Annotated in this window: 54 protein-coding genes and 1 tRNA gene; 28 read left to right on the top strand and 27 right to left on the bottom strand. The window is 40.4% G+C overall.

Annotated elements, in window-relative coordinates; genetic code table 11:
- Positions 1 to 296: 296 nt before the first annotated feature.
- From dnaA to JWR23_RS17090, 3 genes are all read right to left on the bottom strand, one after another.
- Positions 297 to 1,724: a chromosomal replication initiator protein DnaA gene (gene dnaA / locus JWR23_RS17100; protein WP_299517623.1), complete on the bottom strand. Its 1,428-nt coding sequence runs from the start codon at positions 1,722 to 1,724 to the stop codon at positions 297 to 299.
- Positions 1,725 to 2,094: 370 nt separating this feature from the next.
- The gene (locus JWR23_RS17095; RefSeq protein ID WP_299517621.1) at positions 2,095 to 3,642 is read right to left on the bottom strand and encodes a methylmalonyl-CoA mutase; all 1,548 of its coding nucleotides are present in this window, start codon (positions 3,640 to 3,642) and stop codon (positions 2,095 to 2,097) included.
- 5 nt (positions 3,643 to 3,647) lie between these two features.
- Entirely contained in the window at positions 3,648 to 4,178 is a 531-nt protein-coding gene (locus JWR23_RS17090; protein WP_299517618.1) for a hypothetical protein, read from the bottom strand.
- A gap of 92 nt (positions 4,179 to 4,270) precedes the next feature.
- Between JWR23_RS17090 and JWR23_RS17085 the strand changes: the two genes are divergently transcribed.
- Complete coding sequence (locus JWR23_RS17085; protein ID WP_299517615.1) at positions 4,271 to 4,624, top strand: iron-sulfur cluster assembly accessory protein; 354 nt, start codon at positions 4,271 to 4,273, stop codon at positions 4,622 to 4,624.
- A 90-nt stretch (positions 4,625 to 4,714) separates the two neighbouring features.
- Here the strand turns inward: JWR23_RS17085 and JWR23_RS17080 are convergent, their stop codons facing one another.
- A complete protein-coding gene (locus JWR23_RS17080; RefSeq protein WP_299517613.1) occupies positions 4,715 to 5,227 on the bottom strand; it encodes a DUF3347 domain-containing protein in 513 nt (170 codons plus the stop codon).
- A 110-nt stretch (positions 5,228 to 5,337) separates the two neighbouring features.
- Between JWR23_RS17080 and JWR23_RS17075 the strand changes: the two genes are divergently transcribed.
- On the top strand, positions 5,338 to 6,579 hold the full coding sequence (locus tag JWR23_RS17075; RefSeq protein ID WP_299517611.1) for an ABC transporter permease: 1,242 nt from the start codon (positions 5,338 to 5,340) through the stop codon (positions 6,577 to 6,579).
- Positions 6,580 to 6,610: 31 nt separating this feature from the next.
- Here the strand turns inward: JWR23_RS17075 and JWR23_RS17070 are convergent, their stop codons facing one another.
- From JWR23_RS17070 to JWR23_RS17050, 5 genes are read right to left on the bottom strand one after another with little or no spacing between them, the layout of a single operon-like run.
- Positions 6,611 to 7,354 (bottom strand): CpsB/CapC family capsule biosynthesis tyrosine phosphatase, encoded by a 744-nt coding sequence (locus JWR23_RS17070; protein WP_299517609.1) that lies wholly within the window; start codon positions 7,352 to 7,354, stop codon positions 6,611 to 6,613.
- Positions 7,355 to 8,407 carry a dTDP-glucose 4,6-dehydratase gene (rfbB, locus tag JWR23_RS17065; protein ID WP_299517607.1) on the bottom strand — a complete coding sequence of 351 codons (1,053 nt, stop codon included), beginning with the start codon at positions 8,405 to 8,407 and terminating at the stop codon, positions 7,355 to 7,357.
- Positions 8,408 to 8,424: 17 nt separating this feature from the next.
- Complete coding sequence (gene galE / locus JWR23_RS17060) at positions 8,425 to 9,447, bottom strand: UDP-glucose 4-epimerase GalE (protein WP_299517604.1); 1,023 nt, start codon at positions 9,445 to 9,447, stop codon at positions 8,425 to 8,427.
- Positions 9,447 to 10,430 carry a UDP-glucuronic acid decarboxylase family protein gene (locus JWR23_RS17055; protein WP_299517602.1) on the bottom strand — a complete coding sequence of 328 codons (984 nt, stop codon included), beginning with the start codon at positions 10,428 to 10,430 and terminating at the stop codon, positions 9,447 to 9,449. Before JWR23_RS17055 ends, galE begins: the two co-directional genes overlap by 1 nt.
- A complete protein-coding gene (locus JWR23_RS17050) occupies positions 10,430 to 11,740 on the bottom strand; it encodes a UDP-glucose/GDP-mannose dehydrogenase family protein (protein ID WP_299517601.1) in 1,311 nt (436 codons plus the stop codon). The genes JWR23_RS17055 and JWR23_RS17050 overlap by 1 nt, the downstream gene beginning before the upstream one ends.
- 64 nt (positions 11,741 to 11,804) lie before the next feature.
- Between JWR23_RS17050 and JWR23_RS17045 the strand changes: the two genes are divergently transcribed.
- From JWR23_RS17045 to hemH, 8 genes are all read left to right on the top strand, one after another.
- Positions 11,805 to 13,019: a glycosyltransferase N-terminal domain-containing protein gene (locus tag JWR23_RS17045; RefSeq protein WP_299517599.1), complete on the top strand. Its 1,215-nt coding sequence runs from the start codon at positions 11,805 to 11,807 to the stop codon at positions 13,017 to 13,019.
- A 264-nt stretch (positions 13,020 to 13,283) separates the two neighbouring features.
- Positions 13,284 to 14,102 (top strand): alpha/beta hydrolase, encoded by an 819-nt coding sequence (locus JWR23_RS17040; protein ID WP_299517596.1) that lies wholly within the window; start codon positions 13,284 to 13,286, stop codon positions 14,100 to 14,102.
- Positions 14,099 to 14,722: a lysophospholipid acyltransferase family protein gene (locus JWR23_RS17035; protein ID WP_299517593.1), complete on the top strand. Its 624-nt coding sequence runs from the start codon at positions 14,099 to 14,101 to the stop codon at positions 14,720 to 14,722. The genes JWR23_RS17040 and JWR23_RS17035 overlap by 4 nt, the downstream gene beginning before the upstream one ends.
- Before the next feature lie 11 nt (positions 14,723 to 14,733).
- Entirely contained in the window at positions 14,734 to 15,357 is a 624-nt protein-coding gene (locus JWR23_RS17030) for a 1-acyl-sn-glycerol-3-phosphate acyltransferase (RefSeq protein ID WP_299517590.1), read from the top strand.
- The gene (locus JWR23_RS17025; RefSeq protein WP_299517587.1) at positions 15,354 to 16,442 is read left to right on the top strand and encodes a glycosyltransferase family 2 protein; all 1,089 of its coding nucleotides are present in this window, start codon (positions 15,354 to 15,356) and stop codon (positions 16,440 to 16,442) included. The genes JWR23_RS17030 and JWR23_RS17025 overlap by 4 nt, the downstream gene beginning before the upstream one ends.
- Positions 16,421 to 17,071, top strand: coding sequence for a carotenoid biosynthesis protein (locus tag JWR23_RS17020; RefSeq protein WP_299517584.1), 651 nt, complete (start codon positions 16,421 to 16,423; stop codon positions 17,069 to 17,071). The genes JWR23_RS17025 and JWR23_RS17020 overlap by 22 nt, the downstream gene beginning before the upstream one ends.
- A 20-nt stretch (positions 17,072 to 17,091) precedes the next feature.
- Positions 17,092 to 17,943: a 4-hydroxy-3-methylbut-2-enyl diphosphate reductase gene (locus JWR23_RS17015; protein WP_299517582.1), complete on the top strand. Its 852-nt coding sequence runs from the start codon at positions 17,092 to 17,094 to the stop codon at positions 17,941 to 17,943.
- 97 nt (positions 17,944 to 18,040) lie between these two features.
- A complete protein-coding gene (hemH, locus tag JWR23_RS17010) occupies positions 18,041 to 19,057 on the top strand; it encodes a ferrochelatase (RefSeq protein WP_299517579.1) in 1,017 nt (338 codons plus the stop codon).
- Here the strand turns inward: hemH and JWR23_RS17005 are convergent, their stop codons facing one another.
- Positions 19,058 to 19,438 carry a helix-turn-helix domain-containing protein gene (locus JWR23_RS17005; protein WP_299517577.1) on the bottom strand — a complete coding sequence of 127 codons (381 nt, stop codon included), beginning with the start codon at positions 19,436 to 19,438 and terminating at the stop codon, positions 19,058 to 19,060.
- Between the two features lie 100 nt (positions 19,439 to 19,538).
- Here JWR23_RS17005 and JWR23_RS17000 point away from each other — a divergent pair, with 100 nt between their 5' ends.
- Positions 19,539 to 19,904 (top strand): DoxX family protein, encoded by a 366-nt coding sequence (locus JWR23_RS17000; RefSeq protein ID WP_299517574.1) that lies wholly within the window; start codon positions 19,539 to 19,541, stop codon positions 19,902 to 19,904.
- Positions 19,905 to 19,947: 43 nt separating this feature from the next.
- On the opposite strand, the gene JWR23_RS16995 is transcribed toward JWR23_RS17000, so the two are convergent.
- Both JWR23_RS16995 and JWR23_RS16990 read right to left on the bottom strand, forming a co-directional pair.
- Positions 19,948 to 20,970, bottom strand: coding sequence for an aldo/keto reductase (locus tag JWR23_RS16995; protein WP_299517572.1), 1,023 nt, complete (start codon positions 20,968 to 20,970; stop codon positions 19,948 to 19,950).
- A 191-nt stretch (positions 20,971 to 21,161) separates the two neighbouring features.
- Positions 21,162 to 23,663 carry a TonB-dependent receptor gene (locus JWR23_RS16990; protein ID WP_299517569.1) on the bottom strand — a complete coding sequence of 834 codons (2,502 nt, stop codon included), beginning with the start codon at positions 23,661 to 23,663 and terminating at the stop codon, positions 21,162 to 21,164.
- 596 nt (positions 23,664 to 24,259) lie between these two features.
- Here JWR23_RS16990 and JWR23_RS16985 point away from each other — a divergent pair.
- The 4 genes from JWR23_RS16985 (at position 24,260) to lepB (ending at position 27,299) form a co-directional block, all read left to right on the top strand.
- A complete protein-coding gene (locus tag JWR23_RS16985) occupies positions 24,260 to 24,604 on the top strand; it encodes a hypothetical protein (protein ID WP_299517568.1) in 345 nt (114 codons plus the stop codon).
- Between the two features lie 4 nt (positions 24,605 to 24,608).
- Complete coding sequence (locus JWR23_RS16980; RefSeq protein ID WP_299517566.1) at positions 24,609 to 25,340, top strand: peptidylprolyl isomerase; 732 nt, start codon at positions 24,609 to 24,611, stop codon at positions 25,338 to 25,340.
- A complete protein-coding gene (locus tag JWR23_RS16975) occupies positions 25,321 to 26,088 on the top strand; it encodes an exodeoxyribonuclease III (RefSeq protein WP_299517564.1) in 768 nt (255 codons plus the stop codon). Before JWR23_RS16980 ends, JWR23_RS16975 begins: the two co-directional genes overlap by 20 nt.
- A gap of 104 nt (positions 26,089 to 26,192) precedes the next feature.
- Positions 26,193 to 27,299, top strand: coding sequence for a signal peptidase I (gene lepB / locus JWR23_RS16970; RefSeq protein ID WP_299517561.1), 1,107 nt, complete (start codon positions 26,193 to 26,195; stop codon positions 27,297 to 27,299).
- Between the two features lie 73 nt (positions 27,300 to 27,372).
- Here lepB and efp read toward each other — a convergent pair whose 3' ends face one another.
- The 6 genes from efp to JWR23_RS16940 all read right to left on the bottom strand — a co-directional run bounded on the left by efp (position 27,373) and on the right by JWR23_RS16940 (position 33,511).
- Entirely contained in the window at positions 27,373 to 27,936 is a 564-nt protein-coding gene (gene efp / locus JWR23_RS16965) for an elongation factor P (protein ID WP_299517558.1), read from the bottom strand.
- A 132-nt stretch (positions 27,937 to 28,068) separates the two neighbouring features.
- Entirely contained in the window at positions 28,069 to 28,686 is a 618-nt protein-coding gene (locus tag JWR23_RS16960; RefSeq protein WP_299517556.1) for an ABC transporter ATP-binding protein, read from the bottom strand.
- 174 nt (positions 28,687 to 28,860) lie between these two features.
- Positions 28,861 to 29,646 (bottom strand): acyl-ACP--UDP-N-acetylglucosamine O-acyltransferase, encoded by a 786-nt coding sequence (lpxA, locus tag JWR23_RS16955; protein WP_299517554.1) that lies wholly within the window; start codon positions 29,644 to 29,646, stop codon positions 28,861 to 28,863.
- A complete protein-coding gene (locus JWR23_RS16950; protein ID WP_299517625.1) occupies positions 29,643 to 31,055 on the bottom strand; it encodes a bifunctional UDP-3-O-[3-hydroxymyristoyl] N-acetylglucosamine deacetylase/3-hydroxyacyl-ACP dehydratase in 1,413 nt (470 codons plus the stop codon). The genes lpxA and JWR23_RS16950 overlap by 4 nt, the downstream gene beginning before the upstream one ends.
- 76 nt (positions 31,056 to 31,131) lie before the next feature.
- The gene (lpxD, locus tag JWR23_RS16945) at positions 31,132 to 32,172 is read right to left on the bottom strand and encodes a UDP-3-O-(3-hydroxymyristoyl)glucosamine N-acyltransferase (RefSeq protein ID WP_299517551.1); all 1,041 of its coding nucleotides are present in this window, start codon (positions 32,170 to 32,172) and stop codon (positions 31,132 to 31,134) included.
- Positions 32,173 to 32,278: 106 nt separating this feature from the next.
- Entirely contained in the window at positions 32,279 to 33,511 is a 1,233-nt protein-coding gene (locus tag JWR23_RS16940; protein ID WP_299517550.1) for an HD domain-containing protein, read from the bottom strand.
- Between the two features lie 202 nt (positions 33,512 to 33,713).
- Here JWR23_RS16940 and JWR23_RS16935 point away from each other — a divergent pair, with 202 nt between their 5' ends.
- The 5 genes from JWR23_RS16935 to JWR23_RS16915 all read left to right on the top strand — a co-directional run bounded on the left by JWR23_RS16935 (position 33,714) and on the right by JWR23_RS16915 (position 39,924).
- Positions 33,714 to 35,267 carry a bifunctional response regulator/alkaline phosphatase family protein gene (locus JWR23_RS16935; protein ID WP_299517548.1) on the top strand — a complete coding sequence of 518 codons (1,554 nt, stop codon included), beginning with the start codon at positions 33,714 to 33,716 and terminating at the stop codon, positions 35,265 to 35,267.
- A 417-nt stretch (positions 35,268 to 35,684) separates the two neighbouring features.
- Positions 35,685 to 36,101, top strand: a complete 417-nt coding sequence (gene tsaE, locus JWR23_RS16930; RefSeq protein WP_299517546.1) for a tRNA (adenosine(37)-N6)-threonylcarbamoyltransferase complex ATPase subunit type 1 TsaE — start codon at positions 35,685 to 35,687, stop codon at positions 36,099 to 36,101.
- A gap of 39 nt (positions 36,102 to 36,140) precedes the next feature.
- Positions 36,141 to 37,367 carry an alanine dehydrogenase gene (locus JWR23_RS16925; RefSeq protein WP_299517544.1) on the top strand — a complete coding sequence of 409 codons (1,227 nt, stop codon included), beginning with the start codon at positions 36,141 to 36,143 and terminating at the stop codon, positions 37,365 to 37,367.
- A gap of 279 nt (positions 37,368 to 37,646) precedes the next feature.
- Positions 37,647 to 38,627 carry a YihY/virulence factor BrkB family protein gene (locus JWR23_RS16920; RefSeq protein ID WP_299517541.1) on the top strand — a complete coding sequence of 327 codons (981 nt, stop codon included), beginning with the start codon at positions 37,647 to 37,649 and terminating at the stop codon, positions 38,625 to 38,627.
- Positions 38,628 to 38,793: 166 nt separating this feature from the next.
- Complete coding sequence (locus tag JWR23_RS16915; RefSeq protein ID WP_299517538.1) at positions 38,794 to 39,924, top strand: aspartyl protease family protein; 1,131 nt, start codon at positions 38,794 to 38,796, stop codon at positions 39,922 to 39,924.
- Between the two features lie 26 nt (positions 39,925 to 39,950).
- On the opposite strand, the gene JWR23_RS16910 is transcribed toward JWR23_RS16915, so the two are convergent.
- Positions 39,951 to 40,220 (bottom strand): hypothetical protein, encoded by a 270-nt coding sequence (locus JWR23_RS16910; RefSeq protein WP_299517536.1) that lies wholly within the window; start codon positions 40,218 to 40,220, stop codon positions 39,951 to 39,953.
- Between the two features lie 213 nt (positions 40,221 to 40,433).
- Between JWR23_RS16910 and JWR23_RS16905 the strand changes: the two genes are divergently transcribed.
- Positions 40,434 to 41,102 carry a hypothetical protein gene (locus JWR23_RS16905; RefSeq protein WP_299517534.1) on the top strand — a complete coding sequence of 223 codons (669 nt, stop codon included), beginning with the start codon at positions 40,434 to 40,436 and terminating at the stop codon, positions 41,100 to 41,102.
- Between the two features lie 70 nt (positions 41,103 to 41,172).
- Positions 41,173 to 42,033 (top strand): glutamate--tRNA ligase family protein, encoded by an 861-nt coding sequence (locus JWR23_RS16900; protein ID WP_299517533.1) that lies wholly within the window; start codon positions 41,173 to 41,175, stop codon positions 42,031 to 42,033.
- Positions 42,034 to 42,097: 64 nt separating this feature from the next.
- Here the strand turns inward: JWR23_RS16900 and JWR23_RS16895 are convergent, their stop codons facing one another.
- From JWR23_RS16895 to JWR23_RS16880, 4 genes are all read right to left on the bottom strand, one after another.
- Positions 42,098 to 42,694: a hypothetical protein gene (locus JWR23_RS16895; protein WP_299517531.1), complete on the bottom strand. Its 597-nt coding sequence runs from the start codon at positions 42,692 to 42,694 to the stop codon at positions 42,098 to 42,100.
- 390 nt (positions 42,695 to 43,084) lie between these two features.
- On the bottom strand, positions 43,085 to 44,401 hold the full coding sequence (gene ahcY / locus JWR23_RS16890) for an adenosylhomocysteinase (RefSeq protein ID WP_299517530.1): 1,317 nt from the start codon (positions 44,399 to 44,401) through the stop codon (positions 43,085 to 43,087).
- A gap of 334 nt (positions 44,402 to 44,735) precedes the next feature.
- Positions 44,736 to 45,107: a polymer-forming cytoskeletal protein gene (locus JWR23_RS16885; RefSeq protein ID WP_299517529.1), complete on the bottom strand. Its 372-nt coding sequence runs from the start codon at positions 45,105 to 45,107 to the stop codon at positions 44,736 to 44,738.
- A 28-nt stretch (positions 45,108 to 45,135) separates the two neighbouring features.
- A complete protein-coding gene (locus tag JWR23_RS16880; protein ID WP_299517528.1) occupies positions 45,136 to 46,002 on the bottom strand; it encodes a M23 family metallopeptidase in 867 nt (288 codons plus the stop codon).
- A 190-nt stretch (positions 46,003 to 46,192) separates the two neighbouring features.
- Here JWR23_RS16880 and JWR23_RS16875 point away from each other — a divergent pair, with 190 nt between their 5' ends.
- The 3 genes from JWR23_RS16875 (at position 46,193) to JWR23_RS16865 (ending at position 49,839) form a co-directional block, all read left to right on the top strand.
- Positions 46,193 to 46,603, top strand: coding sequence for a BrxA/BrxB family bacilliredoxin (locus JWR23_RS16875; protein ID WP_299501114.1), 411 nt, complete (start codon positions 46,193 to 46,195; stop codon positions 46,601 to 46,603).
- Positions 46,604 to 46,810: 207 nt separating this feature from the next.
- On the top strand, positions 46,811 to 49,303 hold the full coding sequence (locus JWR23_RS16870; protein ID WP_299517526.1) for a M1 family metallopeptidase: 2,493 nt from the start codon (positions 46,811 to 46,813) through the stop codon (positions 49,301 to 49,303).
- A 170-nt stretch (positions 49,304 to 49,473) separates the two neighbouring features.
- Positions 49,474 to 49,839: a hypothetical protein gene (locus tag JWR23_RS16865; RefSeq protein ID WP_299517525.1), complete on the top strand. Its 366-nt coding sequence runs from the start codon at positions 49,474 to 49,476 to the stop codon at positions 49,837 to 49,839.
- Between the two features lie 87 nt (positions 49,840 to 49,926).
- Here the strand turns inward: JWR23_RS16865 and cdaA are convergent, their stop codons facing one another.
- Genes cdaA through JWR23_RS16845 form a run of 4 tightly spaced genes read right to left on the bottom strand, consistent with a single transcriptional unit; the run spans position 49,927 to position 53,278 of the window.
- Positions 49,927 to 50,718: a diadenylate cyclase CdaA gene (cdaA, locus tag JWR23_RS16860; RefSeq protein ID WP_299517524.1), complete on the bottom strand. Its 792-nt coding sequence runs from the start codon at positions 50,716 to 50,718 to the stop codon at positions 49,927 to 49,929.
- Positions 50,719 to 50,770: 52 nt separating this feature from the next.
- Complete coding sequence (locus JWR23_RS16855) at positions 50,771 to 51,247, bottom strand: group II truncated hemoglobin (RefSeq protein WP_299517523.1); 477 nt, start codon at positions 51,245 to 51,247, stop codon at positions 50,771 to 50,773.
- Positions 51,248 to 51,254: 7 nt separating this feature from the next.
- The gene (locus JWR23_RS16850; RefSeq protein ID WP_299517522.1) at positions 51,255 to 52,307 is read right to left on the bottom strand and encodes a TerC family protein; all 1,053 of its coding nucleotides are present in this window, start codon (positions 52,305 to 52,307) and stop codon (positions 51,255 to 51,257) included.
- Positions 52,307 to 53,278 (bottom strand): polyprenyl synthetase family protein, encoded by a 972-nt coding sequence (locus JWR23_RS16845; protein WP_299517521.1) that lies wholly within the window; start codon positions 53,276 to 53,278, stop codon positions 52,307 to 52,309. The genes JWR23_RS16850 and JWR23_RS16845 overlap by 1 nt, the downstream gene beginning before the upstream one ends.
- A gap of 291 nt (positions 53,279 to 53,569) precedes the next feature.
- On the opposite strand from JWR23_RS16845, the gene JWR23_RS16840 reads away from it, so the two are divergent.
- The 3 genes from JWR23_RS16840 to JWR23_RS16830 form a co-directional block, all read left to right on the top strand.
- Positions 53,570 to 53,657, top strand: a tRNA-Ser gene (locus JWR23_RS16840).
- A 183-nt stretch (positions 53,658 to 53,840) separates the two neighbouring features.
- The gene (locus tag JWR23_RS16835) at positions 53,841 to 55,403 is read left to right on the top strand and encodes a hypothetical protein (RefSeq protein WP_299517520.1); all 1,563 of its coding nucleotides are present in this window, start codon (positions 53,841 to 53,843) and stop codon (positions 55,401 to 55,403) included.
- Positions 55,400 to 56,102, top strand: a 703-nt coding sequence (locus JWR23_RS16830; RefSeq protein WP_299517518.1) for a hypothetical protein, incomplete at its 3' end; no start/stop codon positions are given. The genes JWR23_RS16835 and JWR23_RS16830, both read left to right, overlap by 4 nt.

Raw genomic sequence — 56,102 nt, 5'->3', positions numbered from 1 at the left:
AAAATCAATCATGTTAACTCATTGACAAATAAACTAACTATTAAATTAACGCGTTTAGCGATTGAAAATTAAGCAGCAAGCATATGTTTAATATGGTTAAGGGGCTTGCTGTTTAAATGGTATATATATTGCATGACGGTCACAGCCACTTTAGCCATCCGTTTTTGCCATCATATTTTGAAATTAAAATCTAATCGCTAAACACATTAAATAGTAAATAGTTATACAAAAGATAAGCATAAAAAACGCCATTGTAAATAATCACAATGGCGTTCAATATTGAGGGGATATTATCTTTACGACATTTTTAGCTTCTTCTGTATATCTGCTACGTAACCTTTAAATTTTTTGTCGGTATCAATTAAGTCTTCTACTGTTTGGCAAGCGTAGATAACGGTTGAGTGATCGCGGCCACCAAAGAAGTGACCGATAGATTTTAATGAACTCTTGGTATGTGCCTTAGCCAGGTACATAGATATTTGGCGGGCCTGCACAATTTCGCGTTTGCGGGTTTGTGATTTAACCATTTCAATAGGCACTTCAAAATACTCGCAAACCAGATTCTGGATATACTCCATTGAAATTTCTTTCGAAGAATTTTTTACAAAGTTCTTCAGCATTTGCTTGGCCAGGTTCAGGTCAATCTCTTTACGGTTAAGGGTTGATTGTGCCAATAGCGAAACCATTGCCCCTTCCAATTCACGCACGTTATTATCAATATTATGCGCTACGTATTCTATTACATCATCGCCCAGCTCAATGCCATCCTGGTAAGTTTTATTTTTAAGGATAGCCATGCGGGTTTCCAGATCAGGTATTTGCAGATCGGCAGAAAGGCCCCATTTAAATCTTGAAAGCAAACGCTCCTCTAAACCGGCAAGGTCCTTTGGTGCTTTGTCTGATGTAATAATTAGTTGCTTACCTGATTGATGCAGGTGATTGAAAATATGGAAAAAGAAATCCTGTGTTTTTTCTTTGCCTGCAAAGTTGTGTACATCGTCCATGATCAACACATCAATAGCCTGGTAAAAGTTCACAAAATCATTTATATTATTATGCTTTAGGGCATCAACAAATTGCTGTGTAAATTTCTCGCATGATACATATAGTACCAGTTTATCCGGTAATGACCGTTTAATTTCATTACCAATGGCTTGTGCCAGGTGAGTTTTACCTAACCCTACGCCGCCATATATCATTAACGGATTAAACGAAGTGCCGCCCGGTTTGGCTGCAACAGCATATCCTGCAGATCGTGCTAAGCGGTTACAATCGCCCTCAACAAAGTTTTCAAAGGTATATTGGCGGTTTAATTGCGGGTCTACATTCAGTTTCTTTAAACCGGGTATTACAAACGGGTTCTTAATATCCTTATTTATAGAAATAGGGATAGGCATAGACTGATTTTTTGACTCTGCGCCATTTCCGTTTGAAGGCATATTAGTTGTATATGGTTTGCTAGTTGATGATTGCTCTACAACTATGTTATATTCCAAACGTCCATCATCACCCAATTGTTTTTTAATTGTTTTACGCAGTAACTGAACGTAATGTTCTTCAAGCCATTCGTAAAAGAATAAACTAGGAACTTGTATTGTTAAAACGCTACCCTCTATACGTAAAGCTTTAATCGGCTCAAACCAGGTTTTAAAGCTTTGTGCCGGTATGTTGTCTTTTATTATAAAGAGGCAGCTATTCCAAACGTTAGTACAAGTTTTTTCCATATGTGATTTTTAGTAAAATGTTGATTTACACCCCCCCAGCGACATATTTATTGGGGCTGCTACGGAACATCGAATATTCAGAAAAAAAGCGAATTAAAAAATTTATTTTTCACTTTTTATGAAAATAAATATCAAAAAAAATACATTCGCTATTGTGTAATTTTAAAGATAAAAAGTTATATTACGCATGACCTAAACGTCATTTATAATCTTTTTAATAGTAAACATTGCGTTTCATGCAGATTTAGCAGGTTTATTATTAATTACCTCAAAAAATTTGACTTCATATCTTCTTAACAAGAAGATAGTATTACACTAATTTTAAGAACTCCCATTATTTCGGTAGATTTTAATTTTACTCCTGTTAGTTTTAAAACTCACCAAAAACCGCGCGTAACGTATCAGCAATTTCGCCCAGAGTGGCGTAGTTTTCAACCGCTGCTAATATATAAGGCATCAGATTTTCCTTTCCGACTGCCGCGTCTTTCAACTGTTGTACGCAAATTATAACAGCCCGGTTATCTCTTTCGTCCTTTAAAGTGGTAATTTTTTCTATTTGATGTTTGCGTATAGCGTCATCTACCCTAAATACATTGGTTAGCGGTGCTTCTTCCTGCGTAAACTTATTTACACCTACTATTACTTTTTCGCCGCTTTCAATCTCGTTTTGGTATTGGTAAGCCGAGTTGGCTATCTCCTGCTGAATATAATCCTGCTCAATAGCTTTTACCGAACCGCCCATAGCGTCAATTTTATCAATGTATTGTTGGGCCGCGGCTTCCAGTTCGTCTGTAAGCGCTTCTATAAAGTATGAACCCGCTAATGGGTCAACGGTATCAGTTACTCCGCTTTCAAAAGCGATGATCTGTTGCGTGCGCAAGGCAATTTTGGCGGCAGCTTCGGTTGGCAGGGCTATAGCTTCGTCATAACCATTGGTATGTAATGATTGTGTACCACCTAATACCGCGGCCAATGCCTGGTTACTTACCCGTACTATGTTATTCATGGGTTGCTGGGCGGTTAAGGTTGAGCCACCGGTTTGGGTATGAAAGCGTAGTTTCTGCGCCCCGGCATCCGTCGCTCCCAACTCTTTAGTTATATGTGCCCACATCCGCCTCGCGGCTCTAAACTTGGCTATCTCCTCGAAAAAATTATTATGGCAGTTAAAAAAGAAGGATAGCCTTTTAGCAAACACATTTATATCCAATCCTTTAGTTAGCGCAGCCTTTAAGTATGCTTTACCATTGGCTAAGGTAAATGCCAGTTCCTGCACCGCGGTTGATCCCGCTTCGCGAATATGATAGCCTGATATAGATATAGTGTTCCACTTAGGTACTTCCTTGCTGCAATATTCAAACACATCGGTTATCAGCCGCATGGATGGCCCGGGCGGGTAAATGTAGGTGCCTCTTGCCGCGTACTCCTTTAATATATCATTTTGCACGGTGCCCGATAGTTGCTGCAGATCTGCCCCCTGCTTTTTTGCTAACGCGATATACATAGCCAATAAAATTGGCGCGGTAGCATTAATGGTCATGGAGGTGGTGATGTCCTTCAACTCAATCCCATCAAACAAAATCTCTATATCCTTTAATGAATCAATAGCTACACCAACCTTGCCAACCTCGCCTTCGGCCAATTCATGGTCAGAGTCATAACCTATTTGCGTTGGCAGATCAAAAGCTACCGACAGGCCCATAGTACCCTGGCTCAATAAATAATGGTAACGTTTGTTCGATTCTTCGGCGGTAGAAAAACCAGCGTATTGGCGCATGGTCCAGGGTTTACCGCGGTACATATCTTTTTGGATACCCCGGGTGTACGGAAACTCGCCGGGCAATTCATTCATTGAAGAAGGCGTAGTATACACCTCCTTAATTTCAATGCCTGATGTGGTTGTTCGTTTTTTACCAGCCATAGCTTCTAAAATAATTCTTCCAGTTCCTTGCGGATCAGGCTGAGGCCAATATCATATGGATTATTTTCTGATTGGCTTATGTACGCGAGTATGGTTTTGCTTAATTCAAGCCCGGTAGCTGTTTCGGGTAATACTTTTATGGCGTTATTCACTATGCCCAGAGTTTCGTCTTTTAACCTTTTTACTACTGCCCAGGTATTACTGCTCACATAAATTTGCTGGGTAACGTTATGCTGATATTCGTTACGCAATTCGGCAACTATTAACATATATAATTCGGCAGCCGAGTAATCGGGATTATTTAACCGGATAAGCAGATTCGACGGATTAATTCGCTCAATAAACAATACCACCCGCTCATATGCCTGTAACCGTAATGGCAGCGTTTGGCTGCTTATGGTTTTTTTAAGCTCGACGAGTTGCATGTTTTCTGACCGGTCAAGATAAGGCTTTAGTAAATAAAATGCTATCCACACAACGCCAAGACCGGAAACTGTATATTTTATAATATCTAATAAATAAGGATATAGTACCATGTATGTTTAATGTTAGGTGCAGGTCATAAATAACGCGACAGAAACAAAAATCCGCATTTTACCTTATATTTGTGTAGATAATTAAAAATAAGATGAGTACTGCTGTTGAAATTGCACCTGCACCGGTTACCCTTACAGAAGGCGCCGTTAAAGAATTGTATAAATTAAGAGATCAGCAAGAAATTGGTGACGATTTTGGCCTGCGTATTGGCGTTGAAGGTGGTGGCTGCTCTGGCATGAGCTATGTATTAGGCTTTGACCAGAAAAAAGATGGCGATCAGGAATTTTTGATCAATGGCCTCCGTGTTTTTATGCATAAAGCGCACGGCATGTATTTAATGGGTATGCAGATAAATTTCCAGGATGGTTTGAACGCGCGTGGTTTTACTTTTGATAATCCTAACGCGGCAAGCACCTGCGGTTGCGGAACCTCGTTTGCGGTATAAAACATATATATTTAAATAAAAAGAGTCAGGAAATAAGATTTTAAACAATTCTTATTTCCTGACTCTTTTTGTTTAAGCTTCCTGATGCTTTTACTTAGCTGCTTTTAAAGTTTCCTTTGTACTACCACAATCCGGCATTGCTTTTCCATAATAAGGATTTTCTATGGTTGATGTCGCGCTTAGCCATGACATTTTTTTCATAGGGCAATATTGCCAGTAAAGCACAGAGCTGTTTATTTTTAAATCTTTTATAACTGTATACAAGTTTTTTGACAAAGATGCAAAGTGCTCGCGCTGATGGTCGATCGCTTTCGTTTCGCTCATGTGCCTGCTATCAAAACTTAGTTTATCAGCATAGTTTTTCCATACACTTTGCTGAGCAGCAGTTAGATCATTGACCAACACGGCGTTTATTTGCGTATTTAAAACTTTGGCCTTATCCTGCGCAGCCGTACTGTTATCAGCAGCCAATGCGCTCTTTATATCTAAGTAGGCTGTAATTATATTGTTTAAAGTAATATTTGCGGCGGCTGTTTGGGCCTTTACTTTTATAGTTGCTGCCAATAATAAAATTGAAAGCAAGGTTAGCTTTATAATTTTCATGTTGTATAAAATAAAAGGTAAATTTAAGCATATCTTATTAATTGTAACGGGTTAGTGTAACAAATTGGCATACAGGTTAGTCATATCACTAAGTTTTTTATATTTATACCATGCCGGTAAAAACCACTCTTAAAGAAAACATCTCGATAGCTTTACAATCTATAGCAGGAAACAGGCTGCGTACTTCGCTTACCTCACTTATCATCGCTATTGGCATTATGGCTTTGGTGGGCATTTTAACTGCTATTGAAGGTATTAAACAATATACTACCGACGCTTTTTCAAGCCTTGGGGCAAATTCATTTACTATACAAAATCGTGGTTCGGGGGTAAATTTTGGTAACGGCGGGCATAGAAAAATTTACCCTTCAATACGGTATGACCAGGCCCAGCATTTTAGGGAAGCCTTTAAACTACCTGCGTTAATTGCTATAAACCTGGATATATCGGGCATCGCCATTGCAAAATACGGCAGTGAAAAAACCAACCCTAATATTACAGTAACCGGTACCAATGAAAACTATTTGCAAACCAATGGCTATAAATTAGCTTTTGGGCGCAATTTTTCAGAAACCGAGTTAGAACATGGCGCCAATGTTGTAATTATTGGCAACGAGCTAAAAAACAAGCTCTTTAAAAATGAAGATCCTATTAACAAATCAATTTTTGTTGGTTCTAATAAATTTAGGGTGATTGGTGTTTTCGCGCCAAAAGGATCAAGCGCAGGTATGGGCGGCGACAGGCTTTGTACCATACCAATACTTAAAGCTAAACAAATAGCGGCAATTTCAAATCCGTCATTTGCTATTACTATAATGGTAAATACGGCAGGCGGATTTGATGCCAGTATTGGGGAAGCCACATCCCTTTTTAGAAACATACGTGGCCTTACTGTTGCTAATAAAGATAATTTTGAAATTACCCGCAGTGATTCTGTACAACAACAGTTGGCCGGTCAGTTAAGCGGGATGACGATTGCCGGTTTTGCCATTGGTATAATTACCTTAATTGGCGCAGCAATTGGTTTAATGAATATTATGCTGGTTTCTGTAACTGAGCGCACCCGCGAAATTGGTATCCGTAAAGCAATTGGTGCTACCCCCGCTGTAATACGTAAGCAATTTTTAATAGAAGCTATTGTGATATGTTTAATAGGGGGCATAGGGGGTATTATACTTGGCATGGCGGTTGGTAACCTCATTGCCATACAAATTAGTGGTAAATTTATTGTGCCATGGCTTTGGCTGTTTGCTGCTATAGGATTATGTACCCTGATTGGGTTGCTATCAGGATCTTATCCTGCTAAAAAAGCCTCCAAACTTGACCCGGTTGAGGCATTGAGATATGAATAACCAGAATCAAGATGTAAGAATCAGGATTCTTCTACTTCAGCATTATATTTTTAAGCGGATAATCAAATAATATTTTTTTCAGGAGTGGCATAGCTAATGCATCCTTAAATGCCTGGGCATGACGCGGATGGTGCATATCGCTCGAAATAAAATCAACTAATTGCATGTTTACCATATCCTCGGCCTTTTTCTTTACATCTTTACCGTAATATCCGGTTAATGATATCGTATTCATTTGCATATTACAGCCCCAGCTACGCAAAACTGCCATAGCCTCTGTATCCATATAAGTATATCTTTCGGGATGTGCTAATATGGGTTTATAGTCGCCCCACTCAATCATTTTTTGTATAACCGAAAACGCATTAGGGGGCGGGCTTATAAATGAGTATTCAAAAAGCGCATAATTATCCCCCATTGTCATTAACCGCTTATCTTCTACGCGTTTTTCAAAAGTTTCGTCAAAATAATGCTCGGCTGCAGCTTCAATTTCTATATCAATTTCCTGCTTTTTTAATTCGGCTTTCAGTATTTCAAGCGCTTCGTTAATTGTTTCGGGCGTATTTCTATAAAAATCGACCATGATATGAGGGGTAGCGATTATCTTTTTAATTCCCAACTCCATCATTTTTTTAATCAAAAAGATAGACTCTTCGGGGTTTTGCGCCCCATCGTCAATACCAGGCAAAACGTGCGAATGCATATCAACTACGACGGATTCGTAATTGAAAGAAACATCTTTCCCGGCTTCTTTTTTTTTTAAAAAATTAAACATTTATCGATCGTTGTATTGTTCGGTATAATATTGCTGGTAATGGCCGGATGTAACATCAGTTAACCACTCCTCATTTGCTAAATACCAATCAACTGTTTTTTCCAAACCCTCCTCAAAGGTAATGCTTGGCACCCAACCCAACTCATTTTTAAGTTTTGAGGCGTCAATTGCATAGCGAAGGTCATGACCGGCCCTGTCTGTAACAAAAGTTATTAATTGTTCAGATTCTCCGTCTGCCCTGCCTATCTTTTTATCCATTATAGTACATAACGCTTTTATAAGGTCTATGTTTTTCCATTCGTTATGGCCACCAATATTATAGGTTGTTCCGGTTTTTGCTTTATGGAATATCAGGTCAATGGCACGGGCATGATCTTCAACCCATAACCAATCTCGTATATTCTCACCTTTGCCATATACCGGGACAGGTTTTTTTTGTTTAATATTATGTATGGCAAGGGGTATCAATTTTTCGGGGAAATGAAAAGATCCATAATTATTGGAGCAGTTAGAGATAACGGTATCTAAACCATAAGTATCAAAATATGCCCTGACAAAATGATCAGAACTTGCTTTTGATGCAGAATAAGGAGAATGCGGATCATACGCGGTCTCTTCTGTAAACATCCCATCCTCACCTAAAGTACCATATACTTCATCGGTTGATACATGGTAAAACCGCTTGCCGGCATAGTTGCCTTTCCAGCACGCGCGTGCGGCATTTAATAAATTTACTGTACCAACTACGTTGGTCATTACAAACTCCAGCGGATTAGTTATAGAACGGTCAACGTGCGATTCGGCTGCCAGATGTATCACCGCGTCAGGTTGCTCGTCAATAAATAATTGATTAATGAAAGCCATATCAACTATATCGCCCTTTACAAACCTATAATTATGAGCATTTTCAATGTCCTTCAAATTTGCCAGGTTACCTGCATAGGTTAATTTATCCAGGTTGATAATGCTATATTCCGGATAATTCTTTACAAACCGGCGTACCACGTGTGAACCTATAAAACCGGCTCCGCCGGTAATGATAATTTTCTTCATACTTATTTTTTATACTGTTATAAAGGGTCTTGGGCAATGTATTTTTCCCATTCCCAGGCAGATTGCATCATTGCATCCAGATCAAGTTCGGTTTGCCATTTTAAAACATTTTTTGATTTGGTAACGTCGCCCCAAACCTTTTCAATATCTCCATCACGGCGCGGCCCTATTGTATACGCCAATTTAATTCCGGTTGTTTGTTCGAAAGCTTTTATTACTTCTAACACCGAACTGCCTTTACCTGTACCAATATTAAAAACATCATAACCGGTAAATCCTTTTGTTTCCATTAACTTTAGCGCGGCTACGTGCGCTTTGGCTAAGTCAACTACATGAATATAATCACGTATACAACTTCCGTCCGGTGTATTATAATCATTGCCAAATACCGTTATTTTTTCGCGTTTGCCAATAGCCGTTTGCGTAATAAACGGCACCAGGTTTTGTGGCACACCAATAGGCAACTCGCCTATTAACGCTGTTTCATGGGCGCCTACCGGATTAAAGTAACGTAAAGCAATTACCTTATAATTACTGCCAGCAGCTGACATATCCTTTAGCATCTCTTCTGCTATCTGTTTTGTATTTCCGTACGGCGACTCTGCAGATTTTACAGGGGCATTTTCTGTAACCGGCAAACTATCTGGTTGCCCGTAAACTGTGCAGCTTGATGAAAATACAAAATTTACAGGCTTACTGTAATATGCATTTAATATGTTAAGTAACGAGTAAAAATTATTGCGATAATATTTTAAAGGAAACTGCACCGATTCGCCAACAGCTTTAAATGCAGCGAAATGTATAATACCGGTAATATCCGGCTCTTTTTTCACCAGCTCTTTTACACCTTGCTCGTTACAAAGATCAAGCTTATAAAATGCCGGTTTATACCCGATTATTTTAGCAAGCTGATTGAGTATTTTAGGATCTGAATTTGAAAGATCATCAACAATAACAGGGTCATAACCCGCATTTACCAGCTCAACAACCGTGTGCGAACCTATAAAACCCAAGCCTCCTGTTACTAATATCTTTGCCATTAGTTTTTGTTATAATAAGTAAAATCTTTATGCAGAATTTCTTTTTCGGGCAATGACTTAAAATACTCATAAGTTATTTTCAGTCCCTCACTTCTTGAAACTTTAGGCTCCCAGCCCAAAATACTTTTAGCTTTTGTAATATCGGGCCTGCGTTGCTTCGGATCATCGGTAGGTAAAGGCAAACTTATTAATTGCTGGTCTGTACCTGTAAGCTTTATAATTTCTTCTCCAAACTGGCGGATAGTAATTTCATCCGGATTACCTATGTTCATTGGCTGCTCATAATCACTATGCAGCAAACGATAGATGCCTTCTATCAGATCATCAACATAACAAAATGAACGTGTTTGTGACCCGTCACCAAACATGGTTAATGGTTCGCCCCGTAAAGCCTGGCCAATAAAAGCCGGCAATACACGTCCGTCGTTCAGGCGCATACGCGGGCCATAAGTATTAAATATACGTACTATACGCGTTTCTAACCCATGAAAGGTATGGTAAGCCATAGTAATAGCTTCCTGGAAACGCTTAGCCTCATCATACACTCCCCGTGGCCCAACCGGGTTAACGTTACCCCAATATTCTTCGGGCTGTGGGTTAACATTTGGGTCGCCATAAACTTCGGATGTGGAAGCAATCAGCATTCGCGCGTTTTTCGACCTTGCCAAACCTAACAGGTTATGGGTGCCCAATGAGCCTACTTTTAAAGTTTGGATAGGTATTTTTAAATAATCTATTGGGCTTGCAGGCGAGGCAAAATGCAGAATATAATTTAACTCGCCGGGCACGTATACAAATTTGGAAACATCATGGTTATAAAATTCAAAATTTTCCAGTTTAAACAAATGCTCAATATTGCGCAGATCGCCGGTAATTAAATTATCCATACCAATTACATGATAGTCTTCCTTAATAAACCTATCACATAAATGTGAGCCCAAAAAGCCGGCTGCACCGGTAATTAATATGCGTTTACGTGCCATTAACTTACTATTTTCCTTCCAATGCTGTTATAGTAAAATCCGCAATCTATCATTTTCTGGATATCGTATAAATTACGTCCGTCAAAAATAACCTTCGATTTTAAAAGGTCGGATAACTGGTCAAAATCAGGGTTTCTAAATACCGACCATTCCGTCAATATTAATAAAGCATCTGCATCTGTTAAAGCATCGTACTGATTGGCAGCATAATTTATATTATCTCCAATCAGGCCTTTTGCATTTGTCATTGCTTCAGGGTCGAACGCCGTTACCGACGCGCCTTCTTTCAATAATTCATCAATAATATATAATGCCGGTGCCTCACGAATGTCGTCTGTCTCTGGTTTAAAGGCAAGGCCCCAAATAGCAAACTTTTTATTTTTCAGATCGCCATTATAATATTTCCTTACCTTTTCAACCAATATTTTCCGTTGGATGTCATTAACATCCATTACCGAATTTAATATTTTAAAATCGTAGCTATGCTCTTTTGCTGATAGGGCCAGCGCCTGCACATCTTTGGGGAAACAGCTGCCGCCGTAACCAATACCCGAAAATAAAAACCGACGGCCTATACGATCATCAGCACCCATACCACGCCTAACCATATCTACATCGGCATCAACCAATTCGCAAAGATTTGCTATCTCATTCATGAATGATATTTTGGTTGCCAGGAATGAGTTGGCTGCATATTTTGTCAATTCGGATGAGCGCTGATCCATATAAATAATGGGGTTTCCCTGGCGAACGTATGGCGAATAAATCTCACTCATTAACTTACGGGCACGCTCGTCCATTGTTCCTATAATAATCCGGTCGGGTTTCATAAAATCCTCAACCGCCACGCCTTCCCGCAAAAACTCAGGATTTGATACTACCGCGAATTCAATATGGGTATGCTCATTTAGTACGGCGGTAATTTTATCTGCCGTACCAACCGGAACAGTTGATTTTGTTACAATAACCTTATACTCTGTAATCAAATTAGCAATGTCTTTTGCGGCGCCCAGCACATAGCTCAGATCTGCCGACCCATCGCCATCAGGAGGGGTGGGTAATGCCAGGAATATAATTTTAGCTTCTGCAATTGCTGCCGAAAGGTCATTGGTAAAATGCAACCGTCCCTGGTTTATATTACGATGGAAAAGCAACTCCAAACCAGGCTCATAAATGGGCAGTTTGCCCTCCTGCATCATCTTTACTTTACTTTCATTAATATCAACACAGATAACCTGGTTGCCGGTTTCGGCCAAACAAGTTCCTGTTACCAGGCCTACGTATCCTGTTCCTACTACGGCTATTTTCACAAAAGTATATTGTTTTTATTGTTGTTATATTTATCCCGGCGAAGATACTGATTTCGTATTTAAAATGTTATTATTATATAACCTTGGGTTACGCATCTACTACCTATTAATATTACTATTTTCTTTTTTTAATAAAAAAGCCGGGCTGTGGATAAAGGGGCGCCAACATATTATTTACACCCACTTTGAGCAAAGTATATGGTTCCATTTCGCTTCGCTTGGCGAGTTTGAGCAGGGACGCCCGGTTTTAGAAAAATTCAGGAGTTTATATCCTCAAAGCAAAATTGTTATTACGTTCTTTTCCCCGTCGGGTTATGAAATAAGGAAAAATACGCCATTGGCCGACGCCGTTTATTATTTACCGCTGGATACTGCACAAAACGCACAAGAATTTATTAAAGCCATAAACCCTAAACTGGCTATATTTACCAAATACGAGTATTGGTATCATTATTTTAATGAACTGAATATGCGGGGGGTACCTTTATACATCATATCGGGCATATTCAGGCCAAACCAGGTATTTTTTAAATGGTACGGCGGCCTGCACCGTAAAATGCTTGGGTTTGTAAGTTATTTTTTTGTGCAGGATGAGCAATCAATTCAATTATTAGCATCTATTAATATCACCAATGCAACTGTTAGCGGCGACACCCGCTTTGACAGAGTTTGGGCCAATGCACAGGATACCAAACAACTACCAGTTATCAGCGAATTTAAAAATAATCAAAAGCTATTCATTGCCGGCAGTACCTGGCCCGCTGATGAACAGTTGGCAGCTACATTAGTTACTCAATACCCCGACTGGAAATTTATTTTCGCTCCGCATGAAATCAGTGAGGATAAGATCAATAAACTGATAAGCTTATTGCCTGAAAATTCTACTGCGCGCTTCTCTAAAATCTCAAATTTCAAATCTCAAATCTTGATAATCGATAACATTGGTATGTTATCATCCCTATATCAATATGGCGATATAGCTTTTATAGGCGGTGGATTTGGCGCAGGCATACACAATACTTTAGAGGCAGCTGCATTTGGCTTGCCGGTAATATTTGGCCCTAATTATGCTAAGTTTAAAGAAGCGAAGGATCTGATTGAACTTGGCGCGGGTTTTAGCATAGCCGACGACCGCGAATTGAAAAAGATTGTTGCCGCTTTGATTAATGATGAGACCTATTATAATGCTGTAAGTAAAAAATCAAAAAGTTATGTGGAAGAGCATGTAGGAGCCACAGCTGTTATTATGGGGCATGTAAGGCAGACTGTATCTTTGTAAATATTTTTCATAGCATATTTTCGGGCGCTATGGATACACTGAACCGACCTGAGCTACCTGACCCCACCTGACCCCACCTGACCTACCTGTACTTATAAAATCTTTTTGTCAGTAATCTTATTTTTTAAAATTAGCTGTATTTAAACTATACAGCCCCGTATAGATTGGTACGGGTTAAAAGATGTTTAAATAAATTTTAATGCATTTGCCCGGACACGGTGAGTAATTTTCTCAAATATTCGGCATTATCCTTATTATTGCTTAATGGGTTTTTTACATCTCGCCGGTTTGGGTAAAGTGCATTTTCATGAATATGGCGCTGGCAAAAAACCCATGCTGGCCTTTCATGGTTATGGCATGACTGGTAAACAATTTCATGTATTGGAACGATCTGTTTTACAACAATATCATGTTTATGGCTTCGATCATTTTTTTCATAATGAAAGCAAGTTGGATGGTTGGACCCAAGAACAAATTTTGGCCGGAATGCCCCGGGCAATGGTACGTAATTATATTGAAGAATGGTTTAAACTGTATGGCAGGCAGCGGTTTTCGGTAATGGGTTATTCTATCGGCGCTAAGTTGGCGCTGATACTGGTTGAAGAATATGCCGACCTGATTGATGAAATAATTTTAATGGCTCCTGATGGCTTATCGGTATATAAGGGCCTTCATTTTTTAATTCACCAGCCTGTTGGCCGGTGGTTTTTTAAACACGTAACCCAAAGCAAATGGCTGGCAACTACAATGCTGAATACCCTTAAAAAAATAGGGTTTATTGATGAAAATTTGTACAAGATAGCTTATAGCGAAATGGATACGCCGAAAAAGCGTTTGGATGTTTATTATACCCTTAATCTTATCCGTATGCTTAAACCAGACACAGACAAAATTGCAGGCCTGATAAATTACTACCAAATACCCTGTAAATTAATATTTGGTGAGCATGACCATTTATTCCCAAAAACCGCGGCATTGCCATTTATACAAAAACTGAACAATGCAGAGGTACATGAGTTGCCATTAGGGCATTGGCTGGTTATACCCGCGCTTGATGAATATTTAGCTAAATTTGAGATATGACACCCTCGCGCCGAAATAAATTTGCCAGCTACCTGTCTACCCATTGCGCAAGGTGGTGGATAAACAGAAATTTTAAGCTTATTAAACCTATGCCTTTCGAGGTAAAAGAGGGTCATTCTGTGTTATTGCTCATCAATCATTTCAGCTGGTGGGATGGGATATTTGGCAACTATATGGCAGGCACTAATTTAAACCGAAAGTTCCATATCATGATGCAGCATGACCAGTTTCAAAAACATTTTTACTTTAATTATATAGGAGCTTTCTCGTTAAAAAAGGGATCGAGAGAAATGATAACATCATTAGCCTATGCCGCTCATTTACTGGAAAACCCGGAGAACCTGGTGGTAATATTTCCACAGGGCGAACTTTACTCCAATCATACTACAACAGTGCATGTTGAAAAAGGGATTGATCGTATAATTAAACAAATAAAAGGCCCCTGCCAGGTTGTATATGCCTGCGCTTTAATTGATTATTTTGAAAGCTTTAAGCCATCTGCCTATATTCATTTATATGATTGCGGCGTAGCCGGCGAAGTGCCCTTTGATGAGTTGGTTAAAAACATAAACACCTTCCACCAGCAAGCGCTTAAAGACCAGGTAAACGTAGCGCATTAAATTATCGCCGTGTGATCTATCCAAAGAAAAATAACATTATCCGCCGGGCCTTTCATATTTATGTGCATTGGATAATTCGCAGGCATTTTAACAACATCAACTTTAATGCTATTGATATCAATAAAAACAAATCGGTTTTATTAATTGCCAATCATTGTGGTTTTTGGGATGGCTTTCTGCTATATTGGGTAAATTGTAAAGTATTTAAAAAGAATTTTCACATTATGCTGCTGGAACGAACTTCTAAACGTATACCTATTTTGAAATATGGCGGCGCTTTTTCTATTAATAAAAAATCGAGAGGTATAATTGAATCGCTTAACTACGCCGCGCAACTTTTAAACGAGCCGGGTAACCTTGTGCTTATTTTCCCGCAAGGTAAACTTTACTCTAACTTTATTACCGGGGTAGACTTTGAAAAAGGCATAATGAAAATAATTAAACAGGCAGCCGGTAAGTTTCAAACTATATTTTCTGCTACATTTATTGAAAACTTTGAGCATAAGCATCCGGTTGCTTATATTTATTTAAAAACCGCGGATGATAATTTTACAACTATAGACGAACTACAAGGTGCCTATCAGCAACATTACACCGCATCACATCAGCAACAAACGCAAATAGTTATACAATGATAATTGTAATAGCCATTACCTTTTTTTTCATTATTCTGCGTTTTGCGGTAACGTTGTTCAATTTTATTTCAGATCCTAAACTTCGCCGTGTAAACAGGCCGTATAATGATATGGTTTCTATTTTAATACCCGTACGTAACGAAGAAGAAAATATTTTAAACTTGCTTCAATCCATCCATCAACAAGATTATCAAGACTACGAGGTTATAATTTTAGATGATGACTCAACCGACCGTACTTTCGGGCTTTGCACTGCTTTCGCCGCGGCCCATTCCAATTTTCGTGTTATAAAGGGCGATAACCTGGCCCGTGGCTGGCTGGGTAAAAACTATGCCTGTCATCAATTAGCAGAGCAGGCCCGCGGCAACTTCTTTTTATTTATTGATGCCGATGAACAAATGAGCAAGGGTTTAATAAATAGTGCCATTCATCGCATGTATATGCAAAAGCTGGCGCTGTTAAGCCTGTTTGCTAACCAGCAAATGCTAACTATCGGCGAAAAATTGGTAGTGCCCTTAATGCATTATATTTTATTGAATTTATTGCCCTTGCGTTTAATATACCTGGTTAAAAATTATTCAGTTGCCGCTGCAAGCGGTCAGTTTATGCTGTTTGATGCCGAAACTTATCGCAGCAATTTATGGCACGAACAGGTAAAAGACAAAGTTGTAGAGGATGTAGAAATAATGCGTTTGGTTAAAGCTTCGGGCTACAACGGCGAAGCATTAATGGCTAACGGGATGGTAAATTGCCGTATGTATAAAAACTATACAGATGCGGTAAACGGGTTCAGCAAAAACTTCCTGGCTGCATTTAGTTATAATGTACTCTGGTTTTTAATTTATATTGTATTCATTATTGGCGGCCCAATGATGGTAATGATAACGCTTAATTTTCAGCTGATATTTTTTATGGCCGGTTTAATTATACTTACCCGTATCATGATCTCGTTATCTGCCGGGCAAAATGCATGGTACAATATTATTTTGCACCCCCTGCAAATGCTTAGCCTAACACTTATTGCTTTCCTGGCTATACAAAGGCACCTAACTAAAACCATTATATGGAAAGGCCGCAGAATATAAATTCAAGGTATACGGCCCGGGCGGTTAGGCTAATTATAGTATTTCATTTAGTTGGGCTGATAGGCTTATCCATAAATTTTTCACGACCGTTTTTCCTGCAATTAGTGCCATACCATTTATTGCTGATGATGCTGATCCTCGTCTTTACCCATAACCGGTTCAACACAAAATTCGCACTTTTCTTTGCGTTTATATTTATTATCGGTTTTGCGGTTGAATGGATAGGCGTACACACCCGGATGATATTTGGCAATTATGTTTATGGAGATGTATTGGGTTTAAAGTTTGACGCTGTTCCGCTAATAATTGGCGTTAACTGGTTCTTATTGATCTACTCTACCGGGGTACTCTTGCAACAAAGCCGCATCAAACCGGTTTGGGTGCGTGTGCCGGTGGGCGCGCTAATATTGGTTTTGCTGGATGCTGTGATAGAGCCCGTAGCCGTTAAATTTAATTATTGGCACTGGGCAGGCAATACTATCCCAATTACAAATTATGTATGTTGGTTTATTATAGGACTGGTGCTGCTTTCTATATTTGAAATATCCCGGTTTAAAAAGCAAAGTATGGTGGGTGCCGTGTTACTGGTTAGTCAGTTTATATTTTTTTTGGCGCTACTATCATACTAATGGTGTAAATTTGTATTACAATGGGCTCATATCAGTTACAGGTTACTATAGATAAAGATTCGGGCTTTTGCTTTGGGGTGATCTATGCTATTGATATGGCAGAGGATATTTTAGAGGAGGATGGCTACCTTTATTGTTTAGGCGATATTGTGCATAATGATGAAGAAGTGGAGCGCTTAAAGGCCCGCGGCTTACGCATTATTGACCACCAGGAATTAAAAAATCTGCATAACGAAAAAGTGCTGATCCGCGCCCATGGCGAAGCACCTGACACTTACCGCACCGCGTTAGAAAACAATATTACCCTGATAGACGCTTCATGCCCGGTAGTGTTGAAACTGCAAAACCGCATAAAAACATCATTTGATGCTAAAGAGAAGATATTAATATTTGGCAAGCATGGCCATGCCGAGGTTATTGGTCTGCAAGGACAAACCAACAACGAGGCGCTGGTCTTCCAGGATATTGCCGAACTGGATAATATCGAACTGCCGCAAAACATTACGCTTTACAGCCAGACCACCAAAAGCATGGAAAAGTTTTACCAGGTAAAGGAAGAACTAACCGCGCGCGGCTATGAGTTAAATGCCAATGATACTATTTGCCGCCAGGTATCAAATCGCGATAAGGACCTGCCTGCATTTGCAAAGAACTTTAATAAAATTGTGTTTGTGTCCGGTGTAAAATCATCAAACGGAAAGGTACTATTCGAGGTTTGCCGCAAGCATAATCCAAATACTTATTTTATTTCTTCTACCAGTGAGTTACAACAATCCATGTTCGCTCCCGGCGATAAAGTGGGTATAGCCGGGGCAACTTCTACGCCTATGTGGCTGATGGAAGAAGTGAAAGCCGAGTTGGAGAGGTATTAGCCCCCTGAGCAATTGTATTTGCTAATCTAATTTTCTTGTAATAAAATTCCGCCTTTAGGGGGTTAGGGGGTTTTTTGTTATTTTTGCGGACTTAATTATGGCTAAAAAAGGAATTCTATTAGTTAACCTGGGAACACCGGATAGTCCAAGTACTGCGGATGTAAGGAAATATTTAAACGAGTTTTTAATGGATCCGCGGGTAATAGATGTTAACCCGTTATTGCGTACATTTTTGGTGCAGGGCCTTATAGTACCGTTCCGGGCGCCAAAATCAGCCAAACTATATCAGCAAATATGGAGCGACGAAACCGGCTCGCCTCTATTGCATTACAGTAAACTACAACATAAGGCATTGCAGGACCGTTTAGGTAATGAGTACCAGGTTGAATTGGCTATGCGCTATCAAAGCCCGTCTATCGGGTCGGCTTTGCAACGGTTAAAGGATGCATTGGTTAGTGATATTACGGTTATCCCCTTGTTTCCTCAATATGCATCGGCAAGTACCGGTTCTGTGCATGATAAGGTGATGGAGCTGGTTAAAGGCTGGCAAACTATTCCTGATATTTCTTTTATCAATTCGTTTCATGATGATGAATTGATGATAGAAACCTTTGCCAACAACGGCCTGAAATATCAGCCTGAAACTTACGATCATGTTTTATTTAGCTTTCACGGTTTGCCACAAAGACAAATAAAAAAATGCGATCATACCCACAATTACTGCCTGCAGGTTGATGGCTGCTGCGATACGCTGAATGACACCAATAAATTTTGCTACTCTGCACAATCATATGATACGGCGCGCCTGATTGCCGAAAAGATGGGCCTGCCTAAAGAAAAATATACCGTTTGTTTTCAATCGCGTTTGGGTAATGACCCATGGGTACAGCCTTATACCAGTCAAATTGTAGCCAAATTAGCCAACGAAGGCAAGAAACGCCTATTGGTATTTTGCCCGGCTTTTGTTGCAGATTGCCTGGAAACAGTTTATGAGGTAACCGAAGAATATGGCGGCGAATTTCGCGCCTTAGGCGGCGAGCATGTACAATTGGTAGAGAGTTTAAACGACTCGCCAATGTTTATTGATGCTTTAGAGAAAATGGCGAGGGGGTAATCAGGCCGCAGGTTGCCGCCTGCTGGCTATAATTCTTTCGCGATGCTCTATCCCCCAATTTTTCAATTCTTCCAATACTTTTTCAAGTGATTTGCTGTAAGGTGTAAGCTCATACGTTATAGAAACGGGTACTGTTGAAGAAACTTTGCGTACCACAAACTCATTTAACTCAAGCTCCCTTAACTCTTTGGATAATATTTTAGGCGTAATATCTCCCAATGCGCGTTGTATTTCATTAAATCGCTTTGGGCCATTCGTTAATGCAATTATCATGGGCAGTTTCCATTTACCGTTTAATACATATAATGTGTCTCTAACAGCAGTTACGTTTGTATTACAAGTTTCTTTGTTATGTATAATCTTGTCGGCCTTACTTTCCATATGCTAATTAATTAACTATCCTAAAGGATACTACTATCCTTTAGGATAGTAGTATATAAACGATAGTAAAGATATCTACTTTTGAAATAAAAAAACAGAAATGAAAACCTTAAAAATTACTTATTGGATAACTACCGGAATAGTGGCATTAATGATGATGTTCTCTACCTATGCCTATTTAACACAAGATACTGTGGTGAAGGGATTTCATCATTTGGGATATCCTGATTATTTTAGAGTTGAATTGGCTATATGCAAATTGATTGGGGCAATTTTATTACTGGCGCCTGTTGCAGTAAGGTTTAAAGAATGGGCCTATGCAGCATTCGCTATTGTATTTATCTCTGCTTTTATTGCACACACCGCTTCAGGCGATCCTGTAAGTATGCGTATTATGCCTGTTATTATTATGGGAATATTAATCGTATCTTATATTACTTATCATAAAATGAACAAAGCAGTATAAATGTAATTCAAGCTTACGAAGTTTAACAACTTTGTAAGCTTGATTAATTTCGCTTCTCCACCCTATCATAAAACCCGCCAAAGGAATTCATTTTCACAGCGTCCTCTTTAAAAAACTCGCCGGGGAAACCCAGGTCTATAGCGCTTACCTCATCCAGTTTTTGCAGATGTTCTTTACTTAAAATAACATTAATAGTTTTCAGATTATCTTCCAGCTGACTTATTTTGGTTGCGCCTACAATCGGAATAGACGAAAACCCCTGACTCATGGCCCACTGCAATGCTACATGGCTTGCCGATACACCCAGTTCATCAGCAATAGCAACAACGGCTTTGGTTATGTTTACGCTGCGCTCATCCAGTCGTTTGCTTTCGGGTTTAATGCGGCCCTGTTCGCCACGTAAGTATTTGCCGCTTAGTACACCGCCACCCAATGGCGCCCATGGTGTAACCGTCATCCCAAAATGTTTGGCCATAGGTATCAATTCGCGCTCGGGAGTGCGTTGTATGAGGCTATATTCTACCTGCAGGGCCACAAATTGGCTCCAACCCATTAACTCGGCCAAAGTATTACCCCGGGCTACCACCCAGGCAGGTGTATCGCTTATGGCCGCATAGTTTACCTTTCCCTGCCGTATCAGGTCGTCCATGGCACGCATTACCTCATCAATCGGGGTAATATCATCCCAAATGTGTAAGTATAGTACATCAATAAAGTCGGTTTTTAAGCGTTTCATGCTTTCCTCTACACTGCGCATCATGTTCTTCCGGTTATTGCCCGATGCATTGGGGTTGGTCATGTTATCCTTTAATGAGTATTTAGTAGCCAGCACAAAGTAATCCCTGTTATGGTTATGTACGTACTCGCCTATTATTTTTTCGCTGGTACCCAGTTTGTAAACATTTGCCGTATCTAAAAAATTACCTCCTGCATTTGCAAAGGCATCCATTATGGCAAAGCTGGTTTCTTTGTCGGCACCCCATCCGGCCTCTGTACCAAAACCCATTGTGCCCAGGCAAAGTTCAGAAACCTTTAGGCCTGACCGGCCTAATAACTTGTAGTTCATGATAGATCTTTATTTAAACAAATTTATTAATAAAATTCTAATTGACATTCAATAACGAAGGGAATTGACAATTACAAATAGGTTCATTGTTAGTGACACTAACCTATACATTGCCTGGTATTAAACAAAAAATAGCGATGAATTTGAAATCCATCGCTATTAATAAATGCCTCCCTTTCGGGGGTGTTTGCTTATATTTTTTTCTCCGCGTGCGGTGACAGATCAAAAGGCACCACAACCTTAAAGCTTATGTTACGGCCCATATTAAAAATACCGCGTTGCACACCGGGTGCAGTATTGGCATTATCAAAATACTTTAACCTGCTCATATTTGATTGATAGTTAACATTGGCCAGGTTAGTGCCTTCAATAAATAACTCTATTACCTTCTTACCCGCTTTATTAACCAGGTTGCCGCCTAATCCAGCACTTAACAGGTTATAACCCGCGGTATAGGTTTCTGTGCCATAAGCAGAGAAGAACTTGTCTTGCGCGCTGTAATGGTCTAAGCCAACAAAAGCATATAAGCTTTTAATAGCGCCAAATCCTTTATTAAATGTTCCGCGCAATTCTGAGTGTGTATGCAATGGCGGTATAAACGGCAGGTACTTCAAGCTATCCGGCACTTTGCCACCATTGCCTAAGTTGGTACCATAAGTTAATGCAACAGAGTTTTCAAAATGCAGCCATGATGTTGGGTGAATATCTAAACTAACTTCGCCACCATTAATGCGTGCCTTGCTTTGTGTATAAGTAAATATGGCATAAAGCGGGAATGCGGGATTAACAGACGGGCTACCATCAGGATTTAATACCTGCTGCTGATATATATAGTTCTGAATGTTATTATTAAATACCTCTACACTGGCCGATACATTTGGTAAAGTAAGGAAAGCGCCTATATCTTCCTGCACACTAAACTCGGGCTTAAAACTGCTGTTACCTACGTGATAAATCTGAGAGCCCGGGTCGGGGCCATTGGCTGATAGTTCTGCAATACTTGGCGCACGGAAACCACGCGAAACATTTGCCTTCAATAAAAACGCGTCCGAGAAATTATAGGTAGCGCCAAAGCTTCCGGAAACACCGGTAAACGTTTTATTTAAAGCATCAAATTGCTTTATAACACCCGGCGGAGTAGCGCCGTTACCCGGCACATATAACTGTGGGTATTTATTATTAAGTGTATCTATATAAGCAGGCTGCCCATTAAATGTGCGGCTATCATAACGGGCTCCTCCCGAAATATCTAATTTACCAAAGCTCTTTTTCACAATAAAGAACGGACCAATGTCAAACTGGTGATAAGCCGGTATCGGGAAAGCGGTAGCACCGCCAATAGTATTGTTTTGATACTGCCCATTAAGGCCAATGGTAGTTTCATAACCATCGCCCAAAATTTGGTTATACTTAAAATCATAAGTATAGGTGGTTAAATGCAGGTTAAGACCGGCAATGGTGGCATCTTCGGGGTGTGTATATTCCCTGCGGTGACTAAATTGGTACCCTAAGTTAACTATCAGGTTACCGTTACCTAAATTAAAACTGCTGTTATTATATATGCGGTAAAGTTGTACATGCTGATGCAGAACCGGTATGGCGTATGAATTTAATTGTGATGCGTCAACAATCGGGCGAAATGCATCATCCTCCGTAATTTGCTTGGTGAATTTACGGGAGATGGAATCGCGGCTGCCATCAGGAATGTCTTGCTCATCATCAAACAATGAAGCATTGAAGTAAGAATATCCCCATGATTTATTCAGGCCCACCATTACACGGGCGTCCTTTTCTTTAAATCCGGTAGCATAAACACGCCCATCATGCTGGTTCTGGTAATCCTTCGCTTCTTTAGCCGAAAGTATTGCTCCCCATATTAAACCATTTTGATTGCCCTGCAGCCTGAATGAGTTATTAAACAATCCCTGATTAGTACCGTACGTACCCTGCACCGATCCTAATATAGAGCCTTCAGGCACCGGCGGCGGCGATATTAAGTTAACAACACCACCAATAGCGTCAGACCCATATGATAAACTGGCAGGGCCCTTTATAACCTCTACCCGGTCAATTGAATTTTGGTCAACCTCAACACCATGTTCATCGCCCCATTGCTGGCCCTCCTGGCGTATACCATCCATTAAAGTAATAACCCGGTTATAGCCCAAGCCATGTATAAATGGTTTTGAAATATTGGGGCCGGTTGTTACCGCGCTTACACCCGGTAAATTGGCTATCATATCAATAACATTACCCGCGGCCGAGCGTTGGTCAATAAACGCTTTACTAACGGCTAACATTGGTACAGGACTTCTTTTTAGCTCAGTAGCTTTACTTACGCCGGTAATAATTACCTCGCCGGTTTCAATGGACGATTCCTGTAACTGCACATCTAATACCGTAGTTTTAGAAAAATCAACTTTTTGCGTAAATGTTGAATAACCTAAATAGCTTATCTGCACCAAATAAACTCCTTTTGATAACCGGTTTATTACATACTTGCCATTAGCGTCAGTATTAGTGCCGATTTTCAGATCGGGTATGTTTATGGTTGCGCCTACTATGGGTGTCCCATCTTTTTTATCGGTTACTGTTCCCATTAATATTCCCGGGGCAATATCAGCAGCTTTTGTTATGATAGAACCTGCCAGTAAAATAAACAGCAGGCCAATTAATTTTATTTTTAGTCTCATTGTGATTTATGTTTTTGAAGTATGACTATTCTTTTTGGTGAATAGCTTCATACCTATTGCTCTTAGAAAATGGAATCAGAAATTGTTTTGAACGGTTTTAAAATGATCAATTATAGATCAATTATATTAGCAGGATGCTAAAACCGGCGGAGCGCGCCCAGCAGATAATACAAGCGCAATGCTTATAAAATCATAGTTATAAACTATATAAAAATGATTTGTAACAATGTTAGGACTAACATAACTGTAGTGGTTAATTACTGCATTTGCATGTTGCATAGCATCGCACAATGCGCATTTTTCCTGAATTACAGTGTGAGATTGATTTTTAGCCGGCTTATGTGTGTTGCTGGCCCTACCTGCAATTATTCTGTGCTGATGCGCATAAACCACATACTGGCCCGCTATAAAACAGAGTAATAACAGCCAGGAGTAAAAAATATTTGCTTTGTTTCTTTTCAAATCAGCAGGTAGCTTTTTTTATTAAGTCGAAATTACGCATTAAAATACAAAATCAATACATAAAAGCAATATAGTTGCAACACCAATGTTGTTTTAACTATAAACATCCGGGCCTTCCATGTATATTTGTTGCCATGACACCGGCAGAGATCAACAAAAAATGGAGTGAGTTACAAGTAAGGATAGCGCAAGATTTTGACAGTGAAAAACCCGATGTTAAAGTGATGCTGTTTTTAATAGGTGTGCAGGAACTGGGGCAAGGCCCGCGTAAATTTAGCAAGCGCCAAAAAGAAGAGCTGATGCATATAGCCAACTGCAAATTATTCAGCCTGATGGGGTTTTATGAACTGGAAGGCCTGGACCAGGATGGCTGGCCCCATTGGAAACTGGTAAAAACTATTCCTAATTATACTTTATTAGAACAGGAAATGACACTAAAAACCTTAATAATTAACTATTTTGAGGAAGAAAATATTTAGCAATATGAAAAAACTCTTTACCGCAATTATTTTACTCATAACGCTTACCTCGTTTGCCAAACCACCCAAAAACCAATATGTACGGATAAGTACGGCTTATGGCGATTGCATTATCCGGTTATATAATGAAACCCCAAAGCACCGCGATAATTTTATCAAGCTCACTAAAAAAGGTTTTTATAACGGCACATTGTTTCACAGGGTGATACAAAACTTTATGATACAGGGCGGTGATCCTGATTCGAGAGACACCAGCAAAAACAAACCGGGTGCCGAATTGGGCAATGGTGATGTTGGCTATACCGTACCTGCCGAGTTTAGAGATAGCTTGTTCCATAAACGTGGTGTGCTGGCCGCTGCGCGGGATGATAACCCCACCAAAGCATCAAGCGGCTGCCAGTTTTATATTGTAGAAGGAAAACGCTTTACTGATGAGGACCTGGATAAACTGATTAAAGGAAGAATGAAAGGCAGGATAATACCCCAATCGCAACGCGAAATTTATAAAACAGTTGGTGGCGTACCGCATTTGGACCAGGCCTATACCGTATATGGCGAGGTAGTAACCGATATTGATATGGTGGACCGTATTGCTGCCGTAAAGAAAGATAAGAATGACCGACCGTTAGAAAATGTGCCCATGACGGTTAGCTTATTGAAGAAAAGAGAATGTAAACTGTTAGATAAGTTATTGGGGCTAACATCCGAAATCCGATATGAAAATTATCACTTATAACGTTAACGGCATACGCTCGGCTATCAATAAAAATTGGCTGGCCTGGCTGCAGGCTACCGATGCCGATGTAGTTTGCCTGCAGGAAATTAAAGCCACACCCGAGGTATTAACCGACCTGCATTTAGTTGAGCAAATAGGCTATCAGCACTACTGGTTCCCGGCAGAGAAAAAAGGATATAGCGGTACGGCAATATTTACCAAACGCACTCCAAATCATATAGAATATGGTTGCGGTATTGCCGATTTTGATCGTGAGGGTCGTAATATCCGGGTTGATTTTGATGAGGTATCGATAATGAGTGTTTATTTCCCGTCGGGCTCAAGCGGCGAGGACAGGCAAGCATTTAAGTTTCGGTTTTTAGATGAGTTTGGCAAATACCTTACCCTGCTTAAAGTGGAACATCCACGCCTTATTATTTGCGGCGATTATAATATTTGCCACCGCCCCATTGATATTCATAACCCAAAATCGAACGCCAACTCGTCGGGCTTTTTGCCCGAAGAAAGAGAATGGATGGAGAACTTTATTGAGTCGGGGTATGTAGATACCTTCCGCCATTTAAACAAAGAGCCGCATAATTATACCTGGTGGAGTTTCCGCTTTAATGCCCGCGCCAAAAACCTGGGCTGGCGCATTGATTATGTTTTGGCGAGTAAAGAGCTGGAAGATAATATTAAACGCGTAGCCATACTGCCCGAAGCAAGGCATTCTGATCATTGCCCGGTTTTATTGGAGATGGAGTTTTAATTAGAAATTAGATTTGACAACTTTTTAAAAGTTGTCAAATCTTTACCCCAACTGTAACATTTCCCCTGCTCCACCATCTAAGTTTTGTATCAAAACTTAAGTCCATGAAATGGAAGCTCAATTTTAAAAAGAACACTCCTGTTACCGAAAAGCCTAAAAAAACTAAAACCCGCGAGTGGGTTGATGCTATAGTTTTCGCGGTAGTGGTTTCAACCGTTATACGTGGCTTATTATTTTCGGCTTATGCTATTCCTTCCGGCTCCATGGAAGGCACACAGCTTACCGGCGATTATTTGTTTGTGAGCAAAATAAGTTACGGTTCGCGGATGCCTAATACGCCTTTGTCTATTCCCTTTACAGAGCCTACACTGTATGGCGTTAAAACTTATTGGGATGCTATTAAACTGCCGTATTTCAGGCTGCCCGGATTTGGTACAATTAAAAACCGCGACATTGTTGTATTCAACAAACCCGACGAAGCCGACCTGCAATATAACCTGCCTGTTGATGAGCGCACCTGCTTAATTAAACGCTGTATAGGTATCCCCGGTGATGTATTAACCATTGTAAATACACAGGTTTACATTAATGGCAAACCGGCGCCAAATGCAGAAAAGCAGCAAACATCATATACTGTAGTGACTGATGGCAAGGATATTAATCCGCAGTTATTGACCGACCTACACATCGAAATTCGCCAGCAATTAGCGCCGGATACTTATGAAATGATAGTACCGACCGCAAACGTGACAACACTAAAAAGTTACTCTAATATAAAAAGCATTACGCCGGTTATTGCGCAAGCAGGCATGTATGATGCGGAGATATTCCCACACAACCCAAAGTTTAAATGGAACCTGGATAATTTCGGACCATTAACACTGCCGAAAAGAGGTATGACTATCCCGCTGAACGATTCGACATTAACCCTGTACCGCAGGGCCATAGAGGTGTATGAAAACAACAAAGTTGCCGTAAACGGAAAAGACATTTTAATAAACGGCAAAAAAGCCGATACCTACACCTTTAAAATGAATTACTACTGGATGATGGGCGATAACCGCCATGATTCGTTAGATTCGAGATTTTGGGGATATGTGCCCGAGGACCATGTAATTGGTAAAGCAGTGTTAACGTTTTTTAGTACTGATTCTACTCAGAATATATTTAACAAGATAAGGTGGAACAGGATATTGAGGCCAATCAATTAGGTAACTATACTGTTTCTTTTATAATTGTAATTATGAGAATCAACGAAATCTTAAAATCATTTAAATCAACGGTCTACCCTTTAACGCGCTCTACATATGAGCCGCTGGCTGTATCAACTTTTACCTTATCACCAATATTGATAAACAGCGGAACATTAATTTCTGCGCCGGTCTCAACTGTAGCCTTCTTTAGTGCACCTGTTGAGGTGTCGCCTTTTACGGCTGGCTCGGTATAAGTAATTTCCAGTTCTGCTGATCCGGGTATCTGGCCCATAATAGGCTCTTCGCTTTCAAAGGCAACTATAACATTCATTCCTTCTTTTAAAAATCTTACGGCATTGCCAAATAGAGCCTTAGGTACAGTATGCTGATCGTAAGTATCGTTATCCATGATAACCAGTCCAGAACCGTCATCATATAAATATTGGTAATTGTTTGTTTCAACACGGGCAATAGTTACATCCTCGTCTGTACGGAAACGGTATTCAACCAGTTTACCGCTCTTTACATTACGCATGCGTGCCTGGTAAAAAGCGCGCAGGTTACCCGGCGTACGGTGTAAAAATTCTTCTACCTGTAACAGCTCCCCGTTAAAACGAAGGATGTTACCATTTTTTATTTCGGATGCTTTAGACATAACAATTTATATTGAGGCGCAAAATTAGTTAGTTATGGGCAAAGTTGCAATAAGTTAGGTGAAAGGTGAAGGTGAAAGGTTTTTAATGTCGAATTTACGAATGCAGAATTCATTGCTTCAAATTTTATCTTGTTATTTATAATCAACAATACTCAACCTATGCTTACAAAAGCTATACTCATGCTCCTGGTTGGAGCAGATGATGGTTAAACGATCTTTAGCAAATTGCTGCACCAAATTTAAATACCAATCAACACCCTGGGTATCCAGGTTACTGGTAGGTTCATCCAGCATTAGTATGGGCGTATCGGCACAAAAAGCCAGCGCCAGCTTTAGCCGCTGTTTCATGCCTGATGAGAAATAACGGATCAGCTTGTGCATACTGCCGGGCAGGTTAAGCAGGTCAATAACTGCCGCTTTATCCATACCTGTTTTGTATTTTTTGAATTTAAAATGGAAGTCTATCATTTCTTCCAGCGTAAACTCCTCAATTAGTTCAAGGTATGGGGCTGCAAAGCTTAGGTGCTGAAAAACCTGTTCAACATCAACTGGCTTACCCTCAAAAAAATAGTTTATCGTTCCTGCAGATGGTGTCAGGCTGCCATTCAATATTTGTAATAATGTTGATTTTCCTGAACCGTTCGGGCCCAATATAGCATAGCTTTCTCCGCTGGTAAAAGTACAATCAACTCTCCTGAAAATCCAGTCGCGGTTAAAACGACGGCCAATATCTTCGAGAATGATTTTCATTGTGGGAATTCATTTTATAAAATCAATAATAAAGCGTCATTGTGAGGAACGAAGCAATCTCTGCACATACAAATCAAATATGATAAGTTTTTTTAGAAGTCAAAAACAAATAAGTAACTCCTGTGCCTATCAGCGTAGAGATTGCTTCATTCCTTATAATGACGGTTCAGGATATTACGAACTACCAAACCCCTTCATAATACCACGCTGCGAGTTCTGCACAAAGTTTATGATCTCATCGCGTTCAACAGTTGGGTTAAATTCGGCTTCAATAATGTCAAGCGCTTTTGTCATGTTATACTTTTTCAAAAATATAATACGATAGATCTCTTGTATCTCATTAATAGTAGTTGCAGAAAACCCCCTGCGGCGCAAACCAACCGAATTAATACCGATGTATGATAACGGCTCGCGACCGGCCTTTGTAAATGGCGGCACGTCTTTACGAACTAACGATCCGCCGGATATCATGCTATGCGCGCCTATCTCTACAAACTGGTGTACGGCCGATGTACCGCCGATGAAAGCATAATCATATACATTAATGTGGCCGGCAAGCTGCACAGCGTTGGCAATAATTACATTATCGCCAATAACGCAATCGTGCGCTACGTGTACGTAGGCCATTAACAGGCAATTACTGCCTATAGTGGTTGTATTTTTATCTAAAGCGGTACCGCGGTTAAGGGTTACGCATTCGCGGATGACGGTATTATCGCCAATAGTAACGGTACTTGGCTCACCTTTGTATTTCAAATCCTGCGGCGGCGCAGAAACTACAGCACCCGGAAATATACGGCAGTTTTTACCTATACGGGCGCCATCCATAATTACAGAGTTAGAGCCTATCCAGGTGCCTTCGCCTACCTCAACATCCTTGTGTATGGTAACAAAGGGTTCAATCACTACATTGTCGGCTATTTTGGCCTGTGGGTGTATATATGCTAATGGCTGGATCATACTTCTTCTGTTTTTGTTTTTTTAACAATTTGTGCCATCAACTCGGCCTCTACCACTACGCGGCTGCCCACCATACCAATACCTTTCATTTGCGCGATGCCGCGGCGTATAGGGGCTATTAAATTACAATGAAATATCAAAGTATCGCCGGGTACAACCTTGTCTTTAAAACGGGCGTTCTCTATTTTCAAAAACAAGGTAATATAATTCTGCGGATCGGGTACGGTATTTAAAACCAGTATACCACCAGTTTGTGCCATAGCCTCAATTTGCAGCACGCCGGGGAACAAAGGCGCACCGGGAAAATGGCCCATAAATATTCCTTCGTTCATGGTTACATTTTTTAAACCCACCACGTGGCTTTTGGTAAGCTCCAATATTTTATCGATCATTAACATTGGATAGCGGTGCGGCAGAAAATTCATGATCTCTACCGTATCATAAACCGGCTTCATATTTGGATCGTAAACCTTATAGTGCTTACGGCTGCGTTCTTTTTTGATAAGGGTTTTTATTTTCTTAGCAAAGGCTACATTTGCAGCGTGGCCCGGCCTGGCCGCCATAATATGTCCGCGGATGGGAACACCCACCAGCGCCAAATCACCTATCATATCCAGCAGCTTATGCCTTGCCGGCTCGTTTTGGTGGCGCAGCTCAATATTGTTTAATATACCCTGCGGAGCAACTTTAATATCCTTGCGGTTAAATAGCTTGGCTAAATGTGCCAGTTCTTCATCGTCAACTTCTTTATCAACTACCACTATGGCGTTGTTCAAATCGCCCCCTTTTATCAGGTCATGCTTTAACAACATTTCCAGCTCATGCAAAAAGCAAAAGGTACGGCATGAAGCAATACTATCAACAAACTCTGTTATTGACGATATACTGGCATGCTGGCTGCCCAATACCTGCGAGTTATAATCAACCATACAGGTAAAACGATAGTCATCATCTAATGGCATAGCCACCATTTCAACTTTCCGGTCAGGTTCAGAATAATGTATGTTATAAGGTATGTGGTAATATTCGCGGTCAGCTTCCTGATCAACAAACCCTATTGCCGACATGGCATCAACAAACTGTATAGAGCTACCGTCCATTATGGGTGTTTCAGGGCCATCCATATCAATAAGCACATTATCTATCTCTAAGCCAACTAAAGCGGCCAATACGTGTTCTATAGTGCTTACGCTTGCTCCATTTTGCGAGATGGTAGTACCACGTGAGGTATCAGTAACGTTATCTACATCGGCATCAATAATTGGCATGCCCTCTATGTCTATCCTTCTAAACTTATAGCCATGGTTTTCGGGAGCGGGTTTAAAAGTCATCGTCACCTTTTCGCCGGTGTGCAACCCTGAACCCGAAACAGAAACAGGCGCCTTAATAGTTCTTTGTTTTATATTCATTCTTGTTAGTTCATTGGTCATTAGTCATTTGTCATTGTTTATTATTGGCAATTACGCCCAATTAACTAATGACTAATTAACTGTCTTTACGCAGTTCTGCAATTATTTTTTCTAATTCTTCAATTCTTTTTTCCAGATCGGGCAGGCGTTGTATAACGACTTGCGACCGCATATTGTTGCTATATGCGACCGCGGGGCTCCCGGCCCATTTTTTATTTTCATCAACAATAGTACGGCTTATGCCTGATTGTGCCTGCACCTGCGATCCTTTGGCAATGCTGATATGCCCTACCACCCCAACCTGCCCGCCTAATATTACGTGCTCGCCAATTTTTGTACTTCCGGATATACCGGTTTGTGCAGCTATAACGGTATTACTGCCTATCTCTACATTATGCGCTATCTGTATCAGATTATCCAGCTTCACGCCTTTGCGTATAATGGTCGACCCCATGGTTGCCCTGTCTATAGTAGTATTGGAGCCAACTTCTACATCATCTTCTAAAATAACATTGCCTATCTGAGCGATTTTTTTGTAGGTGCCGTCTGCATTTGGTGCAAACCCAAAACCATCGCTGCCAATTATTGCGCCCGAGTGTACAATTACATTATCACCCAAAACACAATCAAAATACACCTTCACGCCCGAGAACAGCGTAACGTTTTTGCCGATGGTTACATTATCACCAATGTAAGTATTAGGGTAAACTTTGCTGTTATCGCCCAGCTTAACACCCGGACCAACGTAAGCGAATGCGCCTATATACACATTCTGGCCAATTTGTGCGGATGGGTCTATAAAACAAGGCTGCTCAATACCGCTTTTATTTAATTTTATGGTGTTGTATTGTTCAAGCAATACAGAAAACGCGCTGTAGGCATTTTCTACACGTATCAGCGTAGCTTTTACTGTATTGGCAAGTACCAGGTCATTATTAACAATAACTATCGAAGCATTGGTGCTGTACAGGTACTGCTCATATTTAGGATTAGCCAAAAATGAAAGCGAGCCCTCACCGGCCTCTTCTATTTTAGCCAGCTGATTAACCGTTACTAACGGGTCACCTTCAACTGTTCCGTTGAGTACTAAAGCTATTTGCTGGGCGGTAAATTGCATTGGGCAAATTTAATTAATTATTAGTGATTAGAGATTAGTTAATTAGAGATTAGCTTACTGAATAATAATTTGCAACCATTGAAACTAATCACTAATCTCTAATTAACTAATCTCCTATGATCAAATCCTTACTATAACAAAGTATATTTTTTTCTATCGTTTTAGCCAATGCCTCCAAATTTGAGTAATCACTGGCTGCTGCAATATCTTTTATAGTTCCATCTTTCATTAATACGCCAATATTGCCATCGCCTACTCTATAGGCGTTATTTCTAATAGCATCAGTAAAAACAAAATAACCGGCTTCCGTTTTAGTAATGCCATATTTTTCAATAGCGTTCGCAATTAAATCGGCTACCAATTGTTCATCAGCCGGTTCATTGGTAATATCAACATGAAAAAGTTTGCGGTGTACAAAATCACCGCATAATTTGGCCAGCACAAAGTCATCATTATGGGCCCAAATTTTTACTGCCGATAAAATATCGGTATCATCCAACCGGGTAAATATTTCCAGGTGACCGTCTTGTATAAATTCTTCTTTTACCAGTTCCCTGGTCAAAAAGTGATTAAGGGCCGGTGTAGCAAACAATTTTTCTCCTCTTAAAACCAATTCCCGGCCACGTTCGAGTATTTTAACCAACAGCTGCTCGGCAGCTATAACGGTTTTATGCAGGTAAACCTGCCAGTACATTAAACGGCGCGCAATAATAAATTTCTCTACAGAGTAAATGCCCTTTTCTTCAATAACTACATTGTCGTCTTTTACATTAAGCATTTTAATGATACGGTCAGAACTGATCACTCCTTCGGATACTCCTGTAAAAAAGCTATCGCGGTTAAGGTAATCCAGCCTATCCATATCCAGTTGACTTGATACCAGCTGATGTAAAAAACGCCGCTGATAAATATCTTTAAAAATGTTTATAGCCATACTAAGGCGCCCGTTAAACTGCTCGTTGAGCTTATTCATTAACATGATGGATATATCTTCATGCGATACACCTTTAACAATAGTATTCTCTAAAGCGTGCGAAAACGGGCCGTGCCCAACATCATGCAGTAGTATAGCTATAGTTACAGCCTCTTCCTCTTCTGCACTTATCATATGGCCTTTTCCACGCAGTGTTTCAATAGCCATCTTCATGAGGTGCATAGCGCCCAGCGCGTGGTGGAAACGGGTATGCAGCGCTCCCGGATATACCAGGTGGGTCATGCCCAATTGCTTAATATATCTTAACCGCTGAAAATAAGGGTGTTCAATCAGATCAAACACCAGTTCGGTAGGTATAGTTATAAACCCGTAAACCGGGTCGTTAATAATTTTCTTCTTATTCAATATGTAGTTTATTCGCTGCAAAAGTGTTAAATTATGGTAAACAATGTAGCTTATATTTGTTAATTTTTGTTAATACTTTGCCATAATATGTAACAAAACGCTCGCTTTGAGGTTATATCGGTATGTTTGATATAAAATTGTGCTTTTTCTGCCCGATTTACTTGAACGACATTTTTTTACTGATATTATAAAACATACTACAATGCAGGATACCACTATACTTTGGGCTGATGATGAGATTGACCTGTTAAAACCACATATACTTTTTTTAAATGAAAAAGGCTACAAAGTTACTACCGTAACTAACGGAAATGACGCAGTTGAAGCTTTCAAAAATAACTATTTTGATTTGGTTTTTTTAGATGAAAATATGCCTGGCCTAACCGGGATTGAAACCCTGGCACAAATAAAAAATCTAAACAACGATGTTCCTATCGTGATGATAACCAAGAACGAGGAGGAATATTTAATGGAAGATGCCATAGGATCAAAAATTGACGACTACCTTATTAAACCCGTACACCCCAAGCAAATACTGCTTACCATAAAAAAACTTACAGAAAACAAGCGCCTGGTAACCGAAAAAACCACCATGGCCTACCAGCAGGATTTCAGGAACCTGGGTATTACGCTTAATGATAACCTGGACCACCAGGAATGGGTTGATGTTTATAAAAAACTAATTTACTGGGAGCTTGAATTACAACAGTTGGAAGATGCCGGCATGCACGAAATACTTACACTGCAAAAGGCAGAGGCCAATACACAATTCTGCAAGTTTGTTGAACGTAATTATTTAGATTGGGTAAAAAACCCCGATACCGCGCCAACCAGCTCTACACAGTTATTTAAAAAGAAAGTTTTCCCTAAACTGGATGGCAAGGGCCCCGTGTTTTTTATATTGATTGATAACTTAAGGTATGATCAGTTTAAGATCATTAATTCTATCATATCAGAATATTTCAGGATGGAAGAAGAAGATACTTATTATAGTATTTTACCCACTGCAACCCAATATGCGCGTAATTCTATTTTCTCCGGTCTGATGCCGCTGGAGATGGAAAAACGTTATCCCGAAATGTGGCAAAATGATGAGGATGAGGGCGGCAAAAACCTGTTCGAGTCTGATTTTATTGCCGACCAGATAACCCGGGTTTATCGTAAAGATTGCAAACACTCGTACCATAAAATTTTAAATTTGGATGAGGGCCGCGCGCTGAATGATTCGGTTAGCAACCTGATGAAGAATGACCTGAACGTAGTGGTATATAACTTTGTGGATATGCTATCGCATGCCCGTACAGATATGCAAATGATACGTGAGCTGGCCAGCGATGACGCCGCATACCGTTCATTAACCCTATCCTGGTTCGAGCACTCGCCTTTGTTTGACCTGCTTAAGTTTTTAGCGCAAAAACAAGCGCGCGTAGTTATTACTACCGACCACGGTACAATACGCGTTAAAAAACCAAGCAAGATCATCGGCGACCGTAACACTAACACCAATCTGCGTTACAAACAGGGCCGTAACCTTAATTTTAATCCTAAGGATGTGTTCCATGTTCGCAACCCGCACGATGCTATGCTGCCGCGCCTGCATGTAAGCTCAAGCTTTGTGTTTGCTAAGGAAGATACCTATTTTGTTTATCCAAATAACTACAACCATTTTGTTAATTTTTATAATGAAACTTTCCAGCATGGAGGTATTTCATTAGAAGAAATGATCATCCCGATTGTTACTTACGGGCCTAAGTAATTCACAGTTATTTTGTATTTTTGAATATAATTAATGCGCCATTGCGAGTACCACCAGGGCTCACCCCGGAAAAATAGTAATGACGTATGCAAAAAAGAAATTATATAAAACTCGTTGTCATTTCGACGAGGAACGAGGAGAACTATCTCTTGAGCGATAGCGAAAAAATCTTAAACGCCAGGCATGGTTGCTTAGCAGAGTGTATAAGATCTCTCACTACGTTCGAGATGACAATTTTATTTTTACTGATAATCAATAACTTACAATCGCGTTATTATTAGGACCGAAACGATCTCTACATAGGATAGTAAAACAAAAGTATCATCTTGTTTTAGATTAATGAATGAAATTTACACTGGATTTACATGTGCAGAGATTGCTTCGTTCCTCGAAATGACGGCTTTATAATTGTTTCACGTGACTTTAACCGCCTCATCCCTTTCAGAATTACCCGCAATTGCATCGCAAATCCTAACCTATGCAGGCAATGAAAGAATATTCCTTTTTCACGGCGATATGGGTGCCGGCAAAACCACGCTCATTAAATCACTGTGCGAAGCATTGGGTGTAGCCGGATCAGTAACCAGCCCAACATTTGCTATAGTGAATGAATATGCAGGCACCAATGCTAAAATTTATCACTTCGATTTTTATCGGCTTAAAAACCAAACCGAAGCATTGGATATGGGTGCCGAGGAGTACTTCTACTCGGGTAATTACTGTTTTATAGAGTGGGCCGAAAAAATCCCTGATATGCTGCCCCATCATTATATCAGTATCAGCATAGAAGTTTTAAATGACGAGAAAAGGAAAATATCCGTAGAAAAAATTTAATCTATTTTTCTTATCTTCATCAGCCATAAAAAACATGCCATGAGTTCAGGGAAATACAGCGGGTTTTCAGATGTTGCCAAGCAGGCAATGATGCAGCCACAGGAGTCGATGCTTGAAATAAAGAACAAAAAAAATAAACTTTATATTGGCATTCCAAAGGAGGTTTCTTTCCAGGAAAACCGTATCCCTCTCACCCCGCTATCTGTCGCGCTATTAATTAATAACGGGCACGAGGTAATACTGGAAAGCAATGCCGGGAAAGCAGCTAAATTTTTAGACCAGGATTATGCCGAGCAAGGCGCGCAAATTGTTTTCGACACCAAAAAAGTTTACGAGGCTAATATTATTATAAAAATAGCCCCCCCTACCTTACAGGAAATAGAGATGATGAAGCCAGGCCAGATATTAATATCAACCCTGCAAATATCAACCCTAAAGGCCGAATGCCTGCAAGCCTTATTAAAAAAACAAGTTACCGCGCTATCTTTTGAGCACCTGCGTGATGAGGGAAACTCTTTATCGGTAGTAAGAGCCATGAGCGAGATAGTAGGCGCAACCTCTATATTAATTGCTGCCGAATACCTGAGCAATGTATTTGAAGGCAAAGGCTTAATGCTTGGTGGTGTAACCGGTGTACCACCAACAGAAATTGTAATTTTGGGTGCCGGTACCGTAGGCGAATATGCCGCGCGTACCGCCATATCATTAGGTGCCGAAGTAAAGGTTTTTGATCCATCAATATATAAACTGCGCCGGTTGCAAAATAATATTGGCTCAAGGGTATTTACCTCAGTAGTACAACCTATAGTATTAGAGAAAGCCATTACAAGCTGCGATGTGGCCATTGGCGCTATGCGTGCCGAAGATGGCCGCAGCCCTTGTATTGTAACCGAAACTACGGTAAGTAAAATGAAACCTAACTCGGTAATTATTGATGTAAGTATTGACCAGGGCGGGTGTTTTGAAACCTCAGAGATCACCAACCATACTCACCCGATATTTAGAAAATATGATGTTATACATTATTGTGTACCAAACATTGCATCGCGTGTGGCACGTACCGCTACTTATGCGTTAACAAATATTTTTACCCCTATTTTGTTAGAGATTGGTGAGCATGGCGGTGTAAAGAATGTTATCTGGCAAAAATCGGGCGTGCGCGAAGCGGTATACATTTACCAGGGCCACCTAACCAATAAACATCTTGCCGAACGCTTTTCGTTACCCAGCAAAGACCTTGACCTATTAATTGTTTCGCACCATTAAAGACGTATCAGGGTAGCATATAAATTACTTGTATATGCTCACGTTTAAGCACTTTTTAAAATCTTCGCCTCTTTGCTGCCCCTCATTTGATAAGCCTCGTTAGCTGCTTCACTGCTTTCGGTTTCCCTTACAATTCAAAATATTAGTTTTTTTAAGTAAAGGCACTAAAATTGCTAAGTAATAACTAACTGCTATTAATTTAACAATACCATTAAAAAGTTTAGTTTTTCTAACCCGTGGCTTATTTATACCGGTTAATACAAATATATTTTATTTAGCATGAGAATTTTTAATAAGGAATATCTAAAAAAAATATGGAAAATTTTAGTGGCCACTTTTGGCGGCTTTATTAATGATAATGGCTTAAAACTAAGCGCATCCCTGGCCTATTACACGGTTTTTTCTTTGGCCCCGCTTTTAATATTAATAATTTCATTAGCGGGTTTATTTTTTGCACATGATGCTATAACCAATAACCTGTATCCCCAAATTGCACAATATGTTGGCAAATCGGCCGCGTTACAGATACAGGAAATGTTAAAAAGCCTGGCCTTTTCAGGCAAAACTGGTACAGCTGTGGTATTTGGTGTGATAACCCTTATGATAGGCGCAAGCAGCATATTTGTTGAGATACAGGACTCAATAAATATAATATGGAGAGTAAAAGCCAAACCCAAAAAAGGCTGGCTTAAACTAATTCAAAACAGGTTTCTGTCATTCTCGCTTATTATTAGTTTAGGCTTCTTGTTGCTGGTATCATTAGTGATTAATTTTTTGATGGATGCACTAAGTAAAAAGTTACTTCATTTTTTACCTTATGTAACCAATCTATTAATAAAAGTGGTTAATACAGGCATAACGCTTGTTGTAATTTCTGTACTATTTGCCATTATATTTAAAGTATTGCCCGATGTTAAAATACGGTGGAAAGATGTACGTTCAGGCGCCATTTTTACGGCTTTGCTGTTTATGCTGGGTCAATATGCTATAGGCTTATATCTTCAATATACAGCACAAAGCTCGGCCTATGGTGCTGCCGGTTCTATTATTCTATTATTATTATGGATATATTATACCGCGTCCATATTATACATTGGCGCAGAGTTTACACAAGTTTATGCCGAAGCTGTGGGATGTAAGATAGAGCCTGCCGAATACGCTGTACATGTAGTTCAAACCGAAGTTGAACATACAGTAAAAATATTGCCCGCGCAAAACCCCGATCTGAAAGGCGAACTTAAAACGCCCGAAAAAACCTGACATGACCAAATCTATGTAATTAAGATGCCGTTTTAAAGCGTATTAGTTGTAAATTTAGTAACCAATTAACGCCTCGCTAAATTATATGATACGCATAAGTGCTATATGGTTATCCTGTTTATTGTGTTGTTGTTTTTTTACTACAACGCATGCGCAGTATTTTACTATGGATAATGCCCGGCGTGTAACTATTCCGTTTAAGCTGGTGCGTAACCTGGTGATAATAGAGCTTAAAATAAACAATAAGGGGCCCTATAACTTTATTTTAGATACAGGTGTTGGCTTTATGCTGATAACTGAACCCACATTGGTCGACTCCATAAAAATGGAGGGCAAAAGAACCATAAAAATGTCGGGCTTTGGCGAAGGCGATGACTTTGATGCTTATGTAACGCCTCCATTAAAAATTGATATTCCGGGGCTAATTAGTCATAATGTAGCAGCCGCTATATTAAAAAAAGATCATTTTAGTCTTTCAAATTATGCAGGCATACCTATACATGGCTTGTTAGGTTATGAGTTTTTTAATCACCTGGCTGTTAATATAAGTTTTACAGACAGCATTATAAGGGTTTCTGATCCAAAAAACATGCGGTTCTTTAAAAAAGGGACCCGCATACCAATAACCATTGAAAACAAGAAGCCCTACCTTAATACCAAAGTTGTTTATGCCAACGGTACGGCAATAAATAGTAAATTAATTATTGATTTAGGTGCCGGGCATTTTATATCGCTGGAAAATGTACCAAATAAGAACACGCTTCAAAAAAAATTTATCAATGCAAGTTTGGGCATGGGGATAAGGGGCCTCATTAGCGGCTCGCTTAGCCGCATACAGGAGGTTGACCTGGGGAAATATAAACTAAAGAATGTGATAGCAGCTTTTCCTGATGAGGAGCGGTCATTAAGTGTGCCGCGTGATGGCAATATCGGTATTAGCCTGCTTAAAAAATTTGATATTATATTTGATTACCCCAATGGCTTGCTCTATTTAAAATCCCGGGCTGGCTTTGGCGCCATAGATGAACATGATATGAGCGGGCTATGGTATTACGCATCCGGAGATGGATATAACCACCTGATCATCAATAAGGTTGATCCAGGATCGGCAGCTGATGATATTGGCCTGGAAAAGGATGATGAAATAGTGTCAATAAACTTAAGGCCTGTTAGTGAAATGTCATTACAACACATTGATGAGCTGTTCAAATCGCAAAATGGGCGTACCTATTTGCTACGAATTTACCGCGATAAAAAGTATTATACCATTCCAATTACCCTTAAACGAAGAATTTAGAAAAAAACTTTAAAACAATTCAATTACTATTTAAGCTGGCTTATGTTTTCAAAAAACGCAGTCTGCAGGTCAAGCAACGACCGTACATTTACTTTTTCGCCGTACATATCGAAACACAAAAACTTTGAATTTTTTATGTCACCATCCTTATTTCTTTCGAAGAAATTAAAGGTTTCAAAAAAATAATGATTGGTTGTTATTTTATTTTTTTTGTCAGTCTGCGACGTATTAAGCCTAAAACCAATAGTATCAATCCATGCATGCACTTTAGTGTGCAGGTTACGTATATTATTCATTAGGTTAATGTTTTATTAATTTAACGAAAAGGAAGAACATAAGTTTTAACTATTTCAATACTTTTATAAACACTTGTTAAAATACCACAAAAATCGTGCGCGTTAATATTATAAAACCAAAGGAAACTTAATTACCTACTAACAAATAAATGAAACTATATGTATAGTGCTGCGTAAAAGCTCCATACATATTAAGTTACTTAAGTCCGAATTATGAAAATCAAATACATATTACCTTTATTTGCCCTGGCTGTTATTGGTTTAAACGCTTGTAAAAGCACTACACCAGGCCCAACAGGAGCTAACGGCACCAATGGTACAGCAGGAGCTAACGGGGCAACAGGTGCTGCAGGGGCCGTGGGTCCCGGCGGGCCGCAAGGTGTTGCCGGTGCTACAGGTGCAGTTGGTGCTACCGGCCCGGCTGGTGCTACCGGCGCTACAGGTGCTGATGGTGCTACAGGTGCAACTGGCGCTACAGGTGCTACCGGCGCAACCGGCGCAACAGGGGCCGACGGCGCTTCTACAAATATTGCAAACTATTTATTTACTAATAAAAGCGTTTATTTAGCCGGTAGTACACGGTTTATGGTGCCGGCAATAACCCAGGCAATTGTTGACAAGGGTATAATTTTAGTTTATTTTAGAAATACCGGTGTTTCAACATCCTGGTTTGCGTTGCCTTATAGTGAAACAGGCAATACCTTGAATTTGCAGGCATATGGAATAGGATATATAGATCTTAAAGCAAACTTTACAGCAACAGGCCTTGATATAAGGGTAGTGGTAGTTCCCGGCACTTCACTTACCCCCTTAATGCTGCATAACCCGGGGCTTAACTTAAATAATTATAGCCAGGTAGCTGCCGCTGTAGGCATCAATTAAAAACCTTAACTACATATAAAACCAAAGGGCATGGTAATTATCATGCCCTTTTTTTATGTTTACGGTATAGATGCTGAATACACCCGCGCGACATTTTAATAAAACCCGGATTGCCCCAACTCCAAGTGGCTATTTACATTTGGGTAATGCCTTATCATTTGCCCTAACTGCCGCGTTGGCACGCAAAACAGGTGCTAAAATATTGCTCCGCATAGATGATCTGGACCAGCAACGTGTTAACCTGCTTTATATACAGGATATTTTTGACACCCTCAACTTTTTAAATATCCCATGGGATGAGGGCCCGCGCGATGTGGAAGAATATAAAAGTTCGTGGTCGCAATTGCACCGGATGGACAGCTATAACACCGCGCTGAAACAATTAGAACAACAAGGCGATGTATTTGCCTGCCAATGCTCAAGAGCGCAGGTACAGGGCAATATTTATCCGGGCACTTGCCGTGACAAAGCCATACCGCTTGATAGACCCAATATCGCCTGGCGATTATACACTGATGAAAAAGACGTATCCATCCACACCTTGAATGACGGTATAATCAAAACTAAGCTGCCAGATACCATGAAAGATTTTATTGTAAAAAAGAAGGACGGCTATCCATCCTATCAATTAGCATCATTATTGGATGATTTACATTTTGGTATCGACCTGGTAGTGCGCGGTCAGGATCTTTACCCATCAACCATAGCGCAGCATTATCTGGCCTCAGTTCTTCATAAAGATGCTTTTCAAAGTATCACCTTTCATCATCACCCGCTGTTAATGGAAAGTGGCGATAAAAAACTATCCAAATCTGCCGGGGCAACTTCTATAAAATATTTGAGGGAGCAAGGTAAAACCCCGGAAGATGTTTATGAGGAGATTGGGCGGATGTTGGGTATCGAAGAAGATTTACGAAGTTTAATTCGGTAGTGTTTGTTTTTAAAGGCCTCATTGAGCGCTTCACTGTTTAAAAACTTCTTAAATCTAATATAAACTATACCCCTGCCTTAACGGCAACATTAGGCTCTGTGCTTATCGCTGCGCGATGTAATTCAACAGTACCCGTTTTAGTATTGGTGCTTAGTTCTATCCAGCCGGCATAGTAGGTGCCGTTTTTTATTTGCATTATAGGTAAATACACATGCGACAGATTTTGCCAGTTACCGGCCCAATAAGGCGCACCTGCGGGTGTTACATTATTCATTAATACAATGGCGGCCACTTCAAGCCATTGGTGTAGGGTCATATCAGCGGTGGTTATTTTATCTTTTAAAAGGAAAGGGGCTGTTTGTTCATTATTATCAACCGACAGGTACGTGCCTGGTGATGTAACGGCTTTAAATTGCAGTTCATATCGGTCTATGGCGCCAAGTGCGAATGCCTGCATATGCACATCGGCAATCCCATCCTTATTGATATCAATATGATAAGCGGTGTTGGGATCTTTTAATATTTTGCCTGATAGATCTGTATAGATCATAACCGGTTCTTTTACCGGGGTTACTTCATTGGCAGGATTGTTTTTCTTTTTGCAAGCGGCAATTGTAAATACAATAACTATTATTGCGATGGTCGGTGTTAGATTTTTCATGTAAGATAAGACGATGAAAAACCGGAAATGTTACAATAAAGACTTAGTTTTTAAGACTTTGTAAGTCTGGTATAACAAGGGTGTTCCATTTTTAGTAAGTGGAACACTGTAACACTGGCAAAATAGTATCACCATTTAATTCGGTCTTTATGTAACATCCTTTTCTCCGCCACGTCATCGCGAACGAGGTACGAGTGTGGCGATCTCTACAGCACAGTAAACCGGATATCTGCTGCGCAGAGATTGCCATGCTGCGCTCAATGACGCACAGTTAATCCCACACAAAAAAGGGCATGATCCTAAAATCATACCCTTTTGAATTTTTCGCGTTTTTATCTTTTTTAAAAGGTGCTCAAGAGCGCTACGCAGTTTTTAATTTTGACTTTAAAATTAGTACCTGTAATACTCCGGTTTAAACGGACCTGCAACCGGTACGCCGATGTAATCAGCCTGGTTTTGGTCAAGTTCTTCCAGCTCAACACCAATTTTAGCAAGGTGTAAACGGGCAACTTTTTCGTCTAATTGTTTTGGTAAGGTGTAAACTTTGTTTTCGTATGCACCTGCGTTTGTCCAAAGCTCTAATTGAGCCAAAGTTTGATTAGTGAACGAGTTACTCATTACAAAACTTGGGTGGCCAGTGGCACAACCTAAGTTTACTAAACGGCCCTCGGCTAAAACAATAACGTCGCTGCCATCAATGGTATATTTATCAACCTGTGGTTTAATTTCAATTTTGGTATTGCCATAAGCACTGTTTAACCAGGCCATGTCAATCTCGTTATCAAAGTGACCGATGTTACAAACAATAGCTTTGTCTTTCAAGGCACGGAAGTGCTCTTCGCGAACAATGTTCATGTTACCTGTAGCAGTTACCACAATATCAGCCTCGGCAATAGCAGTACTTAATTTTTTAACCTCGAAACCTTCCATAGCTGCTTGTAAAGCACAGATAGGGTCAATTTCTGTAACTATAACACGTACACCCGCGTTGCGCAATGAGTCGGCAGAGCCTTTACCCACATCGCCATAACCGCAAACAACGCCAACTTTACCGGCCATCATTACGTCGGTAGCACGGCGTATAGCGTCAACCAGCGATTCGCGGCAGCCATATTTATTATCAAATTTTGATTTGGTAACAGAGTCATTAATATTGATAGCAGGAATTGGCAAAGTACCATTCTTCATGCGCTCATATAAACGGTGAACACCGGTTGTAGTTTCTTCTGATAAACCTTTAATGCCTGCAACTAATTCAGGGTAACGGTCAAATACCATATTGGTTAAATCGCCGCCATCATCTAATATCATGTTTAATGGTTTGCGGTCCTCGCCAAAAAACAAGGTTTGCTCAATGCACCAGTCAAAATCAACCTCGTTTAAACCTTTCCAGGCATAAACAGATACACCCGCAGCAGCAATAGCGGCAGCAGCATGATCCTGGGTTGAAAATATGTTACATGATGACCAGGTAACCTCGGCACCCAGTTCAACCAATGTTTCAATTAAAACAGCGGTTTGGATGGTCATGTGCAGGCAGCCTGCAATGCGCGCGCCCTTTAATGGTTTTGAAGCACCAAATTCATGGCGTAATGCCATTAAACCCGGCATTTCTGCTTCGGCTAATCCAATTTCTTTGCGGCCCCATTCGGCTAATGAAAAGTCTTTAACTTTGTACTTGGTGTAAGCGGTCTCTACTGATGACATAGCGTTTTGTTTTTTTTTGAAATGCAAAAATAACACATTCTATTGTTAAAGTGAAATGCTAAAGCATTCGGAATGCGATTATTGCAAGGTCATTGGTGGTTATTGGCGTTTCCCTTTTGGGTCAGGCTTTCCGCTCATACTGCGCAGGGCCTTAGGCGCGGCCTGCACTGAGGCCCTCGAAGTGGCTGGTATCCGCTTCAATCCTTAACGAGTTTACTCACCCGATTATCGCTTCGCTCAATCACTCTCTCTTTATCACCCTCTTTACGCGCAGCGAAGAGAGGGTCGCGCACGAAGTGCCGCGGGGTGAGTCAACGGCGCACGATTAATGCGACTACGCTTTAGTCTTTGCAGATGCCATAGCCAAATGGCCATTATAAACACCGCCGGCTTCAACCAGCAGGGTGCCGGTTTCAATATCGCCGGTAATTTTGCCGGTGCCTTTAATTTCTAAAGATTGTACGGTAATGTTACCATTTAAGGTACCATATACAATCATTTCTTTAGTAGTTACAGTACCCTGTACAACACCTTTTTCGCCTAATATTAAACCTTCGTCAACATATACATCGCCGTTTACCTGGCCATCAATACGTGCAAAAGCCGGAGCCTTCACGTTGCCGGTAATTACACTTCCTTCACTTATTAATGTTGATATAGCCTGCAAATCAAGCGCTATTTTATTTTTTTTTGAAAAAACACCCATTACCCGCCCTTATAGATATAGAAGATTATTAATTATTTAAGGTTAAAAATTTAACCGGGTTTATTGGCTTACCATTTTGCCTTACCTCGTAGTGTAAATGCGCCCCTGTTGAATGTCCCGTTGAACCTACCTCGCCTACCTTTTCGCCTACAGAAACCTCTTGGCCAACTTTAACTGTTATGCGTGATAAATGGCCGTATAACGTTTCGAATCCGTTAGCATGCGCTACACGCACGCAGTTGCCATAGCCGCCGTTCCAACCGGCAGAAACTACCCTGCCGTTGGCTGTACATTTGGCCACATCGCCCGTATTCCCTTTAAAATCAATGCCCGGATGAAACTCGGCATGTGCCGTATTGAAAGGATCGCTCCTATAACCAAAACTTGATGTCATAGAACTTATACGCGGATAGCCCATCGGGGTAAAAGCGACTGAGTTTACTACATGTGCCAGGTAATCATTATAAGCCATATATACCTCTTTATCCGAAAGTTTAGTGCCTTCGTCATTAGTATCACCCCCAACTGCTTTGGTTGAAAAACCTTTTAAACCGCGCTTTTTTAAATAATCATTAATGCTTTTTAATTTACCTTCAATAGCCTGTATGTATGATTGTGCAGAGTTTTTTTCACTTTGTTTTTGAAGAGCAATAGGTATCTGGCCCTTTAAGCTTACAATTTGCGTGAGTAATAATTGTTTTTCAACTTCCTGCTGCGCGTTTCTGTTATTCAAAAAAACTATTGATCCTATCAATAAAGCAAGTACAGAGAACAAACCCATCGCATAATATTTAAGGCGGGTTATATGCCTTGTTTTTATCTGAATTGTTTTTGTACCCTGTTTATTTTTACTTAAAATAACAATTGTACTAACATCTTTGGGGTTAACTTTCATTTACTCTAATTGCGATTAGGGTCTGCAATTTATAAAATGCAGCTAATAAATCAATATTAAATTTAAACATACTGACGCTTAAGTTGTATTCACCATTGTCAGCATGATGTTATTATTACGAAATTAACGTACTAACTGTTGCCCTAATTGTTATTTTTGTATAATAAAAATTGAAAAGACACATATTATGATGTATCCAGAATATTTAGTTACCCCAATGCGGGAAGATCTGACCAAGGTTGGTTTTGAAGAGTTAAAAGATGCCGAGGCTGTGAAAAATGCTATAGAAAGCGAAGGAACGGTATTTGTAATGGTTAATTCTGTTTGCGGTTGCGCTGCTGCCAACGCGCGCCCGGCTGCTAAAATTGCGACACAAAGCGCAAAGCACCCTGATAAATTTGTAACTGTTTTTGCCGGAATGGAAAAAGAAGCTGTAGACAGCGCACGTAACTATATGTTGCCTTATCCGCCGTCATCACCTGCTATGGCTTTGTTTAAAGATGGCAAGCTGGTACACATGATAGAGCGCCATCAAATTGAAGGTCGCCCTGCACAAATGATAGCAGATAATTTGATAGGCGCTTTTGAGCAGTATTGTTAGTTAGAGATTAGTTGCCCGTAAAATTTAATAAAAAAAGCGATGAGTAACCCTTATCGCTTTTTTCTTTTATAAACCTTGTCTAGCCTAATCTCTAATCACCAACCTCTAATCTCTCCACTCCCCCTGTAACATTTTAGTGATACAAAGCATCTTAAATATAAATTAAAAACTCTTATTTTCGCTTATTAACCTGACTCATTATTCTATATGAAAAAAACCACACTAACCGGTTTAGTTGCCGGTATTGTAATTACCGCAGCCTCGCTAAGCCCGGTAATGGCCCAGGCACCAAAGGCCGAGGACCCGTTAATGAAAATATACCGGGCAACACCTTCCCGCATTAATGATCTGATACATACTAAACTGGATGTACGTTTCGACTACAAAAAACGCTATTTATATGGCAAAGAATGGGTTACTTTAAAGCCGCATTTTTATGCAACAGATACCTTAAGACTTGATGCCAAGGGTATGGATATTAAAAATATATCAGTAGTAAAAAACGGCAAAAACATTCCGTTAAAATATAAATACCAGGATAGCCTGAGTTTGGCTATACAGCTGGATAAGGTTTATCATAACAATGAAAACTATACCATCTATATTGATTATACCTCAAAACCTAACCAGCTTCATGTAAAAGGCAGCGCCGCTATAAACGATGCTAAAGGTTTATATTTTATTAACCCTGACGGTACCGAAAAAGACAAGCCTACCCAGATTTGGACACAAGGCGAAACCGAAAGCTCATCATGCTGGTTCCCTACTATTGATCAGCCGCAGCAAAAAACTACCGACGAAATTGTTATGACCGTGCCCGCCAAATATGTAACCTTATCAAACGGCAGGCTGGCATCGCAAAAAGTTAATGGCGACGGTACTCGTACCGATACCTGGAAGATGGAGCTACCCCACTCGCCTTACCTGTTTATGATGGCCGTTGGCGATTTTAAAATATTTCATGACAAATGGCGCAACAAGCCGGTTGACTATTACCTGGAGCCAAAGTATGCACCGTATGCCAAGCAAATTTTTGGCATGACACCGGAACTGATAGAGTTTTACTCGAAAACTTTAGGTGTTGATTACCCATGGAACAAATATGCCCAAATTGTTGTGCGCGATTATGTGAGCGGCGCGATGGAAAATACATCAGCTACGCTGCATGGTGCATATGTGCAGGAAACACCCCGCGAATTATTAGATGCCAATTACGATGCCGGACGAAGCACCATAGCACATGAGTTGTTTCACCAATGGTTTGGCGACCTGGTTACTACCGAAAGCTGGAGCAACACAACCGTAAATGAATCATTCGCTGATTTTAGCGAGATGCTTTGGGCCGAACATAAATATGGCCAGGATGAAGCCGATGCGCATAGTTACACTGCCATGGTTAACTATTTGGCCAACCCGGCAAATAAAACAAAGAACCTGGTTCGTTTTCATTATGTTGATAAAGAAGATGTATTTGATTTGGTAACCTATCAAAAAGGTGGCCGTATATTAAATATGCTGCGCAACTATTTAGGTAAAGACGCTTTTTATAAAGGCTTAGGTATTTACCTTAAAACCAACGCTTTTAAAGCCGGTGAAGCGCAACAATTACGTTTAGCGCTTGAAGAAGCCAGCGGCCGCGACCTGAACTGGTTTTTCAACCAATGGTATTATGGCCACGGCAACCCGGCATTAACAATTAGCTATAAATGGGATGACGCAGCAAAAAAAGAAACGGTTTATCTGCAGCAAACCCAGGATGGCAACGCCTTTATTTTACCTATGGCAATTGATGTTTATGCGGGCGGTAAAAAAGTGCACCACAATATATGGATGAATAATAAAGCCGACACCTTAACTTTTGCATCGGCTGTAAAACCAGACCTGGTGAATGTTGACGGCAATAAGGTGCTATTGGCCGAAAAGAAAGACAGCAAAACCCTGGACGAATATGTTTTCCAATACTTTAACGCGCCATTATATCTTGACCGCTTTGAAGCGATAGATCATGCAACACCAGAGCAAGGCAATGCCGGCGCGCAAAAAGTAATGATAGCCGCTTTAAAGGATAAATATTACGGCTTACGCATAAAAGCTATCCGTGGCTTAAACATGGCTAATGATGATGTACGCAACGCGGCCCAGCCTATATTGATCGCGTTAGCGCAAACTGATGATAATACTTTAGTACGTGCTGCTGCTATTAGCGTATTAGGCAAGCTTAAAGCAGCCGGTATGATGACCCTGTTTAAAGAATCGCTTAAAAACCAATCGTACGCTGTACAAGGCTCGGCTTTAAATGCTATATCATTACAAGAGCCTGCACAAGCCTTAGAATTAGCCAAAGGTTTTGAAAAGGATAACAAAGGCAACTTAACCCAGGCAATAGTACATATTTATGCTACGGGCGGCTCGGGTGCACAATGGCCATTTGTTTACAAACAATACCAGGATGCGGGCATACAAGCTAAGTTTAATATGATTAAGGAATTTGCAGCCATGACCGCTAAAATGGATAAACCAGAGTATGTAATGCAAGGAATAGACGCGCTAAAAGATTTTGGTATAAAATATAAAGTGTATGGTATTGCGCCGGTTGTAACTGGTTTGTTAAATGATGTAAAAACACAACGGGCCAAAATAAACGATACCGCATCAGCTAATGCCGCGGATGAAGCTGTTAAAGCGATAAATGCGAAGTAAGGAGTAAAATTATTTTTTGAGATGGGGCGACTGGTTAGTCGCCCCATTTTATTATTGCACTAATTCACATTATTGCAAAGAATGCAACTAAACAAGCAATTTGTTAAAAAAGTTAAATAATTAGGTATTAATTGGTAAAACTGATAAATTAGTATACCAATTTATCAGTTATGAAAACGCTTGTATTTACAGCATTAATGCTGATTTGCATTTTAGCAGTGAGGGCACAACAAACACCGCGCCTGCCCAATAATAAACTACCCTTGCCACCCTATAGATTAAAACCTGATTCTAATTTTAATAAATTGTTTAAAGGAAATATAGACTCGCTGGCAAATAACCCCGATTTAAATTTCAATAGGCCCCCGGCAATTAAAATCGATCATATGCCTGTTGTAAGGCTTAGAAACACCGACCCCAATATGGCCATAGTGCAGCCCGACAAAACCGGCTATACTATGCCTGTTGCAGGTATAAACCAGCCAAAAATATATTACATGAAAAAGCCGGGCGCTACAGTTAAACCATTACCTTAAGTAATTAATTTTAATTATTTGGTGACACTGTTTTGCCAGTGTATATGGGTGTATATGGTGTATACAGTTACCGTATACACCTACACTTTAAAAATCTTTGTTCAACAGTTTTTCCAGTTCAGCAAAACTGATATTCATTTTTATCCGGCCCTGTTTTGCATATGATATTTCGCCGGTTTCTTCTGATACGATAATAGCTGTAGCCTCATTGGCCTCGGTAACACCAATGCCGGCCCTATGGCGCAAGCCGAATTGAGCGGGCAGATCGGCCTTATCCGTAAGCGGCAAAATGCAACTGGCCGATTTAATTTTGTTTTCGGCTATAACCACTGCCCCGTCATGCAGCGGGCTTGTTTTCTGAAAGATACTCTCTAATAAACGTTTTGATATTTTGGCCTCTAATACTTCGCAGCTGTTTTGGTAAAACTGTTCATCATAGTATTTGGCAAATACAATAAGTGCCCCTGTACGGGTTTGTTTTAAGATTTTGCAGGCATCTATAATAGGTTTTATGCGGGCGTAATTGTTTTTTTCTTCCTTTGTCTTACCAAAGAAATATCGCCACCAGGCTTTGTTGCGCTGTAACGAAGCATTCTTACCCACCAACAGCAAAAACCGCCGTATCTCCTGCTGAAATACTACGATGATCACTATTATCCCCACGTTGGTAAAATAGCCCAGTATCTCTGTAAGCAACTGCATTTGCAATGCCTTTACCACAAAGTATAAGCCGTATATAATGCCCAGCCCTATCAGAATATTAACTGCTATGGTGCCCCTAATAAGATTATATAACTGGTATATAATAAATGCTACAAGCAGTACATCTAATACATTTAAAGGCGTAATTTTTAGAAAGCTAAAATCTAATGAGTGCATTCACGAAGTTAATATTTTTATATAAACACCAATACCATTGGCAGGTAAGTTTTTACCCTTTATACGGGCCGCCGGGTACTCCCCAATCCCATTTGGGCATGGGCATGTTAGGGTCCTCGTCTGTATTATCCTGGTTCGAGTTAAGCACTGCTATACGTGTGCCCCACTCTAAATAGGCCATAAATGCAGAACGAAATTCGGGATCGTCGGGTAACTGTAATTCATCGGCCGTTTCAAGCAGTAACTCCATCCAGCGTTTACGGTGCTGTTGGGTTAGGTGTTTAGCCAGGTGCTTTTGTATCATCAGGAAATGACTGCCTTCTGATTCACTGTACAATTTTGGGCCGCCCAAAACCTCGGCAACAAAATGAGCCACATGTAGCCGGTGCTGTGCCGACATATGCTTGAATACCGGCTCTAAAATATCATCAGTCAACACCTTATCATAGAATTTGTCGAAAAGATTTTCGAAAGCAGGCATACCGCCCGCCCATTCAAATAGCGAGGGAATAGGGTTACTGTTTTCCATATCAATACTATTTATGCACGGTTTCTTTTTTAGGAAATACAAGAGATGCTACTATACTTACTGTTAAAATGCCCATGATAATCAGTAACGATCTGCCGGTGGTAAGGCCTATCTCATCAACATAGTTAGCTGCCAGCATTTTTAAGCCGATAAATGCCAGCAATACCGCCAACCCTACTTTAAGGTAATGGAACTTATCAATAATATTTACCAGCAAGAAGAACATGGAACGCAGACCCAATATGGCAAATATGTTAGAGAAAAATACAATATACGGATCCTTGGTTATAGAGAATATTGCCGGTATAGAATCCACAGCGAAAACCAGATCTGTAACCTCAATGATTAACAACACTAAAAAAAGCGGCGTGATGAATTTCTTTTTATCTATTCTAATAAAGAATTTACCCCCCTCGAATTTGGGATGAACCGAAAAATATTTAGAGGCAAGCTTAACTATTTTATGATTTTCGGGGTCTATTTCTTCTTCCTGATTACGATTAATAAACATGGTAACGCCCGTATAAACCAGGAACGCGCCAAATAAATACAATACCCAATGGAACTCCTCAATTAATGCCGCGCCCACAAAAATGAAAAGGAACCGCATAACTACCGCACCAATAATACCCCATAACAATACCTTGTGATAATGTTTTTGATTAACCGCGAAAGCCGTAAAAATTAGCACCATCACAAATATATTATCAACCGATAGCGCGTACTCAACCACATAACCGGTAATAAATTCAAGACCCAGGTTTTTACGATAAAGCGCTAAACTACCGGCAAAATCATTGGGATTTAGTTTTAGGTCGTGAAAGTTTTTGGTGTTTATTTCTTTTAGAGTAGCAAAGCTGTCTATGTGATGCAGCAAATCGCCATACTTTAAAATCAGCATATAAAACCCAAGCGCAAGGGCAACCCAAACCGCGCTCATGAAACCGGCTTGTTTAAGACTTACCGGTTTATCAGATTTACCAAATAAGCCCAGGTCCAAAGCCATCATTATAAAAATGAAAACCAAAAAGCCTGCAATAAATAGAAGTTCGTTTGTCATTATTTATCACGTTCAGTTGTAAACCGCACCAGCTGCTCCAGACCACTGCGCGAATCACCCTCTGGTAAAGTATTCAAAATGTTAAAAGCTTCGTCCCGGTATTTTATCATTTGGGTTTCCGCATATTGTATGCCGCCGGTTTCAGTAACAAAATTGATGATTGCTGCAATTTTTTCAGGATCATCATTGTGATTTTTCACCATATTAATCATCCTTTTTTTCTCAGCAGCGCTACTATTGCTTAACGAATAGATTAATGGCAAAGTAACCTTTTTCTCCTTAATGTCAATTCCTAACGGCTTACCTACATCATCTGTGCCAAAATCAAATATGTCATCTTTTATCTGAAAGGCTATGCCTATCTTCTCGCCAAATAATCTCATCTTTTCAATAGTCTCATCATCTGCCCCGGCCGATGCTGCCCCGCAAGCACAGCATGCCGCAATAAGCGACGCTGTTTTCTGACGGATAACATCATAATAAACCGGTTCGCCTATATCCATACGGCGCACTTTTTCTATCTGCAACAGTTCCCCCTCGCTCATTTGTTTCACTGCTTCTGACACGATCTTCAATAGCTTAAAATCGCCGTTATCAATAGAAAGCAGCAAGCCTTTTGATAGCAAATAATCGCCAACCAAAACAGCTATTTTATTTTTCCATAAAGCGTTTATAGAGAAAAATCCCCGTCGTTGATACGAATTATCAACTACATCGTCATGCACCAATGTGGCGGTGTGCAGCAATTCAACCAACGCGGCTCCCCGATGTGTCGACTCATTGATGCCGCCGCAAATACTGGCCGAAAAGAATACAAACATTGGCCTTATTTGCTTGCCCTTGCGTTTTACTATGTAATGGGTAATACGGTCAAGCAATGGTACTGAGCTTTGCATGGAGGCTTTAAAACGCTCCTCAAAAACATCAATATCTGCAGCAATGGGTTTTTTGATCTCGTTGATGCTCAGCATTGAAATTGCACGGGCTTTTTATATGCCAAACTGCCTGTTTGGCTAACGGAAGCAAACATAAGCTAAAAATGTTTATCTGCATTATTACCATAAAAATTTTGAGTACAATTAAACTAAATGAGGTACAAGCACTCTATAATAATACATTGACATTGCAGTAATATACTGTGATTAAAGTGGTGATGTAGTTTTTGGTTATTTTTTTTATACAAGCGGAGCATTCAGTTGGGTGCTTCGCTTTTTTATACACGGTAATGCAATATTATTTTACCTTTGCAATCCTATTTTCCCGGAGAGGTGTCTGAGTGGTCGAAAGAGCACGCCTGGAAAGTGTGTATACGCCAAAAGTGTATCGAGGGTTCGAATCCCTCCCTCTCCGCTGAAAAGCGAAAAGGTGTCATTTTCTTGAACACTTTTTCGCTTTTTTGTTCTTATCTCGGCAGATTCGCCGACGCGGTTATATTTCGCTACCACCTTTTATGTATCTTGCTCAACATAATCACCTTATCCGGCAATGAATACCTATAACGAAAACCTGAGGTCTACAATAGTAAGCTCCTTATTGAGCCAGGAAGTGGATCAGAAAAAACTGGGATCGCAAAAGAACGCCGCTTTATTTACGCTTTATCATGCCCAGGGTGCTGAGATCATCGCCGCTGAAAAACTAGAAGCGGCCGGTAAACAGGCAGTCTTTCAAGCCACAGTGAGGAAGCAGGCGGTGAACAGCAGCAACATGGCCAATAACCAGCTGGCATCGACTACCCAGGCAAGCCAATACATCCGGCAATCGGTTACCAATGCTGCTGTCTGTGCTGCGAACGTAAAGGTCGCTGCGAACTCTATCCTCCGGCTGGCCGGCGATATCGGTAACATTTTTAGCATATTGATGGCCGCTGATCAGGATTCTGCCTTGTATAAAAGCGCGGAATATATCCGTGATCTGATCAACGACACTGCATACAGTGCCGAAACCGCTTCACACACGGCCATGGAGGCATCCATGTACACTTCGGAGGTGGCCTCAGCGACATTGCTCGACCAGTCGAAAAACACGAACGGGTTAGTAAATAATTTACTCAAGAGCTGCTCAGCAGACTTTGATGCGACATCGCAGGCGGCAGCTGCGGCCAGCCGTGAGCTGGATACAGCAGTCGTCAACAGAGGCTTGGTTGAGGGCAACCTGCAGGATATCGCTGTGGACCTGGATGCCGCGCAATCAGTTTACCGGACGATGAACGAACGGCTCAACCTTGACCTGAACGTCGACAACCCCGGTGAAACCAGCTTTACTGTTCACTTCGCTCCTATTGTCAACGCTTTTGAAGATCGAAATATGCCTTTACCTGTGGTGCAGGACTACTACATCATCGTGGTAAAGAACAGCAAGAAATTTACCTTTTCGATGGCCACTGCGGCGGCTATCCTTGAGGAAGAGGAAAGCAAGCGGCATATCCTTAAAATAGACATCTCCATACCGCAAGGCACCTGTTCGCAGATGGTAAAATTCAAGGAACAAGTACTGAAAGACGCAGATGGCGACGAGATCTGCTATGGACAGCCCTATGTGGTTTTTTTATTAGCCGCTTATACCCAAGCATACAAAATGGCGCTCAATGACTTTAGTAATTATTTGTCTGCTCCATCCAATACGTTCGTGCTAACTATTCTTTGGCCAAAAGTTCAAATTACCGTAAAATCGGCATTCGTTACTACAAAAAAAGACAAGGAACAAACAGGCTCGATCTACGCGCTGCGGTTTCATATCAAACAAAACCCTTTATGCGATTGTCTGCCGGAATACCGTTGCATTTTATTACCGGCAACAACAGGACTCAGCAAGCCGGGCTTTGTTTTTGATCTGGCTATTGCGCAACAGGTCGCCCCTGGAAATTACACAGTAGCAGCGTATATGGATACAAAGGATATGGATGATCATTATATTGCTTATATCGGGGGCGAAACGACCGATAATTTTGGCAGCCCACTGACTGATCAAGCCGAATATTACGTATTGGTTTTGACAACATCATCACCAACAGTCGAAAATACAGCCGGGTTCACCGATACACTCTCTGACCTGGGCGTTCATAGTAAATTTCAATACCAAATTAGCGACCGATCATGAGCGAACAACCCTTAACGCCAAAAAACCTGATTATAAAACCCAATAATGGTATTAGCGAACAGAAAAAGGCCGAACTGGATGCCTTAACGCTTCTGATAATAGCGGCCCAGCATAATGTAGAACGGTACCAGGCCATTGTCTATTCGCTTACACAGAAAGCCGCTGATTTCCAGGGATTTTTAAGCCTTGCCGAAAAGAACCAATACCAGACCTATAACAACACCGTTTTAGCCGGTCAATTGGCCGACAGCGTTTCCAATTTGAAAAACATTTCGGAAAAAACACTGTCCGAAATGAATATCGCCAATAACAGTACTAATAAGCTTTCCCTGTCCATGAAGCAGGTGATCGATAAGCTGATCTATTCAGCCGGACTCATCAATAAGCTGGCGCAGAAAGTGGTCAGGCAAAAGGCGCTGAACCCGCTCATCTCCGATGAATTGGTAAGCATGGTCGACACCGCAGGAAAGGATGCCAATAATGCCGTAGCCTTAACGCTGGTCGCTCTGCAAGCGGCTTTTGCTGTGCAGGCCTCGAATCAGGAATCCGAAGCAGCTCTGGCGCTTGAAGATCAGCAGGCGAGAAACTTATACGACATGATCGTGGCAAACCCGGAAGAGGCCATTTCCTTGAAAGTAATGCTGGATCAAGCTTATCGGGATGCAGCGTACCATTATCAATTGGAAGAGACCGCTTTTA

It is taken from the genome of Mucilaginibacter sp. (assembly GCF_028288205.1).
In the GTDB taxonomy this organism is placed as follows: domain Bacteria; phylum Bacteroidota; class Bacteroidia; order Sphingobacteriales; family Sphingobacteriaceae; genus Mucilaginibacter.
This window is presented reverse-complemented; position numbering and strand designations above follow the sequence as displayed.

What these genes read in the sequence shown, in the direction of transcription:
- JWR23_RS16920 (WP_299517541.1), top strand. Translation starts at nt 37,647, where the DNA reads ATGAGAATTTTTAATAAGGAATATCTAAAAAAAATATGGAAAATTTTA.
- JWR23_RS17015 (WP_299517582.1), top strand. Translation starts at nt 17,092, where the DNA reads ATGGGCTCATATCAGTTACAGGTTACTATAGATAAAGATTCGGGCTTT.
- JWR23_RS16915 (WP_299517538.1), top strand. Translation starts at nt 38,794, where the DNA reads ATGGATAATGCCCGGCGTGTAACTATTCCGTTTAAGCTGGTGCGTAAC.
- JWR23_RS16865 (WP_299517525.1), top strand. Translation starts at nt 49,474, where the DNA reads ATGAAAACGCTTGTATTTACAGCATTAATGCTGATTTGCATTTTAGCA.
- JWR23_RS17040 (WP_299517596.1), top strand. Translation starts at nt 13,284, where the DNA reads ATGGGTTTTTTACATCTCGCCGGTTTGGGTAAAGTGCATTTTCATGAA.
- JWR23_RS16870 (WP_299517526.1), top strand. Translation starts at nt 46,811, where the DNA reads ATGAAAAAAACCACACTAACCGGTTTAGTTGCCGGTATTGTAATTACC.
- JWR23_RS16875 (WP_299501114.1), top strand. Translation starts at nt 46,193, where the DNA reads ATGTATCCAGAATATTTAGTTACCCCAATGCGGGAAGATCTGACCAAG.
- JWR23_RS16950 (WP_299517625.1), bottom strand. Translation starts at nt 31,055, where the DNA reads ATGAATATAAAACAAAGAACTATTAAGGCGCCTGTTTCTGTTTCGGGT.
- lepB (WP_299517561.1), top strand. Translation starts at nt 26,193, where the DNA reads ATGAAATGGAAGCTCAATTTTAAAAAGAACACTCCTGTTACCGAAAAG.
- JWR23_RS16995 (WP_299517572.1), bottom strand. Translation starts at nt 20,970, where the DNA reads ATGAACTACAAGTTATTAGGCCGGTCAGGCCTAAAGGTTTCTGAACTT.
- dnaA (WP_299517623.1), bottom strand. Translation starts at nt 1,724, where the DNA reads ATGGAAAAAACTTGTACTAACGTTTGGAATAGCTGCCTCTTTATAATA.
- JWR23_RS16910 (WP_299517536.1), bottom strand. Translation starts at nt 40,220, where the DNA reads ATGAATAATATACGTAACCTGCACACTAAAGTGCATGCATGGATTGAT.
- JWR23_RS16985 (WP_299517568.1), top strand. Translation starts at nt 24,260, where the DNA reads ATGACACCGGCAGAGATCAACAAAAAATGGAGTGAGTTACAAGTAAGG.
- rfbB (WP_299517607.1), bottom strand. Translation starts at nt 8,407, where the DNA reads ATGAAGAAAATTATCATTACCGGCGGAGCCGGTTTTATAGGTTCACAC.
- JWR23_RS16845 (WP_299517521.1), bottom strand. Translation starts at nt 53,278, where the DNA reads ATGCTGAGCATCAACGAGATCAAAAAACCCATTGCTGCAGATATTGAT.
- galE (WP_299517604.1), bottom strand. Translation starts at nt 9,447, where the DNA reads ATGGCAAAGATATTAGTAACAGGAGGCTTGGGTTTTATAGGTTCGCAC.
- JWR23_RS17045 (WP_299517599.1), top strand. Translation starts at nt 11,805, where the DNA reads ATGTTATTATTATATAACCTTGGGTTACGCATCTACTACCTATTAATA.
- lpxD (WP_299517551.1), bottom strand. Translation starts at nt 32,172, where the DNA reads ATGCAATTTACCGCCCAGCAAATAGCTTTAGTACTCAACGGAACAGTT.
- lpxA (WP_299517554.1), bottom strand. Translation starts at nt 29,646, where the DNA reads ATGATCCAGCCATTAGCATATATACACCCACAGGCCAAAATAGCCGAC.
- JWR23_RS16935 (WP_299517548.1), top strand. Translation starts at nt 33,714, where the DNA reads ATGCAGGATACCACTATACTTTGGGCTGATGATGAGATTGACCTGTTA.
- JWR23_RS16990 (WP_299517569.1), bottom strand. Translation starts at nt 23,663, where the DNA reads ATGAGACTAAAAATAAAATTAATTGGCCTGCTGTTTATTTTACTGGCA.
- JWR23_RS16895 (WP_299517531.1), bottom strand. Translation starts at nt 42,694, where the DNA reads ATGAAAAATCTAACACCGACCATCGCAATAATAGTTATTGTATTTACA.
- ahcY (WP_299517530.1), bottom strand. Translation starts at nt 44,401, where the DNA reads ATGTCATCAGTAGAGACCGCTTACACCAAGTACAAAGTTAAAGACTTT.
- JWR23_RS17090 (WP_299517618.1), bottom strand. Translation starts at nt 4,178, where the DNA reads ATGGTACTATATCCTTATTTATTAGATATTATAAAATATACAGTTTCC.
- JWR23_RS17025 (WP_299517587.1), top strand. Translation starts at nt 15,354, where the DNA reads ATGATAATTGTAATAGCCATTACCTTTTTTTTCATTATTCTGCGTTTT.
- JWR23_RS17000 (WP_299517574.1), top strand. Translation starts at nt 19,539, where the DNA reads ATGAAAACCTTAAAAATTACTTATTGGATAACTACCGGAATAGTGGCA.
- JWR23_RS17020 (WP_299517584.1), top strand. Translation starts at nt 16,421, where the DNA reads ATGGAAAGGCCGCAGAATATAAATTCAAGGTATACGGCCCGGGCGGTT.
- JWR23_RS16925 (WP_299517544.1), top strand. Translation starts at nt 36,141, where the DNA reads ATGAGTTCAGGGAAATACAGCGGGTTTTCAGATGTTGCCAAGCAGGCA.
- JWR23_RS16960 (WP_299517556.1), bottom strand. Translation starts at nt 28,686, where the DNA reads ATGAAAATCATTCTCGAAGATATTGGCCGTCGTTTTAACCGCGACTGG.
- JWR23_RS16880 (WP_299517528.1), bottom strand. Translation starts at nt 46,002, where the DNA reads ATGAAAGTTAACCCCAAAGATGTTAGTACAATTGTTATTTTAAGTAAA.
- efp (WP_299517558.1), bottom strand. Translation starts at nt 27,936, where the DNA reads ATGTCTAAAGCATCCGAAATAAAAAATGGTAACATCCTTCGTTTTAAC.
- JWR23_RS17080 (WP_299517613.1), bottom strand. Translation starts at nt 5,227, where the DNA reads ATGAAAATTATAAAGCTAACCTTGCTTTCAATTTTATTATTGGCAGCA.
- JWR23_RS17070 (WP_299517609.1), bottom strand. Translation starts at nt 7,354, where the DNA reads ATGTTTAATTTTTTAAAAAAAAAAGAAGCCGGGAAAGATGTTTCTTTC.
- JWR23_RS16905 (WP_299517534.1), top strand. Translation starts at nt 40,434, where the DNA reads ATGAAAATCAAATACATATTACCTTTATTTGCCCTGGCTGTTATTGGT.
- JWR23_RS16850 (WP_299517522.1), bottom strand. Translation starts at nt 52,307, where the DNA reads ATGACAAACGAACTTCTATTTATTGCAGGCTTTTTGGTTTTCATTTTT.
- JWR23_RS17035 (WP_299517593.1), top strand. Translation starts at nt 14,099, where the DNA reads ATGACACCCTCGCGCCGAAATAAATTTGCCAGCTACCTGTCTACCCAT.
- JWR23_RS16980 (WP_299517566.1), top strand. Translation starts at nt 24,609, where the DNA reads ATGAAAAAACTCTTTACCGCAATTATTTTACTCATAACGCTTACCTCG.
- JWR23_RS17075 (WP_299517611.1), top strand. Translation starts at nt 5,338, where the DNA reads ATGCCGGTAAAAACCACTCTTAAAGAAAACATCTCGATAGCTTTACAA.
- JWR23_RS16855 (WP_299517523.1), bottom strand. Translation starts at nt 51,247, where the DNA reads ATGGAAAACAGTAACCCTATTCCCTCGCTATTTGAATGGGCGGGCGGT.
- hemH (WP_299517579.1), top strand. Translation starts at nt 18,041, where the DNA reads ATGGCTAAAAAAGGAATTCTATTAGTTAACCTGGGAACACCGGATAGT.
- cdaA (WP_299517524.1), bottom strand. Translation starts at nt 50,718, where the DNA reads ATGCACTCATTAGATTTTAGCTTTCTAAAAATTACGCCTTTAAATGTA.
- JWR23_RS16900 (WP_299517533.1), top strand. Translation starts at nt 41,173, where the DNA reads ATGCTGAATACACCCGCGCGACATTTTAATAAAACCCGGATTGCCCCA.
- JWR23_RS17005 (WP_299517577.1), bottom strand. Translation starts at nt 19,438, where the DNA reads ATGGAAAGTAAGGCCGACAAGATTATACATAACAAAGAAACTTGTAAT.
- JWR23_RS17085 (WP_299517615.1), top strand. Translation starts at nt 4,271, where the DNA reads ATGAGTACTGCTGTTGAAATTGCACCTGCACCGGTTACCCTTACAGAA.
- JWR23_RS16975 (WP_299517564.1), top strand. Translation starts at nt 25,321, where the DNA reads ATGAAAATTATCACTTATAACGTTAACGGCATACGCTCGGCTATCAAT.
- JWR23_RS16885 (WP_299517529.1), bottom strand. Translation starts at nt 45,107, where the DNA reads ATGGGTGTTTTTTCAAAAAAAAATAAAATAGCGCTTGATTTGCAGGCT.
- JWR23_RS17095 (WP_299517621.1), bottom strand. Translation starts at nt 3,642, where the DNA reads ATGGCTGGTAAAAAACGAACAACCACATCAGGCATTGAAATTAAGGAG.
- JWR23_RS17055 (WP_299517602.1), bottom strand. Translation starts at nt 10,430, where the DNA reads ATGGCACGTAAACGCATATTAATTACCGGTGCAGCCGGCTTTTTGGGC.